The sequence below is a fragment of the Herbaspirillum sp. genome, from assembly GCF_017744395.1.
In the GTDB taxonomy this organism is placed as follows: domain Bacteria; phylum Pseudomonadota; class Gammaproteobacteria; order Burkholderiales; family Burkholderiaceae_D; genus Herbaspirillum.
The window spans coordinates 287,788-345,154 of the sequence record NZ_JAGIBI010000006.1 but is presented as its reverse complement, the minus strand read 5'-3'; the positions used below and the strand labels follow the sequence as shown (position 1 = coordinate 345,154).

The following is a 57,367-nucleotide window of genomic DNA, read 5'->3' as shown; positions in this document are numbered from 1 at the left end:
ACGTCCTCGCGCACCAGCACAATCTTCCCCTCCTCATCCAGCCAGGCGGCGGCATGGGTGGCGCCGGTGAGCTGCTGCAGGCGCTGGCCGCCCTGCATCTGTTCCAGCGCGGCATGGATCTGCGCGATCGTGAAGCGCGCCCCGTCATGCGCCACCGCCTTGGGATGGCGCACCGCCTGCTCCAGCGTCTCGGCCCCGCACAGGCCGCAGCCGGTGCGGCCGGTCAGGTTGCGGCGCTTTTCCTTCAATGCCACGAAGCGTTCGGTGGCGATGCGCATCTGCACCTGCACGCCTTCGCAGCCCGGCACGATCTCGCACTCGTACAGTTCGCCGGGAGCGGCCAGGATGCCTTCGGTCAGCGAAAAGCCGAGCGCGAAATCTTCCAGGTCGGCCGGCGTGGCCATCATCACGGCGTGCGAGATGCCGTTGTATTCCAGCGCAATCGGCACTTCCTCTGCCACCACGTCGTCCACGGCCTCGCGCTTGCCGTCGCGCCAACGCTCGACCGTCACGCGGGCGGAAGTCGCGTATTCGCCGGTGGCTTCATCGACGTTGGGGGATGGAGGGATGCGTATGTTCATGCTTTCCTGCGATTCTGTTCAGTAGCCCGTCATCCCGGCGAAGGCCGGGATCCAGTGGCGTTCGTTATGCATCGGCCACCGTTGAACGACACTGGATCCTGACTTTCGTCAGGACGACGGGGTTGGTTCATTTGGTCACCAATGGTTCTGCGCCGGCAGCCTCTCCCTTCAGCAACCCAAGCTGCTCGCGGTGGAAGCGCCGGTAATGCTGCTGCCACTCCGACGGCTGCGCCACCGGCTGCACCTGCACCGCCGTCACCTTGTATTCGGGGCAGTTGGTGGCCCAGTCCGAATTGTCGGTGGTGATCACGTTGGCGCCCGACTCCGGGAAGTGGAACGTGGTGTAGACCACGCCCGGCTGCACCTTCTCGGTCACCGTCGCGCGCAGCACGGTCTGGCCGGCGCGCGATTCGATGCCGACCCAGTCGCCCTCGCGGATGCCGCGATCCTCGGCATCGTGCGGATGGATTTCCAGCACGTCTTCGCTGTGCCACCGCGAGTTCTCGGTGCGGCGCGTCTGGGCGCCGACGTTGTACTGCGACAGGATGCGGCCGGTGGTCAGGATCAGCGGATAGCGCTGCGTCACCTTCTCGTCGGTGGCGAAGTATTGCGTGTTGAGGAACTTGCCCTTGCCGCGCACGAAGCTGCCGATGTGCATGATGGGCGTGCCTTCCGGCGCGGCATCATTGCACGGCCACTGGATGCTGCCCAGCTGGTCCAGCTTGGCGTAGCTGACGCCATGGAACGTCGGCGTCAGCGCGGCGATTTCATCCATGATTTCCGAAGGATGATTGTAGGGCATCGGATAGCCGAGCGCTTCGGCCAGCGCCACCGTCACCTCCCAGTCGGACTTGCCGGCCTTGGGCGGCATCACCTTGCGCACGCGCGAGATGCGGCGCTCGGCGTTGGTGAAGGTGCCGTCCTTTTCCAGGAAGGAGGAACCGGGCAGGAACACGTGCGCGTACTTGGCGGTTTCGTTCAGGAACAGGTCCTGCACCACGATGCATTCCATCGATTCCAGCGCGGCGATCACGTGCTGGGTGTTCGGGTCGGACTGCACGATATCCTCTCCTTCGCAGTACAGGCCCTTGAAGCTGCCGTCCAGCGCGGCCTCGAACATGTTGGGAATGCGCAGGCCCGGTTCCGGGTTCAGCGCCACGCCCCAGGCCTGCTCGAACTGGCCGCGCACGGTGGAATCCGAAATATGGCGGTAGCCCGGCAGCTCGTGCGGGAAGGAACCCATGTCGCACGAACCCTGCACGTTGTTCTGGCCGCGCAGCGGGTTCACGCCCACGCCTTCGCGGCCGACGTTGCCGGTGCACATGGCCAGGTTGGCGATGCCGATCACGGTGGTCGAACCCTGCGCATGCTCGGTCACGCCCAGGCCGTAGTAGATCGCCGCGTTGCCGCCGGTGGCGAACAGGCGCGCGGCGCCGCGGATGGTCTCGGCCGGCACGCCGGTGACCTCGGCCATGGCTTCGGGCGAATTGTCCGGGCGCAGCACGAAGGCCTTCCAGTCCTCATAGGACTTCACATCGCAGCGTTCCTGGATGTAGTCCTCCCGCTGCAGCCCTTCGGACAGGATGACGTGCGCCAGCGCGGTGATGATGGCGACGTTGGTGCCGGGGCGCAGCTTGAGGTGGTAGTCGGCCTGCACGTGCGGCGACTTCACCATCTCGGTGGTGCGCGGGTCGATCACGATCAGCTTGGCGCCCTGGCGCAGGCGGCGCTTGATCTGCGAGGCGAATACCGGGTGGGCGGAGGCCGGATTGGCGCCCATGATCAGGATCACATCCGACTTCATCACCGAGTCGAAGGTCTGGGTGCCGGCCGACTCGCCCAGCGTCTGCTTCAGGCCGTAGCCGGTCGGCGAGTGGCATACGCGCGCGCAGGTGTCGACGTTGTTGTTGCCGAAGGCGGCGCGCACCAGTTTCTGCACCAGGTAGGTTTCCTCGTTGGTACAGCGCGAGGAAGTGATGCCGCCGATGGAATCCTTGCCGTGCTTGGCCTGGATGCGGCGGAATTCGCTGGCGGCATAAGCTAGCGCCTCTTCCCACGACACTTCGCGCCACGGGTCGTGGATGCTCTTGCGGATCATCGGATGGAGGATGCGGTCCTTGTGCGTCGCATAACCCCAGGCGAAGCGCCCTTTCACGCAGGAGTGGCCATGGTTGGCCTGGCCGTCCTTGTACGGCACCATGCGTACCACTTCATTGCCCTTCATCTCGGCCTTGAACGAGCAACCCACGCCGCAATAGGCGCAGGTGGTGACCGTGCTGTGTTCGGCCTGGCCCAGCATGATCACGCTCTTCTCGGTCAGCGTCGCGGTCGGGCAGGCTTCCACGCAGGCGCCGCAGGAGACGCATTCGGACTCCATGAAGCTGTCCATCTGCCCGGCCGACACGCGCGAGGCGAAGCCGCGGCCGTCGATGGTCAACGCGAAGGTACCTTGCGTCTCTTCGCAGGCGCGTACGCAACGGTTGCAGACAATGCACTTGGACGGATCGTAGGTGAAGTAGGGATTGGACTCGTCCTTCTTCATCTGCAGGTGGTTCTCGCCCTCGTAGCCGTAGCGCACTTCGCGCAGGCCGACCGCGCCGGCCATGTCCTGCAGTTCGCAATTGCCATTGGTGGGGCAGGTCAGGCAGTCCAGCGGGTGGTCGGAGATGTAGAGCTCCATCACGCCGCGCCGGATCTCGGCCAGCTTGGGCGTCTGTGTCTGCACCTTCATCCCGCTTTCGCAGGGCGTGGTGCAGGAAGCCGGATAGCCCTTCATCTTGCGGCCGTCCTTTTCGATCTCCACCAGGCACAGGCGGCAGGAGCCGAACGGCTCCAGGCTGTCGGTGGCGCACAGCTTGGGCACGTTGACGCCCGCTTCGACCGCCGCGCGCATGACCGAGGTGCCGGCCGGCACGGTGATGGCGACGCCATCGATCTCCAGCGTGACTGCCTGTTCCGAGGCACGCGCCGGCGTGCCGTAATCCGTTTCATTGAGCTGGTTCATGGTGCAACTCCTTACGTATTCTTACGTATTCGATACAGAGGTCAGGCCGCCTTCTCGCTGGGCGTGCCGAAGTCTTCCGGGAAATGGTTCAGCGCCGACAGCACCGGGAACGGCGTCATGCCGCCCATGGCGCACAGCGAGCCGTTGACCATGGTGTCGCACAGGCTGCGCAGCAGATGCACCTGCTGCGGGCGATCCTGGTTGGCGACGATCTTGTCGATCACTTCCACGCCGCGGGTGGAACCGATGCGGCACGGCGTGCACTTGCCGCAGGATTCGATCGCGCAGAACTCCATCGCGTAGCGCGCCTGTTGCGCCATATCCACCGTATCGTCGAACGCCACCAGTCCGCCGTGGCCGATCATGGCGCCGATGGCGGCGAAGGCTTCGTAGTCCAGCGGGGTGTCGAACTGGCTGGGCGGCATGTAGGCTCCCAGCGGGCCGCCCATCTGCACCGCGCGGATCGGCCGGCCGCTTTCGCTGCCGCCGCCAAAGTCTTCCAGCAACTGGCGCAGGGTCAGGCCGAAGGCTTTCTCCACCAGTCCGCCGCGCTTGATGTTGCCGGCCAGTTGGAACGGCAGCGTGCCCGTCGAACGGCCGACGCCGTAGTTCTTGTAGAAGTCGGCGCCACGCGCCAGGATGACGGGCACCGAGGCCAGCGAGATCAGGTTGTTGATTACCGTCGGCTTGCCGAACAAACCCTCCAGCGCTGGCAGCGGCGGCTTGGCGCGCACCACGCCGCGCTTGCCTTCGATGCTCTCCAGCATGGCGGTTTCCTCTCCGCAGATGTAGGCGCCGGCGCCCTTGCGCACTTGCAGCCGGAAGGCATGGCCGGAGCCGAGGATGTCGTCGCCCAGATAACCGTTCTCCGTGGCGATGGCAATGGCTTCGTTCAACGCGGAGATGGCGTGCGGATACTCCGAACGCACATAGATATAGCCCTCGGTGGCGCCGACGGCGACGGCGGCGATCGTCATGCCTTCGATCAGCATGAAGGGGTCGTCTTCCATCACCATGCGGTCGGAGAAGGTGCCGGAGTCGCCTTCATCGGCATTGCACACCACATACTTCTGCGATGCCTTGACGCCCGCCACGGTCTGCCATTTGATGCCGGTCGGGAACGCCGCACCGCCGCGCCCGCGCAGGCCGGAATCGAGCACCTGCCGCACCACGGCTTCAGGCGTCATCGCCAGCGCCTTCTTCAGGCCGGCATAGCCTTCATGGGCGAGATAGTCGTCCAGCGACAGCGGATCGGTCACGCCCACGCGGGCAAAGGTCAGGCGCTCCTGGTTCTTCAGGTAGGGGATTTCCTCGGTCAGTCCCTGCTTCAGGGGATGTTCGCCGCCGCCCAGGAAGCCGGCATCAAACAAACCCGGCACATCGCCCGTGTCGACCGGGCCGTAAGCCACGCGGCCCGCTCCGGTCGACACTTCCACCAGCGGCTCCAACCAGAACATGCCGCGCGAACCGTTGCGCACGATCTTCACGTTGGCGCCGCGCTTGGCGGCCTCAGTAGCGATGGCGGCGGCTACGTCGTCGGCCCCCAGCGCCAGCGCGGTGGAATCGCGCGGGACGTAGACGGTCACAATATCGGTCGTCGTCATCATGCACCTCGCTTAGCCTGTACCAGGCGCTGGAATTTGTCGGCGCCCACGCGCGCGTACAGCTCGTCGTCGATCATGACGTTAGGGCCGCAGGCGCACTGGCCCAGGCAGTAGACGGGTTCGAGCGTGAACTGGCCGTCAGCGCTGGTTTCGTGGAAGCCGCAGCCCAGCAGATTCTGGGCATGCTCGGCCAGCGCCTGTGCGCCGCGCGCCTGGCAGGCTTCAGCGCGGCATACCTGCACCACGTGCTTGCCCGGCGGCTGCTGGCGGAAGAAGTGATAGAAGGAAATCACGCCATGCACCTCGGCGCGCGAAACGTTGAGCTCGCCGGCGATCATCGGCACCGCATCCGCCGGGATGTAGCCGATTTTCTCCTGGATGCCGTGCAGGATGGGCAGCATGGCGCCGGCCATCCCCTTGCGTTCATCGATGATGCCGCGCACCGCGGCCGTATCGAAGTCTTGTTGCCTGTTCATTGAAGTCTCCTGCCTCGCTGTGAAACGCCGCTGTTCATTGCGAATCTTGTTGCCGGCGTTTAGGGTCACGCTGAATAAGTCTCCGCGATGTGCCGTCCCTGGTTTGGGATGGGATGCAAGGCGCAAACCACAGCCGGGCTGGTAGCCCGGCGAGGATTTGCAACGCGGCAGACCGCCCAAACCGGGGGCGACACGCGCGGAGACTTATTCAGCGTGACCCTAGTATCAAATGAAACTGGGTATGGCATGCATACAGAACGGCTGCGCCGTTGTTGCCCGCTCTTGTTATTGATAGTCGCTGACACAACCCCCCTGCGGATCGCTTCCCCTTGCGGGTTGTGTCAGCGGCTTTCGCCGCTGGCCGGCGCCCTTGCGGGCGCCGGCGATATTGCCTTGCTTGCTTCGCCGATCAGCGAATCAACGGAACAGCACCGCCGATTTCTGCAGCACCAGGGTGATGCCCCAGATCAGCGGAATGCCCACTGCAGCCCACGCCAGGCCGATCACCAGCGGGTTGCCGCCGGAACCGATCTTGGACATGTCCGCCGAAGAGGCGGTGGCAGCCGCTTCGGCAGCCGACTTCTCGTGCGCCAGCTTCTTTTCATGCGCCAGTTCTTCCGGCGTCATGAAGTGCTTGGCGGCGACCGGACGGATCAGCAGGTTGCAGATCAGGCCCAGCACCAGCATGCCGGCCAGGATGTACATCGTGGTGTTGTAGACCTGGTCCTTCGGCATGCCCAGCGACAACTGGTATTCGCGCATGTAGTTCACCACCACCGGGCCCAGGATGCCGGCGGTCGCCCACGCGGTCAGCAGGCGGCCGTGGATGGCGCCCACCATCTGGGTGCCGAACAAGTCGGCCAGGTAAGCGGGAACGGTGGCGAAACCGCCGCCATACATCGACAGGATGACGCAGACCGCGCCGACGAACAGGGCGATGCTATGGCCCTTGGCCGACCACGGCAGGCTGACATACAGCACGAAGCCCAGCACGAAGAAGATCGCGTAGGTCATCTTGCGGCCGAAGAAGTCGGAACACGATGCCCAGGCGAAACGGCCGCCGATGTTGAACAAGCTGATCAGGCCGGTGAAGCCGGCCGCCAGCGCGGCGATCGCGGTCTTCTGTTCAGCCGACAGGTCGTTGAAGCCGATGTCCAGGCCCAGCAGGTGGCCGCCGAACACTTCCTGCAGCATCGGCGAAGCGATGCCGATCACGCCGATGCCGGCCGACACGTTCAGGCACAGCACCAGCCACACCAGCCAGAACTGGGGAATGCCCCAGACCTTGGAGACGTGCACGTGGTTCTGGGTGACCATGGCGCTGCTGGTGTTGGCTGCGGGCGGCGTCCAGCCGGCCGGCTTCCAGCCCGAAGGCGGCACGCGGTAGCCGAAGGCGCCGGCCATCATGAACACGAAGTAGATCGCGGCCATGGCGACGAAGGTTTCCCACACGCCGACCGAGGTCGGGGTGGCGAACTTCTTCATCAGCGCGTCGGCCAGCGGCGTGCCGACCAGCGCGCCGCCGCCGAAGCCCATGATGGCCATGCCGGTCGCCATGCCGCGGCGGTCCGGGAACCACTTGATCAGGGTCGACACCGGCGAGATGTAGCCCAGGCCCAGGCCGACGCCGCCGATGACGCCGGAACCGACCCACATCAGCCACAGCTGGTGGGTCTTGACGCCAACCGCCGAGATCAGCAGGCCGCCGCACCAGCACAAGGCTGCCACGACGCCGGCCTTGCGCGGGCCGGCGTGTTCCAGCCAGCCGCCCCAGATCGCGGCGGAAATGCCGAGCAGGACGAAGAACATGGTGTACATCCAGCCCAGCATGGAGATTTTCCAGTCACAGGCGGATGAGAAGATTTGCGCGAAGAAGCCGACATCAGCGCCGCAGGCGATCGGCGCGGTAACGCCCAACGCCTTCGACAGCGGCAACCAGAACACGGAAAAGCCGTAGGCCATGCCGATACAAAGGTGGATTGCAAGTGCAGCCGGCGGCACCAACCAACGGTTGAAGCCCGGCTTGGCGACCGTATGTTCCTTGTTCAGGAAATCGAAAGCCATTATTCCTCCGAATAATTATATTGTTGTGGATCGAGAGGGAAATCGTTGCAAAGCCGGTAGGATCGGCGCGCCAATCCATCTTTGCAATGACGTTCCCTGTTTATTTATATATGTACAACACTACATATATTTTTTATCATTTATGTAGGCTGCCCGGAAATTATCCCTTAAAAACAAGCGGGTCAATATGCTATATTTTTCATAAATGTATAAAGTCCGGATCAAGCCGCACTGGGAGATCGCCTACGACAACGAGGCGCCGCTCGACACGGCCAACCTGTTGACCCTGCTGGCCGCAATCCAGCAGAGCGGCTCGATCGCGCAGGCGGCCCAGCAGATCCGCTATTCGTACCGGCATGCCTGGGGCTTGCTGCGCGACGCCGAACGCATCTTCGGCAACCACCTGATCGACAGCGGCCGCGGACGCGGCACCACCCTCACCCCGTTCGCCGACAAACTACTGTGGGCCGACCGCATGGTGACGGCGCGCCTGTCGCCCACGCTCGACAGCCTGGCGTCGGAACTGGAAGTGGAACTAGGCAAGACGGTGGAAGGCAAATCGGAGACGGTGCGCCTGAACGCCAGCCACGGTTTCGCGGTGGCCGCCTTGCTGGGCAAGTTCAATGAAGCGCGCCTGCCGGTGGAAGTGCGCTACCGCCACAGCACCGATGCCGTGGCCGCGCTGTCGCGCCAGGAATGCGACCTGGCCGGCTTCCATGTGCCGCTGGGCGAATTCGAACGCCCGGCCATCGCCACCTATGCCAAATGGCTCAACAAGCGCAGCGACTGCCTGATCCACCTGGCGGTGCGCAACCAGGGCTTGTTCGTGGAACAGGGCAATCCCAAGAATGTGAAATCGCTGGCCGACCTCACCCGCGGCGACCTGCGCTTCGTCAACCGCGAGGCGGGTTCAGGCACACGCATGCTGCTGGAGCTGATGCTCTCGGGCAGCGGCATCAACCATAAAAATATCAACGGTTTCGAGAACACCGAATTCACGCATTCGGCGGTGGCGGCCTTCATCGCCAGCGGCATGGCCGACGTCGGTTTCGGCGTGCAGACCGCGTCCCAGCGTTTCGGGCTGGAATTCATCCCGCTGGTGCGCGAGCGCTATTTCTTCGCGCTGCCGGCGGCATCGCTGCACGACCCGCTGATCCGCGCCGTGATCGACATCCTGCAATCGGAATCCTTCCGCGCCGCGGTCAACAACCTGGCCGGCTACGACGCCACCGACACCGGCAAGATCCAGACCTTGAAGGAAGCCTTCGGCTGAACGCCCGGCAGTCCGTCAGAGCGTGAGCGCCGGCGCATTCACATCCAGGTTCTTCTGCAGGAAACGCACGCACTCGCGCACCTTGGCCGAATTCTTCAACTGCAACGGATACACCGCGCACAGGTCGGCCTCCTGGTAGTACTGCGGCAAGACGCGCACCAGCCGGCCGCGTTTCAGGCTCCCGGCCACGTCCCAGATCGAGCGCAGGATGATGCCGTGGCCGTCCACCGCCCACTGGTGGATGATCTCGCCATGGTTGGAAGCCAGCCCGCCCGACACCTTGACCGTTTCCGCCCCCTTGGGACCTGTCATGCGCCAGATGCCGAACGCCTGGTTGCGCTCGCGGATCACCAGGCACCGGTGCTGGCGCAACGCGGCCAGGTCGGCCGGCATGCCATGGCGCTTGAGGTAGTCGGGGCTGGCGCACAGCACGCGCTGGCTGGGCATGAGGCGCTTGGAAAACAGGTGCGGCTCATGCCCCGGTCCGACGCGGATGTCGAGATCGAAACCTTCGTTGACCAGGTCGATCTGGCGGTCCACCAGCTCCAGCTGGATCTTCAGCTCCGGATGCAGCGCCGCGAATTGCGACAGCACGGGCGAGACATACTTGCGGCCCAGGCCGAAGCTGGTGCTGATCTTCAGCAGCCCGCGCGGCACCTGCTTGGCGCTGCTCACCGTCTCCATCATCTGCTCGACGTCGTCGAGTATCCTGCGCGCCCAGTCGTGGACGTTGCCGCCCTCCTCCGTCATCACCACGCTACGCGTGGTGCGGTGGAACAGGCGCACGCCCAATGCCTGCTCCAGCAAGGCGATGCGCTTGCTGATGTAGGCCGGCGACGCACCGACTTCCTTGGCCGATTCGGCAAAGCTGCTGCGGCGCGCCACCACGCAAAACAGGCGCAGGTCTTCCAACAGAGGGGAATTGTTCACTGTTCGTAGCGGATTGGTTCAACGATGTGTGGATTATAGCCAGCTATCCGCTTGCCACCTGTTTGTCATTCCCCGCCTTGCAGGCGGCGCCGTATCACGTCGAACTCCGGCGTGGCCCTGCGCACGACCGGATCGGGCAAGCCCTTTTCCATCGCATCCCAATAAGTCCACGGCACCTTGCCCTTGCCCAGCTCGTAGTCCATCGCATCCCAGTTGTCTTCGCGGAACGCGTAGAAAGCCCAGTGCACGCCGGCCCGCTGCAGCACCGCCAGGACATCGTCGAGATACCGCTCGCAGCTGTCGAGCGTGCGGATGCAACCGAACTCGCCGGCCACCATGCGCGACATCGGAATGCCGTGGGCGCGCGCCCAGGCCAGCGGCTGGTCGAGGTAGGCGGCGACGCGCTGCCCGTCCCAGTATTGCGCCGCGCCGCCGAAACGGCTGTCGCCGGGATAGCGCAGCGGCGGCTTGCGGCGCAAGTTCGGCCCGCTGGTGGTCGCATAGGGCTCATACATATGGAAGCTGTACAGCGTGCGCGTATCGGCCAGCGGCCCCGGCCAATAGGCGAAGGCATCCGCCGCCGCATACCATCCCGCGTCGACCATGATGGGCGTGTCCGGGTCGACTTCGCGGATGGCGCGGATGAGTTCGGCATAAAACGCCGGCAAGTCGCGGCTGCCGCCCTTCTTGTCCGCATACCATTGCAACATGCGCCCGGGCGCCGCATGCTCCGGCAAGCCGCCCATCTTTTCGGGCGCCGGTTCGTTGATCAGGTTGTAGGCGGCGATGCCCGGCTGCCCGCGCAGCGCCCGCGCCAGGTCGCGCCAGAAACGCGCGGCCTCGCGCCAGTGCCGGCGATCCTGCCAAAGGCAGTCGTCGAACTTGCCGCCATTGTTCTGCGACCAGCGCGCATACGGCAGCGACAGCGGCGCGATCACCGCTTTCAGGCCCGCCTTGTCTATGCGGCCCAGCACTTCCTTGAGCGTGGCCAGGTCGCGTTCGGCCACGCCCTGGTAGCGGTCGGCATCGCCCATCAGGAAATCCCGCTCCTGTGCCTTCCATTTATCGTAGGAAAGCCGCACCCAATCGGCGCCATGCGCACGCAGGGCATCGAAGTAGGCCTGGTCCGGCGGCAATCGGTTGAAGCTGTTGGCCCCGTGCCGGGGGCGCTCCCAAAATTGCATCGGATCGGCGACGATAGTCGCGGTAGCCGTGCTCGACAGAATTAGAAGAAAAAGGAAGAAACTCAGTTTTCGAATCGAATGGTGCAGTGTCATCATAGTCGGCGCGCCAGGTCGGGAAAACGCCATTGGACAGTACGGGAACAACATCCGTGCTTTACAGGGCAACGTATTTATTCGAGAAATCGATCTTTCTGAGCATGCCCGGATGGCATGAAACCATATAAAAATGACAAGCCCCGCGGCGAGGAGAAATCGCCCGGCCATTCCTCAGCGGGGCGAAATGTGGCAGGCTTGCACTATCGCAATTTTTTCGGAGTTTCCAGCATGACCACGACAGATGACGGGACTGTTCCGCAGGAAGTCCCGCATATCCAGCGCATCGAAGTCAACCAGCTCCAATGCCTGCGCATCCAGACCGCCAGGGCCGAGCTGCTGGTGGCCGAGCAAGGCGCGCAAGTACTGCGCTACCAGGTGCATGGCCAGGAGCCGGTAGTCTGGATGAGCGAAGAAGCCGCCTTCGAAGCCGGCAATTCGGTGCGCGGCGGCATCCCCGTCTGCTGGCCGTGGTTCGGCGACCTGATGCGCAACCCGCCGCAGGTGCAGGCGCTGCATGCCGGCGGCCGCTTGCCGGCGCACGGTCTGGTGCGCGGCATCGAGTGGTCGCTGAAGGAAAGCGCCATCGAGGGCGACAGCGTGCGCCTGGTGCTGGCGATCCCGCCCGTCCAGGATTCGCCCGGCCTGCGCCACCTGCCCGCCGGGCTGGAGCTGCGCCTGGAAATCCTGCTGGACGACCGTCTTCACCTGAACCTGACCACCCGCAACGGCAGCGAGCAGCACATCGCCCTGACCCAGGCGCTGCACACCTACTTCGCCGTAAGCAGCATCCATGAGGTGGCGGTGGAAGGTCTGGAAGGACGGCGCTACATCGAAACGCTGGAAGGCTGGGCTGAACGCGAACAGAAGCGCGAACTGGTGGTCAGCGGCGAAACCGACCGCATCTACCTCGACCTGCCGCCCCAGCTGGCGATCCGCGACGACGGCTGGAAGCGCCGCATCCGCATCGAAGCCAGCGGCTCGACCTCGGCCGTAGTGTGGAACCCGTGGGCGAGCAAGGCGCGCCGCCTCTCCCAATTCGCCGACGACGCCTGGCAGCGCATGCTGTGCATCGAAACCGCCAACGTGATGGAAGACCTGGTCGAACTGGCGCCCGGAGAAGAACACACGATGGGCGTCGCCATGTGGGCTGAGTAAGCCGCAGCCGCTCCCGAGCGCATGCATCCCCTGCAAGCCCGGCCCTGCGCCGGGCTTTTTCTTGCCCGCATTGGATGCGCCAATTATTTACATATCGTGTTTTATGGAATAACCGATCCGTGCATGATCGCCGCGCGAATACGTTTATGATTTCCGGTCAGACGGCTTGCCCCATGGGCGCCGCATCATCCAGGAGAACAGCATGGCAAGAAAACATAAAGTCGCGGTCATCGCCGGCGACGGCATCGGACAGGAAGTCATCCCGGAAGGCTTGCGCGCGGTCGAGGCCGCCAGCAAGAAGTTCGGCATCGAGATCGAATTCACTCACTTCGACTGGGCCCACTGCGGCTACTACGAAAAGCACGGCAAGATGATGCCGGACGACTGGTTCGACCAGTTGAAGGGCTTCGAAGCGATCTTCTTCGGCGCGGTCGGCTGGCCGGCCACGGTGCCCGACCACGTTTCGCTGTGGGGTTCGCTGCTGAAGTTCCGCCGCGAGTTCGACCTGTACGTCAACCTGCGCCCGGTGCGCCTGATGCCCGGCGTGCCCTGCCCGCTGGCCAACCGCAAGCCCGGCGACATCGATTTCTACGTGGTGCGCGAAAACACCGAAGGCGAGTACTCTTCCATCGGCGGCCGCATGTATGAGGGCACTGAGCGCGAGACCGTGATCCAGGAATCGGTCTTCACCCGCAAGGGCACCGACCGCATCCTCAAGTTCGCCTTCGACCTGGCGCAAAGCCGCCCGAAAAAGCACCTGACCTCGGCCACCAAGTCCAACGGCATCGCCATCACCATGCCCTACTGGGACGAGCGCGTGGAAGCCATGGGCCAGCAGTACCCCGACATCAGGCGCGACAAGTACCACATCGACATCCTGACCGCCCACTTCGTACTGAACCCGGACCGCTTCGACGTGGTGGTGGCCTCGAACCTGTTCGGCGACATCCTCTCCGACCTCGGTCCCGCCTGTGCCGGCACCATCGGCATCGCGCCCTCGGCCAACATCAACCCGTCGCGCGAACTGCCGTCGCTGTTCGAACCGGTGCACGGCTCGGCACCGGACATCTTCGGCAAGAACATCGCCAACCCGATCGCCACCATCTGGTCGGGCGCGATGATGCTGGACTTCCTCGGCAATGGCGACGCCAAGTACCGGCAGGCGCACGACGCCATCCTGGCCGCCGTCGAGCACGTGCTCCAGGAAGGCCCCAAGACCCCGGACCTCGGCGGCAAAGGCGACACCACCTCGGTCGGCAAAGCCATCGCGGCAGCGATCTGATCCTGGCCAGGCAGGCTCCCGGCGGCTTCGCGGCCGCCGGCCCTGGCGCCACCGGCCGCCACCACCGTTTTCACACCCCTCCGTGCCACGGAGCAGCAGCACGCAGTCCCCGCGGCGGCGCCATGCCGCCCTTCACTATTAAAAATGACGAGGAGACACAATGAAAACCTGGAAGACCCTGGGCCTGCTTGCCCTGTTCGCACAACTGGCGGCCGGCGCGCCGGCGCATGCCCAGCAGCCGCCGATCGTCATCAAGTTCAGCCACGTGGTCGCGGCCAATACCTCCAAGGGCAAGGCCGCCGAATACTTCAAGAAGATCGTCGAGGAACGCACCCAGGGCCGGGTCAAGGTGGAGGTCTACCCGAACAGCCAGTTGTACAAGGACAAGGAAGAGCTGGAGGCGCTGCAAATGGGGTCGGTGCAGATGCTGGCGCCGACCTTCGGCAAGTTCGGCCCGATCGGCGTGCGCGAATTCGAGGTGTTCGACCTGCCCTACCTGTTCGACAACATGGAGCAGGCGCAAAAAATCACGCAAGGGCCGATCGGCCAGCAACTGCTCAAGAAACTCGACGCCAAGGGCATCGTCGGTTTAACCATGCTCGACAGCGGTTTCCTCGACTGGACTTCCAACAAGCCCATCGTCAAGCCCAATGACATCAAGGGCATGAAGATCCGCATCCAGTCTTCCAAGGTGATCGACGCCCGCACCCGCGCGGTCGGCGCACTGCCGCAGGTGATGGCGTTCTCCGAGCTTTACCAGGGCTTGCAGACCGGCGTGGTGGACGGCCAGGAAAACCCGCCTTCGATCGTCAGCACCTCCAAGCTGTTCGAGGTGCAGAAATACCTGACCCTGTCCGAACACGGCTACCACGGCTACGTGCTGGTGGCCAACAAGCGCTTCTGGGACGGACTGCCGGCCGAGATCAAGCCGCTCATGAACCAGGCCGTCAAGGATACGGCCAACTACTTCAACAGCAATTCGAAAAAGGAAAACGACGACGCCCTGGAAGACATCCGCAAGACCGGCAAGACGCAGATCCTGACCATGACCGCGCAGGACAAGGACGAATGGCGCAAAGCGCAGGCCCCGGTCTACCACGACATGGAAAAGCGCGTGGGCAAGCCGCTGATGGAAGACATCATCAAGACCATCGGCCGCGATCCCGCCGTGCTGAAGTAAGGGTATCGTCCCGAGCGCCGCCGGGTTTTGTCCAGGCCCCGGCGGCGTTTGCCGCATGACCGCCTGCGCGCGCCATGTTAGGATGGACGCCATTCGAATTCTCCCGATCACCGGACTGGACATGTCACTCAGGCTGCAGCGCAATTGGAACCGGCTCCTGGCGGAAACGCTTTTCTGGAGCGTCACGCTGGCGCTGCTGCTGGAAGACGACGTGGCCATGCTGGCTGTCATGCTCAGTTGATCGCCGCGCCTCCTCGCCCTATGGACGTACCGTTTTTCCCCTCATCCATCCTGCATACATCGGCCAGCCTGGCCATCGCAGCGGCCCTGGCCTGCGCGGCGCTGCCGGCCCATGCCGAATGGTCCCCGCTGGGCGACAACAACATCGGCAGCTTCTTCGTCGACAAGAGCAGCATCGTCGTCACCCGCGGCATCCGCCAGGCGCAGATCCTGCTGAACTGGAGCCGTCCCCAACTGCTGATGGGACAGGGCAGCAAGACCTACTACGCGTCGGAAATCTCGACCGCCTACTTCGACTGCGGCAACTACCAGCTGGGCTTCGGCAGCCGCAAAATGTATGCGCAACCGGACGGCAAGGGAGCCTTGCTGCTGGCCCCGCAACTGGCCTATGCCGACGTCAAGCTGCAAGACCCGATCCCCGGCTCCACCGGCGAACGCGCCATCGAGGCCGTCTGCGGCAAATAAGGGCCGGGCATGGGGCTTGCCCATGAATCCAAAATCCGTCATAATCCCGTGCTTGCGTTGCCGGGATGGCGGAATAGGTAGACGCACGGGACTCAAAATCCCGCGCCGCAAGGCGTGCCGGTTCGATTCCGGCTCCCGGCACCAAGGATTCAAGCGCGATGGGCGCAAACGTCTCGCGCCGACAACAAAAATCAGGTAGGTACGATTAATCTCGTTCCTACCTTTTTTTTGGCCCGGATTTCCGCGTAAATTCGTGTCTATTCAGGTGTTTTGTCGTACCATTCCCGCTTATAAAATTTAACTTTTCGCCACCGGATTCGGCCTGCAACATTAACAAAAAAGCAGGCTGGGGGTTCTTGCCACAAGCGGCCTCTCACCCACGAGAGGAGCCTGAGGACGAGGAAGAATCCGGTCAAATAAATTACAGCTAAGACAAGAGCTTCACGGCTTTTCGAAATTATGCTTTTTGGGGATGTCAGTTTTTCTGTCGCATCGCATGCAGCGTGGATTCCAGGAGTCGACTCCGCAGAAGCCTGGCAGCAATGGATCGGTGGCGATCTGCCGGCTGCCGGTTCTTCAGAACCGACAGTCAAGGCGATGCCGCCCATGCTGCGCCGACGTGCCAGCGTGGCCGGGAAAATCGCCCTTGAAGCCGCCTACGCCGCATTGCCGGCGGACTGCGCAACCGACGATATCCCTATAGTGTTTGCATCGCGCCACGGCGAATGCGCGCGCTCGGCCGAACTCTTGCAGGAACTGGCCACCGGCGCCCCACTGTCGCCCGCCTCGTTCAGCCTGTCGGTCCACAACGCCAATGCCGGCCTGTTTTCCATTGCCCGCCGCTCGCGCGGCAACAGCATTGCCGTGGCCGCCGGCCACAGCACGGTAGAGCATGCCGCGATAGAGGCTTGTGGCCTGCTGGCCGATGGCGCCCCGCATGTACTGCTGGTGGCGGCCGACGGTCCCCTGCCCGATGTTTTCGCGCCATACGCCGACTGCCGCGAACAAGCCTTCGGCTGGGCCTGGCTGATGCAAGCCGCCGACGAAAACGCTCCGCTGCCTGCCATATCGCTGCAATGGAGCGCCGCCAATGCCGATGTTGCCGATACCGCCACGCCGGGTGGAACCGATGTGCTGCGCTTCTTCCTCAATACCGCTGCCGCCGACCTGGTACGTCAGGCCGATGGCCGCCGCTGGCACTGGATGCGCCATGCGTGAACATCTCGCCAAACGCGTCAACCGCTACTGGCGAGTGGCGGCCACCGGCCTCTCCTTTGCGGTCTTCGGTCTGGGCGGACTTGCGCTGCGCCTGGTAGTGTTTCCACTACTGGATCTTGCTGTGCGCGACCGCCAGCGCCGCGTACTGCTGGCGCGCAGTGTGATCCGCCTGGCCTTCCGCGGCTTCGTCGAGATGATGCGCCTGCTGGGCGTGATCCGCTACCAGATCACCGGCCTCGAACGCCTGCAGCGAAAAGGCCTGCTGATCCTGGCCAACCACCCTACCCTGATCGACACTGTGCTGTTGATGGCCTTTGTCCGGCACGCCGACTGCATCGTCAAGAATGCACTGTGGCGCAACCCGTTTACACGCGGACCAATCCGTGCGGCCGGCTATATCAGCAACGAACAAGGCCCGGACCTGATTGACGACTGCATCAGCTCGATCCGCGATGGCGGCAACCTGATCATTTTCCCGGAAGGCACGCGCACCCCGCTGGACGGCAACATGACCTTCAAACGCGGCGCGGCCAATGTCGCCGTGCGCGGCGATTGCCCAATCACCCCGGTGCACATCCGCTGCACGCCGGGCACCCTCGGCAAAGGCGGCAAATGGTGGGACGTTCCGGAAACCATTGCGCATTTCCGGATTCACATCGGACAGGATATCCACATCGGCCACGCCATCGGCGCCGACGCGCCGGCATGCGCCGACAATCCCACGCTGGCTGCACGCCAGCTCACCACCTACCTGCAACAGCACTTCATGAAAGAAAGCTAGGCGATGCAAACGCTGGAAGAAGACATCAAAAAACTGATCATCGAGGTTCTGGAACTGGAAGACATGGGGCCGGACGACATCGACAACGCCGCGCCGCTTTTCGGCGACGGTTTGGGATTGGACTCGATCGACGCGCTGGAACTGGGCGTTGCCCTGCAAAAACGCTACGGCATCACGCTGGCGGCGAATTCGGAAGAAACCCGCAAGCATTTCGCTTCGGTACAGGCGCTGGCGGCACTGGTCGCCAGCCATAAGCAATAAAGAAGAGAAACACACAAGAGGCTCATGATGACCACTTTGGCCCCCACCATGAACAAGGACGAGATCTACTCCTGGATCGTCGATATGCTGCATGAGATGTTCGAGATCGACAAGGCTGCGATCACCCCGCAATCCAATCTCTATACCGACCTCGATATCGACAGCATTGATGCGGTCGATATCGTGGTCAAGCTCAACCAGATGACCGGCAAGCGTATCCAGCCGGATGTTTTCCGCACCGTGCGCACGGTGCAGGACGTGGTCGACGTGCTGGCCGCGTTGATGGGCGCCGATGAAAAGGCCTGAACTGCCGAATCTGCTCGGCACGCTGCTTATCCTGCTTTATCCGTTGTTGATCTGGAGCGCGCACGGCAGGATCGAGCCCCGCATGCTGGCGCTGCTGCTGCTGGCCATCGCCAGCGTACGGCTGCTGACCTCGCGCTTGTCTCGCAACTACCGCTGGACCGGACTGGCCGCGCTGGCGTTGGCTGCGCCTGCCCTCTATTGGAATGCGCTGCTGCCGCTGAAGCTTTATCCGGTCGCCATCAGCGCCGGCATGCTGGCACTGTTCGGCTACAGCCTTATCAAACCGCCTTCGATGATAGAGCGGCTGGCGCGCCTGCACGATCCTGACCTGCAGCCCTTCGCCGTCGCCTATACCCGGCGCGTTACTCAGGTATGGTGCGTTTTCTTCGCGGTCAACGGCAGCATCGCCCTCGCCACCGCCATTTGGGCCTCGCCTGCGGCGTGGTCGATGTATACCGGTGTGATCGCCTATGCCGCCATGGGCGTGCTATTCGCCGGCGAATACCTGGTGCGCCTCTACGTACGGCGCCAGCATCATGCGTGAACCGGGCGGCGCGGCACCGCTCGACCTGCTGCAGCTTCCTTTCCAACATTTTCCACCCGACCACGTGGTCGGGTGGCGTGATGGCACGGCCGTTTCCAATCGGACCTTGCGCCGCGATATCCTCGGCTGGAAACGCATGCTGGAACAAAACAACGGACAGCGTTTCGCACTGTTCCATGCCGACTCGCTACACTTCGCCGCCACGCTGTTCGGCGCCTGGCTTGCCGGCAAGACGGTCTACCTCCCCAGCGATGCCCTTCCCGAAACCTGCCGCGCGCTGCAATCAGAAGTCGACGGCTTCCTCGGCGACTTCGAGGCTGCATGGCAGCCGCTGCATCCGGGCGAAGACATTTCCGCGCATGACGACGGCTCCGCATGGCCGGCGCTGGCGGCCGACTTCCCGGCACTGGTGGTCTACACCTCCGGCAGCACCGGACTGGCGCAAGCCATCCCCAAGAAACTGATCCAAATGGCCAGCGAAGTGGCAACGCTGGAAACGCAGTTCGGCGGCAACTTGGGGGATGCCGAAATCGTCGCTACCGTCTCGCACCAGCATATCTATGGACTGCTGTTCAAGGTACTGTGGCCGATACCGGCCGGGCGCGCCGTGCATGCGCAAAGTGCCTTCTTCCCGGAAGACCTGAAACGCATCGTGCCTTCGCGCCCCTGGGCCTTGCTCTCCAGCCCGGCCCACCTGAAGCGCCTCCCCGATCAGCCGACACTGCCAGACACTACTCGGATGCGCGCGATCTTTTCCTCAGGCGGACCATTGTCGGCCGAGGCGGCACGTCAGACTTGGCAACTGTTCGGCCACAGCCCGCTGGAAATCTACGGCAGTTCGGAAACCGGCGGCATCGCCTGGCGGCAGCCGCATCACGATCCGGCATTACGCGACGAGCGCTGGCAAGCCATGCCCGGCGTGACGTTGCGCATTAATACCGATGCCGCACTGGAAGTACGCTCGCCCCATTTGCCCGACGATGCATGGTTCGCCATGGCTGACCGAGCCGAGATGGCTCCCGGAGGTTTTTACCTGCGCGGACGCGCCGACCGCATCGTCAAGCTGGAAGAAAAACGCATCTCGCTGGATCAAATCGAACGCCTGCTGATGGACAGTCCACTGGTGGCCGAAGCACGTGTGCTGGTTCATGAAGGCACGCGGGGACGCCAGTTCATCGCAGCCTTCGCGGTGTTGACAGCAGACGGCCGGCAATTGCTGGAACGACGAAGCAAGATTGCCCTGAATGCCGCCCTGCGCGCAACGCTCTCCGGCGCCATAGAAAGCATCGCATTGCCGCGCCTATGGCGCTACCTTGACGCCATGCCGGTGAATCAGCAGGGAAAAATCACTGTGGCGGCACTGGCCGCGCTGCTGCAACCAGCCGCCCCGGCAGCAACGCAACGTCCTACCATGCCCGACATCACGGAGCTTCAGCGTTCCGAAAATACCGTGCAACTGTCGCTGTGCATTCCGGATGACCTGTTGTACTTCGAAGGCCACTTCCCCGGCGCGCCCATCTTGCCAGGCGTCGTCCAGACCGACTGGGCGCTGGCGCTGGGGCGGCGCTGTTTCGATCTGCCGCCGCGCTTTCTCGGCATGGCCGCGCTCAAATTCCAGCGCGTGATCTCGCCCGGCGCGACGGTGACACTGGATCTGCAATACGATGCCGCCAAGGGCGCACTATCCTTCCGCCTGCACTCCGAAGCAGGGCAGCACGCCAGCGGACGCTTCATGCTGGGGCCGAAATGAACCTCGCCGCCTACAAAGCCGCCGCCGTCATCCCGGTCTACAACCATGAACATGCCATCGCCGCAGTAGTGCAAGCGGTGCTGGGCCACAAGCTGCACTGTGTGCTGGTCGACGATGGCTGCAGCGCCGCCTGCGCCAAGGTGCTGCGTGACATCGCCCAAGCGCATCCGGAACGGATAACGCTGCTGGTGCATGCGCACAACCAGGGCAAGGGTGGCGCCGTCATGACCGGCTTGCGCCATGTCGCCCAGGCCGGCTATACCCATGCGCTGCAGATCGATGCCGACGGCCAGCACGAGGCTGCCGATATCCCGCGCTTCATCTCGGCATCGCAAGCCGCGCCGCTGGCTGTGATAAATGGCAAGCCAATCTACGACCAAAGCGTTCCCAAGGGCCGCCTCTACGCCCGCTATCTCACCCACGTCTGGGTCTGGATCAATACGCTGTCGCTGGAGATCAGCGACTCCATGTGCGGTTTCCGCCTGTATCCGCTGGCGCCCACGATCAATCTGATGAACAGCGCCCATATCGGCCGCCGCATGGACTTCGATACCGAAATCCTGGTGCGCCTGTACTGGCGCGGCCTGCGGGTGCGCAATCTGCCTACGCGGGTGCGCTACCCGGCCGATGGCGTCTCGCATTTCAAAGTCTGGCTGGACAACGCGTTGATCTCGCGCATGCATGCGCGGCTGTTCTTCGGCATGCTGCTGCGCTCGCCGCTGCTGCTGTCACGCCGGCTGTGCCGGACCTTGGCAGGGAATACCTGATGGCGGCGCCAGGGCAATCGCGCCACTGGGCGCAGATCAATGAAGTCAGCTTCGTGGCCGGCATGCGCTTGCTGTTCGCGGTCTACCGCCTGTTCGGACGGCTGCCGTTCCGCCTCATGCTGTACCCGGTTCTGTGCTGGTACATTGCCGCCAACGGCCGCGCACGCCGCGCCTCGCACGCCTATCTGGCACAAGTGGAGGCATATCGCCCGGCGCTGGGCGTACATGCCGACATTCGCGGCGTGTTCCGCCATTTCGCCGCCTTCGGCGAAAGCTTGCTGGACAAGATGCTGCTGTGGGGCGGACTGTTTCGCACCGACCGTGTCGAACTGACGGGCCAGGAACACATTGCCGCCGCCATCGCGCAAGGCCGCGGCGGGCTGATCGTCTGCACGCATTTGGGCAACCTGGAACTGTGCCGCGTGATGGGGCGCGAACACCCGGCAATGAAACTGACCGTGCTGGTTCATACCAGGCATGCCCAGGCTTTCAATCGCATGCTGGCCCAGCTCGATGCACGCAGCCAGCTTAACCTGATGCAGGTCACCGACATGTCGCCGGCCACCGCCATGGTGCTGGCCGATAAAGTCGCGCAAGGCGAATTCGTGGTGATCGCCGGCGATCGCGTGCCGGTCTCTCCCAATCCGCGCGTGGCACGTGCGTCCTTCATGGGCCGCGTCGCACCTTTCCCTGTGGGCCCCTACGTACTGGCCTCGCTGTTGCGCTGCCCGGTCTACCTGATGTTTTCCCGGCGCACCGCCAGCGGCGCGCAGGTGAGTTTCGAATTTTTCCGCGACCTGATTGAGCTACCGCGCAACCAGCGTGCGCAACGCCTGGACGAACTGGCGGCCGGCTATGCCGCCCGGCTCGAATTCCATTGCCTGCAAGCGCCTTTCCAGTGGTTCAACTTCTACGATTTCTGGGCCGATTCCGCCATGGATGAACGACATGCCACACATTGATTCCACCACCTCTGCCACTCATCGCGACTTCGTCACTTTCGGCTCCCGCCCTCTGACCATCGAAGACGTGGTCGCGCTGGCGCAACGCAAGGCCGGCGCCGCACTATCCGATGACGCCCCTTTCCTCGACCGCATCCGCCGCGGCGCCGACTTCCTCGACCGCCTGCTGCGCGAAGACGGCACCGTCTACGGCGTCACCACCGGCTACGGCGACTCTTGCACGGTCACCGTGCCGCCCGAACTGGTGGCCGAACTGCCGCATCACCTCTATACCTACCACGGTTGCGGCCTGGGCGCCCTGTTCTCGCCAGAACAAACGCGCGCCATCCTGGCTGCGCGCCTGAACTCGCTGACCCAGGGGTTTTCGGGCGTCAGCGTGGCGCTGCTCAAGCAGATCGAAGCACTGCTGCAGCACGACCTGCTGCCGCTGATCCCCAGCGAGGGTTCGGTCGGCGCCAGCGGTGACCTGACCCCGCTTTCCTACCTGGCAGCAGTGCTGTGCGGCGAGCGAGAAGTATGGCGCGACGGCCAGCAGATTCCCGCCGCCCAGGCGCTGGCCGAGGCCGGCATGACGCCGCTGCGCCTGCGCCCAAAGGAAGGCCTGGCCATCATGAACGGCACCGCCGTCATGACCGCGCTGGCCTGCCTGGCCTACGACCGCGCCCAGTACCTGTGCCGCCTGGCCACGCGCATCACCGCCATGGCCAGCTTCACGCTGGACGGCAATGCCCACCATTTCGACGCCACCCTGTTCTCGGCCAAGCCGCACCCGGGCCAGCAACAGGTGGCCGCCTGGCTTCAATCCGACCTGCCCTGCGGCCAGCCGCACCGCAACGAGAAGCGCCTGCAAGACCGCTATTCGGTACGCTGCGCGCCGCACGTGATCGGCGTGCTCAACGACGCCCTGCCCTGGCTGCGCAGCTATATCGAGAACGAACTCAACAGCGCCAACGACAATCCGCTGATCGATCCCGATGGCGAACGCGTGCTGCATGGCGGCCACTTCTACGGCGGCCACATCGCCTTTGCGATGGACAGCATGAAGACCGCCGTTGCCAATATCGCCGACTTGCTCGATCGCCAGATGGCGCTGATGGTGGACAACCGCTACAACAACGGTCTGCCGTCCAACCTGTCAGGCGCGACCGGCCCACGCGCGGCCATCAACCACGGCCTCAAGGCGCTGCAGATCAGCGCCTCGGCCTGGACCGCCGAAGCGCTCAAGCTGACCATGCCGGCCTCGGTCTTCTCGCGCTCGACCGAATGCCATAACCAGGACAAGGTCAGCATGGGTACCATCGCCGCGCGCGACTGCCTGCGCGTGCTGGAATTGACCGAGCAGGTGGCGGCCGCGCTCCTGATCACGGTGCGCCAGGGCGTGTGGCTGCGCAGCCAGCGCCAGCAAGCCGGCGACACGCCGCTGAACGACCTGCCGGGCGGCCATCTGGCCGCGATGCAGGAAGCGCTGGCGCGCGACATCGCCGTGGTCGACGAAGATCGCATGCTGGAACCCGACCTGCGCCTGCTGCTCCAGCGGCTGCGCAACCAGTCCTGGACACTGTATGAATGATGCGCACATTTCCCAGACGCCGCTGCCGGCCGGCAAGCTGACGCTGGCCAATTCGCCATGGTCCGCCGAAACTGAACTGCAAGTCCAGTTCTACGACCTCGACCCGATGGAGATCGTCTGGCACGGCCGCTACGTCGAGTACATGGAAGCGGCGCGCTGCGTCCTGCTCGACAAGCTCGGCTACAACTATCCGGCAATGAAGGATTCCGGCTATGCCTGGCCGGTAATCGACCTGCACCTGCGCTACGCGGCGCCGGCCACCTTCGGCCAGCGCATCAAGGTCGCAGCCGCCATCGTCGAATGGGAAAACCGCCTGAAGATCGATTACCAGGTGAGCGATGCCGCCAGCGGCGCCCGGCTCACGCGCGCCTCCACCGTGCAGGTGGCGGTGCAGATTTCCAACCGCGAAATGTGTTTTGTGTCGCCGCCGGTGCTGTGGCACAAACTCGGATTGACTCCTTCCGCTCCATGATTTCCTTCAAAACCATCGCCTCGGCCTTGCTGCTGGCCTCCGCCCTGGCCGCACTTCCCGCACAGGCCGCCGCTCCGGTACAACAGATCCAGGCCGCGCTGGCCAAGCCGGCCGTGATGTGCGGCCGCTTCGACCAGACCAAGCAACTGGCCGGCATCAAGAAGCCGCTGCAATCCAACGGCCGCTTCTGCGTCATCAAGGGAAAAGGTATCCTGTGGCAGACGCTGCAACCCTTCCCCAGCACCTTGCGCATCACGCGCGACGCCATTGTGCAGATGCAAAACGGTCGCGTCGCGATGAAGCTGGATGCGCAGCAGGAACCGGTGGTAAAGATGATCAACAGCGTGCTGTTCTCGCTGCTGGCCGGTGACCTGAGCCAGCTCGATTCGCTGTTCGAACTGGATGGCGGGATCCAAAACGGCGCCTGGCGCGTCGCCCTCAAGGCGCGCCAGCCGGCGCTGGCCAAGGCCATCGGCGATATCGCGCTGGACGGCGGCGCCTACGTCGACAAGGTCACGATGAAAGAAGCCGGCGGTGACCATACCGACATCCGCTTCTCCGCCATCAAGACCGGCGAGTCGGCACTGATGGCCGAAGAAGGAGCGATGTTTGACTAAGCTGTCCGGCTCCCTGCAGCGCCGGCTGGCGGCCGCCTGGCTACTGGCCGTACTGCTGCTGGCTGCGCACAATGCCTGGCTGTGGCTGGGCCAGCGCGCCAGCCCCGACACCGACATCCTGGCTCTGCTGCCGGCATCGCGCAACGACGCTGTGCTGCAGCAGGCCTTCGCGCACATGGTCGATTCGGCCCAGCAAAAGGTGGTGGTGCTGGTCGGCGACCGCGACTGGGAACGCGCGACGCAAGCGGCCGACGCCTACCTGGCGGCGCTGCAACCGCAAGCCGCGCTGATCGCGCCGATGGCGGGCAATGCCGCGCAACTGCAAGAACAATGGCTGGCAGTCTTCGGCAACAGCCGCTCGCTATTGCTGTCCGGAGCGCAACGCGCGCAACTCTTATCCTCTGCCCCCGAATATTGGAGCCAACAATCCTTGGCGGGCATGTACGGCGCCTTCGGCGGCCCCAAGCTGGGCGCCTGGCAGGACGACCCGTTCGGCCTGTTCGCCGGCTGGGTGCAGGAACGCGCCCGCGAAACCCCGGTGCGTCCACGCGACGGCCGCCTGTTCGTGGAGCGCGACGGCACATCCTACGTACTGCTGTTGCTGGAACTCAAAGCGCCGGCCTTTTCCATGCAAGTGCAGCGCCAGGTGGTGCCGTTGCTGGCGCAGGCCAGACAGGCCGCGCTGGCGCAAGCCAAGGAAGTCATCACCGGCGGCGTAGTGCTGCATGCGGCGGCTGCCGGCGAGCAAGCCAGTAGCGAAATGGCCACCATCGGCGCCGGTTCGCTGGCCGGCATCCTGCTGCTGATGTGGCTCACCTTCCGTTCCCTCAAGCCCATCCTCTACATCGGCGCTTCGATCGCGGTCGGCTGCCTCGGAGCGCTGTCGGCCTGCATGCTGCTGTTCGGCCATGTGCATTTGCTGACCCTGGTGTTCGGCGCCAGCCTGATCGGCATCGCGCAGGACTACGGCATCTATTTCCTGTGCGCGCGCCTGGGCACGGCAGACACAGTCTCTTCGCCGCAATTGTTCAGGCAACTGCTGCCCGGACTGGGGCTGATGCTGTTGGCTGCCGCAATCGGCTACCTGGGCATGGCTGCCACGCCCTTCCCCGGCTTGCGCCAAATGGCCGTGTTCTCGGCATTGGGCCTGGTATTCGCCTGGATAACCGTGGCCTGCTGGTTCCCGCAACTGGTCGGACCGCACAGCTTGCGCGCGACGCCGGCTGCGCAGGCCTTCGGCCGCAGCATCGATGCCTGGCCCGACTTTCTTGGCAAACAGGCTTGGCACCTGATCCTGCCGGCCGTAGTGGCGATAGCCGGCCTGTGCATCGCTGGCATCGTCCACCTGCAAGTCAGCGACGACATCCGTGCGCTGCAAAAGACATCGCAAGTACTGCTGGACGACCAGATCAAGATCGGCAAGCTGCTCGACATGGCGGCACCGGTGCAGTTCTACCTGGTGCGCGGCGGCTCCGCCGAGGAGGTGCTGCAAAAGGAAGAACAACTGGCCCAGCGCCTGCAACCGCTGGTTGATGCCGGCGTGATCAGCGGCATCCAGGCTGTCTCCAACTGGGTGCCATCGCAGGCCGCGCAGCGCGGCAACCTGGCCTTGGTGCAACAAGCCTTGCTGGAAGCGCGCAACGGCCAACCCGCCGCACTCGCACAAGTAGCGTCGGCCATCGATGAAACGCCGCAGTGGGTGCAAGGCATGCGCGACAGAATCCTGGACAAGGGGCGCACGCTGGCACCTGAAGCCTTCCTCGCCTCACCGGCCGGAGAAGCCACGCGCCACCTGTGGCTGGGCAAGGTCGATGACAGCGGCAGCGCCAGCATCGTCGCCCTCCGCGGCCTGGCCGATTACCGCCAACTGGATAAGCTGGCAGCCGTCGCCGCCAACGTACCCGGTGTGCAATGGGTGGACAAGGTGGCCGACATTTCTTCCGTCCTGAAGTACTACCGCCAATACATGGGCTGGGCCTTGCTGGCCGCCTATGCGGCCATCTTCGCCTTGCTGTCGCTGCGATATCGACGCCATGCCTGGCGGGCACTGGCGCCGCCGCTGGTCGCCAGTTTCATCACGCTGGGATTGTTCGGCTGGCTGGGCCAGCCGCTGCAACTGTTCCATGTATTGGCCGGACTGCTGGTGCTGGGACTGGGGGTGGACTATGGCATCTTCCTGCTGGAACCCTCGCGGCATGCGCGCCGCTATGCCTGGCTGACCGTCGGCCTGTCAGCCGTCAGCGCCCTGCTCTCGTTCGGCCTCTTGGCCTTGAGCGCAAGCCCGCCGCTGCATGCATTCGGCCTGACCATGCTGTGCGGCATGCTGCTGGTATGGCTGCTGGCGCCTTGCTTCACCCACCCGGGCATCGCCAGCACCAACCCCGACGCCAAGGATTGCGCATGAGACTCCCCCGCCCTCTGGCCACGCTGGCTATCGCCCTGATGCTGGCTGCCTGCGCCACTGCCACACCACCCGACACACGAACGCCGGCACGCCTGCAACTGCGCTTGGCGCCCGCCGCGCTGGGTCAGAGCATCAGCCTGCAGCAGCACCTGACGGTGGAGCGCGAAGGCCGCACCGACACTCTCGACACCGCGCTGGAAATCGATGCCGACCACCTCGACCTGGTCGGCCTGGCCTTTGGCCAGCGCGTGATGACATTGCACTACGACGGCCGCGAACTGCAGGTCTGGCGCCATGTCATGCTGCCCAAGCAGGTCCAGGGCGACGATGTATTGCAAGACGTGCAACTGACGCTATGGCCGGCCAAAGCCATCAAAGATGCGCTTCCCGCCGGATGGGAGTTGCGCGAAAACGAAGGCCAACGTACCCTGCTGCTCGACGGCGAAACGATCGCGGTGATCGACTACCCGGACCGCAAGGCATGGGGCGGCAAGGTGATCCTGACCAATCTGCGCTATCAATACAAACTGACCATACAGTCGGTCGTCACCACTGAATAACACCGCATGACCATCTATCTGAACGCATTGGGAATCATCTGCTCGCTTGGCAGTACGCACGACACCATTCGTGCGCGCCTGTTCGCCGGCGACAGCGGCGTTCATCCAGATCCGTGCCGCACCAATGCGGATGGCCAGGCCTTGTCGCTGGGCGCGGTGGCGCCTGCGACGCTGCCTGACGATGACCACCTGCCGCTGCGCGAGCGCAGCCGCAACAACCGCCTGGCACTGGCGGCGCTGGCGCAGATCCGTAGCCAGGTCGATGCAGCCATCACCCGCTTCGGCGCGCATCGGGTCGGCATCGTTCTGGGCACCAGCACCTCTGGTATCGCCGAAAGCGAACAAGCCTTCCGCCAACTGGCATCCGGCGGCGCCCTCCCAGATGCTTTTCACTACGGGCAGCAAGAGCTCGGCTCACCGGCCACGGCGTTGGCAGTCACGCTGGGAACGACCGGCCCGGCCTACGTGCATTCCAGCGCTTGCTCCTCCAGCGGCAAGGCCATGGCCAGCGCCGCCCGGCTGATCAATATGGGCTTGTGCGACGCGGTAATCTGCGGCGGCGCCGACAGCCTGTGCGACTTCACCGTGGCCGGCTTTTCCGCGCTGGAGTCTGTCAGTGCCGAACGCTGCAATCCGCTCTCGGCCAACCGTCGCGGCATCAATATCGGCGAAGGCGCGGCCTTGTTCCTGATGAGCCGGGAACCTGCGCGCGTCGCGCTGCACGGCTGGGGTGAATCGTCCGACGCACACCACATCTCCGCCCCCGACCCGGAAGGCAGGGGCGCCACGCTGGCAATCGGCCAGGCCTTGCGACGCGCAGGCCTGGCACCATCGCAGATCGACTACATCAACCTGCACGGGACCGCCACACCGCAGAACGATGCGATGGAAGCCAAGGCAATCCATGCATTGTTCGGCGCCGGAGTGCCGGTCAGCTCGACCAAGCCATTCACCGGCCATACCCTGGGAGCGGCCAGCGCCATCGAAGCCGGCCTTTGCTGGTTGGCCATGCAGGACAACAACGCCACCGGCCTGCTGCCGCCGCACCTGTGGGACGGCACCGCCGATCCGGCGCTGCCGGCGCTGGACACGGTCGCCGTCGGCCGCGCGTTGGGACATGCGCCACGCCATGTGCTTTCCAATTCCTTCGCCTTCGGCGGCAGCAACGTTGCGCTGGTGTTCTCGCGCATGGAAGGTTGAGATGACGACACAAGCCACATCCGTTCCACCGATTGAACAATTGCTGCCGCATACGGCGCCGATGATCCTGCTCGACCGGGTCGCCTCGGTATCGGCCGAGAACCTGGAAGCGGAAGTCGTGATCCGTCCCGGCATCCCCTTCAACAACGGCGCTGGCGTAGGCGCCTGGGTCGGAGTCGAGTACATGGCGCAGGCAATCGCCGCCTGGGCCGGCTATCACGCGCGGCTGCGCGGCGAAAGCGTGAAAATAGGTTTCCTGCTGGGTTCGCGCCGCTATGAATGCGCCACACCTGAATTCGCCAACGGCATGCGCCTGAAGGTGGCGGTGAAACTGCTGCTGCAGGCGGAAAACGGTCTGGGCTCCTTCGAATGCGCGATCAGCGACACATCAACGCAACAAGAACTGGCGCGAGCCACCGTGTCGGTGTTCCAACCGCACGACGCAACACAATATCTTCAAGAAGGCATGGCATGACAATATCGGGGGATAAAACCATCTTCGTCACCGGCTCGAGCCGGGGCATAGGCCGCGCGATCGCACTGCGACTGGCGCGCGACGGCTATGACATAGCGCTGCACTGCCACCAGCGGCGCGAGGCGGCCGACGAAGTCGCACGCGAGATAGCGGCACTGGGGCGCGGCACACGCATATTGCAGTTCGACATCGCCCAGCGCGAGCAGGCATCGCAAATACTGCTGCAAGACGTCGAGAAACACGGCTGCTACTACGGCGTGGTCTGCAACGCTGGCATTACCCGCGACAACGCCTTCCCCGCCATGCCGGGAGAAGACTGGGACAGCGTGCTGCGCACCAATCTCGACGGCTTCTACAACGTGCTCAATCCGCTGGTAATGCCGATGGTGCGCCGACGCGCGCCGGGCCGCATCGTTACGCTGGCTTCGGTCTCCGGTCTGATCGGCAACCGCGGCCAGGTCAACTACAGCGCCGCCAAGGCCGGCGTCATCGGCGCCACCAAGGCGCTGGCGCTGGAATTGGCCAAGCGCGACATCACCGTCAACTGCGTGGCGCCGGGCCTGATAGATACCGATATGGCCCAGGATGCGCCACTGGAGGAAATCATGAAGCTGATCCCCGCGCGCCGCGCCGGCAAACCGGAGGAAGTGGCGGCGGCGGTAGCCTTCCTGATGTCTCCCGATGCCGCCTACATTACACGCCAGGTGATCTCAGTCAACGGAGGACTGGCATGAGCAATAATTTCCCTGCTCGCCGCGTGGTGGTCACCGGCATGGCCGGCATCAGCCCGATCGGAAACGACTGGAACAGCGCACTGGGGCACCTGAAGACCTTGCGCAACGCCGTGCAGCGCATGCCCGGCTGGGATGAATACATCGGCCTGCATACGCGCCTGGGCGCCCCGGCGGCGGAGTTTCCGCTATCCGACAAATACAATCGCAAGACCACGCGCAGCATGGGACGCGTGGCGCTGATGGCGACCCGCGCCAGCGAATGGGCGCTGGACGACGCCGGCCTGCTGGACGATCCACTGCTTTCCAGCGGCCGCCTGGGCATCGCCTACGGCTCTTCGGCCGGCACGCCCAATGCGATCGCAGACTTCGCCATGATGTTCGCGGAAAAGAACACGCGCGACATCAACGCCAACACCTACCTGAAGATGATGGCGCACACTGCGCCGGTAAACATGGGCGTGTTCTTCGGCATCACCGGACGCATCATCACCACCTCCAGCGCCTGCACCTCAGGCAGCCAGGGCATAGGCTATGCCTTTGAAGCGATTCGTAGCGGCCGCCAGACCGCGATGGTCGCGGGCGGTTCCGAAGAACTGTGCGCTACCGAAGCGGCGGTGTTCGACACGCTATACGCCACCAGTGTGCGCAACGACACGCCACAGATCACTCCCAGCCCGTTTGACAAGGACCGCGACGGCCTGGTGCTGGGCGAAGGCGCCGGCACGCTGATCCTGGAAGACCTGGAGCACGCACAAGCGCGCGGAGCCCAAATCTATGCCGAGATCGTCGGTTTCGGCACCAACAGCGACGGTTCGCATGTCACCAATCCCAATGCCGCCACCATGCAGGTCGCTATCGAGATGGCGCTGGCAGATGCCGGCCTGCCAGCAGACGCCATCGGCTACATCAACGCCCACGGCACCGGCACCCGCCAGGGAGATGTGGCAGAGACCACCGCCACGGCACGTGTGTTCGGCACGCGTGCGCCGATCAGCTCCCTCAAGAGCTATATGGGTCACACGCTGGGCGCCTGCGGTGCGCTGGAAGCCTGGCTGACTATCGAAATGATGCGCCACGGCTGGTTTTCCCCCACGATCAACCTGAGCCAGCCAGATCCCGACTGCGGCGAACTCGACTACATCACCGGCGCGGGGCGCGAGATGGATTGCGAATACGTGATGTCCAATAACTTCGCTTTCGGCGGAATCAATACATCACTGATCTTCAAGCGCTGGAATTGAGGCGCAGCCAAACCTATCCCCTGCGACATTTCCATATCACCAACCACAAGGAGTCGAACAATGAAGAATATCTCCCTCATCCTGGCCGCGGCCTTACTCGCGGCATCCTCGCTGTCCGCGCAAGCGCGCGACACCAAGCACCTGTTGTCTGTGGAAGAAGCCAAGACGCAAAAGGACAAGGAGGGGGTATTGGACGGTTCGGTCAAGTTCTACTTCGCCGGCCAGCAACATCCTGCCATCATCACCAAACTCTCCAGCGACGTCACCAACCAGAAGACCAATGCCGTGGGCAAGTCCGATGAAGAGGCTTGCAAGTGGGTGTTCCTGTCGGCGCTGGTGCAATTGCATAAGAAAGCCAAGGAGCTGGGCGGCAACGCGGTAGTCAACATCGTGAGCTATTACAAGAAGAACGAGATGGCCAGCGCCACTCAATATGAATGCCACGCCGGCGCCACCTTGGCCGGCGTCGCCCTCAAAGGCGACATCGTCAAAATCGCGGACAAGTAAGCACGCCGGCATGCCGTCCGCCCGCGTCTGGATCGTGGATGGCCGCGACTCTTTCGCCTGCACGCCTGCTCCGGCCATTCCATCCGCGCTTGCTGCGCTGCTTTCAGGCAGCGAACGCACGCGGCTGAAAGGCTTCCTCAGGTCTCGGCGCACAGGCGAATTTCTGCTCGGCCGACTGTTGCTGCGCCATGCGCTGGCTCAAACGCTGGGCTGCCCGCCGGCCGGCATTTCGGTCGAGGAACATCCCGGCGCCTCCCCTCGGGTAACGATTGCAGGATGCCCTGCGGATGGTGTGGCGTTGCCAGGCTTCAGCCTGTCGCACAGCCGGGGCTGGCTGGCCTGCGCCATCGGTGAAGTTTTTCCTGTGGGCGTGGATATCGAGGCGCCGGCACCGCAGCGCGACCTGCCAGCCCTGGCGCAGCAAGCCTTCTCCGAATGGGAAACGGCATGGCTGGCAACACAGGAACACTACAGCGATGCCTTCTACCGGCTCTGGTGCGCGAAGGAAGCACTCTATAAATTCCGCCACAATGCCGGTCTGATCGATACTCAAGATCTGACGGAATTGGACTGCGGCCCCGACGCATCAGGCACTGCCGATGCCTTCCTGCACCACGAAACCGGCAGCGGCTATCATCTCTGCCTCTGCAGCGGCGTACGGCCGCAAACCTGCGTCATCGAACGGATCGAATACTCGCTGCTGTTGAATTTGTCCGGAGGCTGAGCCAAAATCCATCTGCCCCGCGAGGGCTACAAAACCAAACCAATGGGGGAATCCATGACAAGAACACGCACCTGGCTGCTTGCAGCCTCCACCATCATTCTCACGACCGCCTGCGCTACCCCGGAAGAGCGCATGGCCAAGCTGCAAATCAAGCAGCAGCGCCTGGAATTGAAGACCCAGCAACTGGCCCAGCGCAATGAAACGCGCGGAAAAACGCAAACCAGCGCGGTCTTGGACCAGCGCGCGCCGCTGGAAAATGTGGTGAAGGCGCTGGCCGCCTGCGACGCCACCCTGGGCGCCACAATCAAGCAGTTCGCCCCCGACCTTACCCCCATCTTCCCGGTAACGGTGAAGGGTGAAGTCGCCGCCATCGATGTGCCTGACCGCAAGACGCCGGGACGCAACACCGTGCAGCCCACCGCTGCAGCCAAGGTGTACGGCCTGACGCTGTCGGGGTACTACGAGGAAAGCACCGAGATCAACGGCACCCTGCAAAAAATGGCATGGGGCTTCGTCACTCCGGCCAGCCCCGCCCAGGCAGCCGCCGTGCTGGGTACAGTCATCCCCAACTTCAAGCGAGTGAGCAAGGAAATCAACGGCAACTACGTGCGCATGGAGATTTTCGATCGCGACGGCTGGCATCGCACTTCGCGTTTCGACTACTATCGTGCGCAGCCCAACCTCCAGGGCGAGCGCACGCTGGTGATTGAAGCCTCGCGCGACCCGGCCCTCCCGGGAAGCCGTATCGGCTGCGCAGTACGTGGCTTCCAGACCGAACAGTTCCAGGGAACGTTGCGCCCGGAACTGGGATGATCTCCTCATCGGGCCCGCGCCACAGCGGGTCCGTATCCCTCTGCCATTACTCGCCCAGCGTGGAGGCGATCCTCTCCCCACCTCGAAATTCTCGATTTCGCTGAAAGAACAACCTCAGCGGAGCGTTCGCCCAATTTCCCCGGCGGCGCGCGACCGCCATCTCCAGCCGAACAGCATGCCCGCCGCCGCCAACAGGATTGCGGCGGCGCCGATGAATTGGACCAGGTGCAGCCGGTGCCCGAATGCCAATGCATCCACCAGGAATGCAACCACCGGATAGATGAACGACAATGCGCCGGTCAGGTGCGTAGGCAAGCGCTGGATGGCGCCATACAGCAGGATGTACATCACTCCCGTATGAACCACGCCCAACGTCGCCAGATAGCCCCAAGCCGCCGGGCTGACGGCGTCTGCCGCCCCATGCAGGGCGAACGGCGCCAGCATGACAACTCCCACCAGCACCTGAACCAAGGCGATCAGATGCGGTGGAACGCTCTTTAATGCCTTTGTGATGAGCGCTGCCATGGCGTAGAAGAATGCGGCGCCCAACGCCAGCAACACTCCCGCCAGATAGTGGTCGCCCTCGCTGCCCATATCGGGCCGTCCTTGGACAATGAGCAGCACGCCGGCGAACGACAGCAACAGCCAGCCCAGCTTCGCCCAGGTCAAGCGTTCACGCAGGAACAGCGCGCCCAGTCCCACCAGCATGAATGGTTGCGTGTTGTACACCGCTGTCGCAATGGAGATCGAAGCGCGCGGATATGCGGCGAACAGCAGCAACCAGTTGGCGACGATGGCAATACCGCCCAGTATCGCCAGAAACAACTGCCGCAGGGTAATTTGTCCAGGCTTGAAATGCCCCATCGCCGCGCAGACGGGCAGCAGCGTGGCTGCCCCGAACAGGCAACGCCAGAACACGACTTCCGAAGCCGGCCGGCCCGACAGCACCACCAGCCAACCAATGGTTCCGGAAATCACCATTGCCGCAGTCATTTCCAGCACACCGCGCAAATTGTCTTTCATCGCCCCATTCCCGTAGTTAAGCAAGGCTATACTTTAATCCGCCGTATGCATTACCCACATACGAAAAACCAAGCAGAGTTCCGGGAATTCCTTCTTTCATTAAGGAAAAAAGGAGAAATACTTTATGACGATGGATGATATCGATCGCAAGATCATCAATTTGCTGCAAGCCGATGCGCGGATGTCCACCAAAGCCCTGGCGGAGCATATCGGCCTTTCCGCGCCCGGCGCCGCCGAACGGCTGCGGCGGCTGGAAGAACGGGGCGTGATCCGCGCATTTACTATCGATGTCGATCCGCGCGCCCTGGGCTACTCCTTGCAAGCGATCGTCCGCATCAAACCCTTGCCGGGAAAGCTGCATGCCGTTCAGAAGTTGCTCGAAGCGATTCCCGAGATATCGGAGTGCGACAAGGTGACAGGGGATGACTGCTTCATCGCCCGCCTGCACCTGCGTTCGATCGAGCACCTGGATTTCATCCTGGAGCGCATCGTGGACAAGGCCGAAACCAGCACGGCTATCATCAAATCGCAACCCGTCAGACGACGACTGCCGGGGTGATGAGGTCGGCTCACCCTTCCGCCAAGTTGTATTTCTTGATCTTGTCGTAAAGCGTCTTCTTGGGGATGCCCAGGTGCTGCGCCGCCAGCGCCACGCTGCCGCCAGTCTCCCTGAGCGCGAAGGCGATCATCCCCGCCTCGAAATTCTCGACCTGCTGCGGCAGCGAAATGCCTTCCGATGCCACTTCCCGCACCGGCCCCGCCTCACTCACGCCCAGCACCCAGCGGTCGGCGAAATTGCGCAGTTCGCGCACATTGCCCGGCCACTCGCGCTGCTGCCATTGCTGCATCTGGGCCGCGCTCCAGGGCGGCACGTCGCGCCGGTAGCGCACCGCCGCGGCCTGGCAGAAATGCGCCAGCAGCAACGGGATATCGCTGCTGCGCTGGTTCAGCGTCGGCAAGTCGATCGCCACCACGCCGATGCGGTAGTACAGATCCTCGCGGAATTCGCCGCGCCCGCTCATCTGCAGCAGGTCGGCCTTGCTGGCCGCCACCACGCGGCAGTCGATGGCGATCGATTCGTTGCCGCCCAGCCGTTCCAGCCGGCGCTCCTGCAGCACGCGCAGCAGCTTGACCTGCATGGCCAGCGGCATGCTTTCGATCTCGTCCAGGAACAGGGTGCCGCCGTCGGCGTATTCCAGCTTGCCGATGCGGCGTTTCTGCGCGCCGGTAAAGGCGCCGGCCTCATGCCCGAAGATTTCGCTCTCGAAGACCGTTTCCGGCAAAGCGCCGCAATTGAGCGCGACGAAGGCGCCCTTGCGGCCGCTGGCGGCATGCAGCTGGCGCGCCACCACCTCTTTGCCGGTGCCGGTCTGGCCGTTGATCAGCACGTCGACATCGGCCGGCCCCAGGCTGCGGATCAGCGTGCGCACGCGCTCGATGGCCGGCGACTGCCCCACCAGCGGCGGCAGTTCCGGGTGGCTAGCCCAGGCGTCGCGCAGCTTGCGGTTTTCCAGCACCAGGCGGCGCTTCTCCTGCGCGCGCGCCGCCACTTCCAGCAGGCGGTCGGAGGCGAAGGGCTTTTCGATGAAGTCGTAGGCGCCGGCGCGCATCGCCTCGACCGCCATGCCGACATCGCCATGGCCGGTGACCACGATCACCGGGATGTCGGCGTCGACCGCCACCGCATGCTCCAGCAGCTCCAGCCCGGACATGCCCGGCAGGCGCACGTCGGTCACCAGGATGCCGGCAAAGTCGCGCGTGAGCAGCGGCAAGGCATCCTCCGCGCTGGCGCAGGCGCTCACGGCAAAGCTGCCCAGCTCCAGCGTCTGCGCGGTGGCTCGGCGCACCGCCTGTTCGTCCTCGACCAGGATGGCGGCGGCGCTGTTGCTGTCTTCGGTAGTTGCGTTCATGGTGTCAGCCGTTCTGTTGCAGCGGCAGGCGCACGATGAATTCGGCGCCCCCCTGCGCATGGTTATGCGCGGTGAGCTGGCCGTTCATCGCCTGCACGATGGAAGAGGAGATCGCCAGCCCCAGGCCCAGCCCCTTGCTGGACGACTTGGTGGTGAAGAAAGGTTCGAACAGGTGCGGCGCCACTTCATCGGGAATGCCGGCGCCCGAGTCGCGGATACGCACCACGGCCTGCCCGCCTTCGGTTTCCAGGCTCACACAGACCTGCTTGCTGGGCGCGTCCTCAACCGCATCCAGCGCATTGCGCAACAAGTTGACCAGCACCTGCTCGGTGCGCACCGCGTCGCCGGTGATGCTGGCCGGGTGGCGGATATCGATGGCGATGCCCACGCCGTGGTTCTGGAATTCGCTGCCCAGGAGCAGCACCGCCGCCTCGATCGCCTGGCGCAAATCGACCGTCGCCACCAGCTCGCCGCTCTTGCGGGCGAAGCCTTTCAACTGGGCGATGATCTTGCCCATGTTGGCGCTGGCGCTGCTGATGTGCTCCAGGTTCTCCGTCGCCTGCGCGGTCTGGCCGCGCGCCAGGAACTTCACCGAGTTGTCGGCGAAGGCGCGGATGGCCGCCAGCGGCTGGTTCAGCTCGTGCGTCACGCCGGCCGCCATCTGCCCCAGCATGGCCAGCTTACCAGCCTGCACCAGCTCATTCTGGGTGGTGCGCAACAGCGTTTCGGTCTGCTGCAGCTTCTCGTACTTGGCTTCGATGGCCTGGTTGGCCGCGGTCAGCTCTCGGGTGCGCTGGGCGATGCGCGCATCCAGCTCCTCGGCCGCGCGGCGCAGGGCGTCGCGCGACTCCAGTCGCTCCTGCACGCGGCGCCGGTGCTGGTACCAGGCCAACAGCGAGATCGCCAGCGCCACCATGAACAAGGCGGCGGCCAATGTCGACAGCGTGGCCGAACGCACCATGCGCGCCCGCGACGGGTACAGCATCAGCTCCCAGCCCAGCTTGGAGACGGGCCGCGACACATGCTCGCCGAAACCGCGCTGCAAGGCCTTGGGCAAGGCGGTCACCGGCGCGATGGGCAGGTCGGCGTACTGGTGCGTGCCTTCCAGTTCGCGCTGCATCGGCGCGCTCAGCGGTTTCAGGCTGTGGTACTTCCATTCCGGTCGGTTGCTGAGGAACACCACGCCGCTGGCGTCGGTCAGGGCGATCGGGTCGTCGCTGCTGCTCCAGGTATGTTCGAATTCGGCCAGGTCGACCTTGACCACCATCACGCCGATGGGCTGCTCGCCGGCGGCCGGCTCCTGGCTGCGGTAGATCGGCTGGGCGATGAAATAGCCCGGTTCGCTGGAGATGTTGCCGATGCCGTAGAAGCGCCCCGCCCGGCCCTGCACCGCCTCGCGGAAATACGGGCGGAAGCCGAAGTCGCGACCGACGAAGCTGAATTCCTCGTCCCAGTTGCTGGAAGCCAGCGTCATGCCTGCCGCATTGAGCATGAAGATATGCACGGCGCGCGACTGGCGCTGGATGATCTTGAAGGCGCGGTTGAGCCGGTCGACCGCGGCGGCATCCCCGGGATGCTGCAACACCTGGCGCACATCGGCCTGGAAGCCGAGCGCGAACGGCAATGCCTCGAACTTCTGCAGGATGGACTCCAGGTCCATCGCCACGATCTGCAGTTGCGCCGAGCCCAGGCTTTTCTGGTCGGCGCCGGCCTTGCGCAGGCTGAGCTGGTAGGTGGCGCCGCACACCGCCATCGTCGCCGCCATGAAGGCCAGGAACAGCAGCAGGTTTCTTCTGGCTCTCATGTGCGCAGGCCGATAGTGAAAGGGATGGATAAATTAAATGCCCGCGCTGCGCGGGCGCCAGATGCGACACGGCGCCCTTGCAGGCGCCGTGTCCGGCCATGACCAGCCGTAATGATAACGCGGATGAAGCCGGCCCGATCCGCCGGCGCATCGGGTCAGGCCGGCTTGCGTCCCCCGCCAGCGTCCGCTTCGGCACCCGCTTCGCCGCCTACCAGGACGTCGTCATGCAGGTGGCCGTCGCGCTGCGGGTCGGGCATGCGCAGCGTCACGATCAGCGCCACCAGGCACAGCGCGCTCACATACCAGTAGAAGGCCGATTCCATGCCGGCCGACTTCAGCGACAGCGCGACGAATTCAGCCGAACCGCCGAAGATGGCGTTGCCCACCGCGTACGACAGGCCCACGCCCAGCGCGCGCACTTCGGCCGGGAACATCTCGGCCTTGATCAGGCCGCTGATGGAGGTGTAGAAGCTGACGATGGTCAGCGCCAGGATGGCCAGGACGAAAGCGACATAGGGGCTGCTGACATCCTTGAGCAGGTGCAGGATGGGGAAGGTGCACAGCATGCCGAGGATGGAGAAGCACAGCATCGAATTGCGGCGGCCGATCTTGTCGGAGATGGCGCCGAAGAGCGGCTGCAGGATCATGTAGACGAACAACGCGCCGGTCATCACGCCGTTGGCCAGCTTGGGATCCATGCCGGCCGTGTTGACCAGGTACTTCTGCATGTAGGTGGTGAAGGTATAGAACATCAGCGAGCCGCCGGCAGTGAAGCCGACCACGTTGAGGAAGGCGCGCTTGTGCTGCAGCAGGCCCTTGAGGGTGCCGGCATCCTTCTTCTTGCGCACGTCCGAGGAAGCGGTCTCGGCCAGCGAACTGCGCAGGTACATCGCCACCAGCGCACCCAGGGCGCCCAGCACGAACGGCACGCGCCAGCCCCAGTCCATCAGTTCCTGCTTGGTCAGCCACAATTGCATGCCGAACAGCACTAGCACCGCCAGCAACTGGCCGCCGATCAGCGTCACATACTGGAAGGACGCCAGGAAGCCGCGGCGGCCGTTGGGCGCCACTTCGCTCATGTAGGTAGCCGAGGTGCCATACTCGCCGCCCACCGACAGGCCCTGGAACAGGCGCGCCACCAGCAGCAGCGCCGGCGCCCAGGCGCCGATGGCGGCATAGGTCGGCATCAGCGCCACGGCCAGCGAGCCGCCGCACATCATCAGCACGGAAATCAGCATCGAGGTCTTGCGGCCGTGCTTGTCGGCGATGCGGCCGAACAGCCAGCCGCCGATCGGGCGCATCAGGAAGCCGGCGGCGAATACGCCGGCGGTGTTCAGGAGCTGGGTGGTCGGGTCGCCCTTGGGGAAGAAGGCCGGCGCGAAATAGATCGCACAGAAGGAATAGACGTAGAAGTCGAACCACTCGACCAGATTGCCGGACGAAGCGCCGAGGATGGCGAAGATGCGCTTGCGGTATTCCGCCGGGCTCAATTGATGGTTGCCGCTCATGGAGATCTCCTGTTGTCGCCGCCCCGTTCCTGTCCGGTCCGGCGGCTTGTGTTTTGCCCACGTGCATGCCGGGGGCGGTGAAATAGGAGAAGACGCGACGCCGGTGCATGTAGCCGCATCCAGCCTGTCTCCGCCTGCTTTGTCGATGCGGCAATCATTGCAGGCTTCGTGCCAGATGGAGTGGCGATTTGAATAAATTTCTAAGCCACTGTTTTTAAATGTTTTTTCTCAACCGGGTTTCTTGTGCAGCACAGCAATCATGCGGATGTCCGGAAAGCCGCAATGCGGCTTTTGCGGGATTCCATCCAGACATATTGTGAAGACACCGGTGGAAGAGAACCAGGGAAAATCAGGAAAAAAAGAAAAGCGGCGCATATCTTCCGATATGCGCCGCTTTCCGATACTGCTGCGTCTGCCTTTACGGCAGCCCGATCAACGCTCCGACAACGCGTCCATCACGCACAGCGCCGTCATGTTGATGATGCGGCGCACCGTCGCCGACGGCGTCAGGATATGGACCGGCTTGGCGCAACCCAGCAGGATTGGGCCGATCGCCACGCCGTTGCCCGATGCGGTTTTGAGCAGGTTGTAGGCGATGTTGGCCGCGTCGATGTTGGGCATGACCAGCAGGTTGGCGTCGCCCTTGAGCGGCGAGTCCGGGATCACGGCGTTCAACAGCTTGCTGTCGAGCGCGGTGTCGCCGTGCATTTCGCCGTCCACTTCCAGGTCCGGCGCCACTTCGCGGATGATGGCCAGCGCTTCGCGCATCTTGCGGGCCGATTCGCTGTTGCTGGAACCGAAGTTCGAATGCGACAGCAACGCGGCGCGCGGATGCAGGCCGAAACGGCGCATTTCCTCGGCGGCCAGGATGGTGATCTCGGCCAGTTCCTGCGCATTCGGGTTCTCGTTGACGTGCGTGTCGACCAGCACCAGCTGGCGGTTCGGCAGGATCACCGCGTTCATGGCCGCATAGACGTTCACGCCCGGGCGCTTGCCCAGCACCTGGTCGACATAGTGCAGGTGCAGCTGGGTGGTGCCGTAGGTGCCACAGATCATGCCGTCGGCGTCGCCCTTGTGGATCGCCATGGAGCCGATCAGGGTGTGGCGGCGGCGCATTTCCAGCTTGGCGTACTGCTCGGTGACGCCCTTGCGGCGCGACATCTCCAGGAAGGTCTGCCAGTAGTCGCGGTAGCGGTTGTCGAAGTTCGGATTGATGACTTCGAAGTCGACGCCCGGACGCAGGCGCAGCCCGAATTTCTGGATGCGCTGTTCCAGCACTTCCGGACGGCCCACCAGGATCGGCTTGGCCAGGTTTTCATCGACCACCACCTGCACCGCGCGCAGCACGCGCTCTTCTTCGCCCTCGGCGTAGACGATGCGCTTCTTGGCTTCGGCGGCCTTCTTGGCGACCTGGAAGATCGGGCGCATGAAGGTGCCGCTGTGGTAGACGAACTGCTCCAGCTTCTCGGCGTAGGCGGCCATGTCCTTGATCGGACGGGCGGCCACGCCGGAGGTTTCGGCGGCGCGCGCGACGGCCGGCGCGATCTTGATCATCAGGCGCGGGTCGAACGGCTTGGGAATGATGTATTCCGGGCCGAACGACAGGTTGGCCACGCCGTAGGTGGCGGCCACGATGTCGGACTGCTCGGCCTGCGCCAGTTCGGCGATGGCGTGCACGGTGGCGATTTCCATCTCGCGGGTAATGGTGGTCGCGCCCGAATCCAGCGCGCCGCGGAAGATGTACGGGAAGCACAGCACGTTGTTGACCTGGTTCGGATAGTCCGAACGGCCGGTGGCGATGATGGCATCGTCGCGCACGGCCTTGACGTCTTCCGGCAGGATTTCCGGGGTCGGGTTGGCCAGCGCCAGCACCAGCGGGCGCGGCGCCATCTGCTTGACCATCTCCTGCTTGAGCACGCCGGCGGCGGACAGGCCCAGGAAAATGTCGGCATTGGGGATCACTTCGGCCAGGGTACGGGCATCGGTTTCGCGGGCGAAACGCTCCTTGTCCGGATCCATTAGTTCGGTGCGGCCCTTGTAGACCACGCCGGCCAGGTCGGTGACGTAGATGTTTTCGATCGGGAAGCCGAGGTCGACGATCAGGTCCAGGCAGGCCAGCGCGGCCGCGCCGGCGCCGGAGACCACCAGCTTGACTTCCTTGATGTCCTTGCCGACCACCTTCAGGCCGTTCAGGATCGCCGCGCCGACGATGATGGCGGTGCCGTGCTGGTCATCGTGGAAGACCGGGATCTTCATCTTCTCGCGCAGCTTGCGCTCGATGTAGAAGCACTCGGGCGCCTTGATGTCTTCCAGGTTGATGCCGCCGAAGGTCGGCTCCAGCGCCGCGATGACGTCGATCAGCTTGTCCGGGTCGGTTTCGTTGATTTCGATGTCGAACACGTCGATGCCGGCGAACTTCTTGAACAGCACGCCCTTGCCTTCCATCACGGGCTTGGAAGCCAGCGCGCCGATATTGCCCAGGCCCAGCACGGCGGTGCCGTTGGTGATCACGGCCACCAGGTTGCCGCGGGCGGTGTACTTGAATGCGTTGAGCGGATCGGAAACGATTTCTTCGCAAGCCGCGGCCACGCCGGGAGAATACGCCAGGGAGAGATCACGCTGGTTGGTCAGCAGCTTGGTGGGAGTGACGCTGATCTTGCCCGGGGTGGGAAACTCGTGGTAATCCAGCGCTGCCTGACGAAGTTGCTGACGCACTTCTTCTTTCTTACTGATCATCGAATCCATAACTCTGTATTCTCTATGTTGACTTGCGAAGACCGTCGATTCTAGCAGAGGTCGGCCCCTAATCATAGGCCGCCGATTTTATGCTGCCCCGCGCAAAGCCAGTCCGGAACAGGCTTTGCGGCGTTTCGCCAATGGCGCTTGATGTCCGCGAACATCCCCTTTCACGGTGCAATTGACGACTGTTAGCGGTGTGATCGGCACATGTTGCGCACAGCATCCAATGGCGAATCCTTGCTCGCCAGCACGGGCCGGAAACGGCGCCGGCGCACGCCTCCGGGCAAGCCGGCGGCATCGGCGGCCAGGCCCTTGCGCCCGCTGCAGGCTGCATGCGGGTGCGCTTGCCGCCTTACTCGTTGTGCCGCCGTTTGCCATCGTTTGTCGCCGCTGCGGCGAAACTTCCCCGAAAACGGACAACCTGCGCTTTCCGCGCATTCGCTGCAATGCAGCATCCCGCCCTTGCATTTATTGCACGTAACGGCGCGGCAACAGTAACCGCGGATATTGTCCTCCAGAAGCGATGACAGATTAGTTACAATCGCTCCATGCTCTCCGAATTCGAACTGATCGCGCGCTACTTCAGCCGCCCGCTTGCCCCCGACAGCCGCACGGCGCTCGGTGTCGGCGACGATTGCGCGCTGATGATGCCGGCCCCGGGCATGCAACTGGCCATCTCCAGCGACATGCTGGTGTCCGGCCGTCACTTCTTTCCCGATGCCGATCCGCTGGCGCTGGGCCATAAGTGCCTGGCGGTCAACCTGTCCGACCTGGCGGCGATGGGCGCCAAGCCGATCGCCTTCACCCTGGCGCTGGCCCTGCCCGCGACCGATCCCGAATGGCTGGCGCCGTTCGCCGACGGCATGCTGGCGCTGGCCGACCTGCACGGCTGCGAACTGATCGGCGGCGACACCACCAAGGGGCCGCTGACCGTCAGCATCACCGTGTTCGGCGAAGTGCCGGCGCAGCAGGCACTGCGGCGCGATGCGGCGCGCGCCGGCGACGACATCTGGGTATCCGGCTCGCTGGGCGATGCGCGCCTGGCGCTGGCCGGCTACCGCAACGAGATTGCGCTGTCCGGACAGGAGCTGCTGCTGGCGGCGCCGCGCATGCACGAACCCACCCCGCGCGTGGAACTGGGCATCGCGCTGCGCGGCATCGCCCACGCCGCCATCGACATTTCCGACGGCCTGGCCGGCGATCTCGGCCACATCCTGCAACGCTCCAGGCTCGGCGCCACGCTCGACGCCGACGCCCTGCCGCCGGGCAACGCGCTGCAACACCGAGACCTCGAATTACGACGCCGCTTCACGCTGTGCGGCGGCGACGACTACGAGCTCTGCTTCACCGCGCCGGTGCGCCTGCGCGATGCCGTGCTGAAGGCGGCGCATGCGGCCGGCGTCGAAGTCGCCCGCATCGGCACGATGGAGCATGCCCCCGGCCTGCGCATCGTCGATGCCGGCGGCGAACCGCTGCAGTTGGCGCTGGACTCCTTCGACCATTTCCGTTCATGAACCAAGACCTTCCCTCCTCATCCGCAGCCGCTCCCGCGGCGACGCCTGTACCGAAGAAGCCCCGCGCCAACGCCCAGTTCATGCTGGCCCATCCGGCGCACTGGATCGCGCAGGGTTTCGGCAGCGGCCTCTCGCCCATCATGCCGGGCACCGCCGGCACGCTGTTCGCCTGGCTCTCCTATGCCGTGCTGAGCGCGCGCTGGCCGCATGTGTTTACCGCCCCCAACTGGCTGGCCATCATCGTGGCCGGTTTCGTCATCGGCATCTGGGCCTGCCACCGTACCGGGCGTGCGCTCAATTCGCCCGACGACGGCAGCATGGTGTGGGACGAGATCATCGCCTTCTGGCTGGTGCTGGTGCTGGTCACGCCGGCCAGCTTCAAGGTCCAGCTGGCCGCGTTCGTCGTGTTCCGCTTCTTCGACATGGTCAAGCCGCCGCCGATCGCCTGGTTCGACCGCCGCTTCAAGGGTGGCTTCGGCGTGATGTGGGACGACATCGTGGCGGCCTTCTATACGCTGCTGGCGTTCGCGCTCTGGCGCACTTACGCTTGACTGTTCAAGACTCCCGAAGACGGAGTATGCTGTCCCTGCACGCACACGATCAACCGGCCGCAGCCCGAGCCGCTTTCACTGAGCAGCTTCCAGGATGCTGCGGCATTGCCGAGGATGACACTCATGGACACCACGATTGACTTAGCCGCACGCGTAGGCCAGGCCCTGAAGGCCAAGGGCCTGCTGTTAGCCACTGCCGAATCGTGTACGGGAGGCGGCGTCGCGCACGCCATCACGGAAATCGCCGGCTCTTCCGAATGGTTCGACTGCGGTTTCGTGACCTATTCCAACGCTTCCAAGAATGAGCTGCTGGACATTCCCGAAGCCATGATCGCGCTGCACGGCGCGGTCAGCGAAGAGATCGCCGGCGCCATGGCCGAAAGCGCGGTCGCCAACAGCAGCTCCGACGTGGCCGTCTCCACCACCGGCATCGCCGGCCCCGGCGGCGCGGTGCCCGGCAAGCCGGTCGGCACCGTCTGCTTCGGCTGGCGCGTGGGCGACAAGACCTATACCGAACGACTGGTGTTCCAGGGCGACCGCCAGGCGGTGCGCGAACAGACCGTCATCCATTCGCTCAAGGGCTTGCTCAAGCTGCTGGCCGACTGAACCGCTTCTTCCAAAACAAACAGGCCGCGCTTGCATTCGCAGCGCGGCCTGTTTGTTTGCGACTCGCTTGTCGCTTCCCGTTGTTACCGGTACTTGTTGATCGCGTCGCGCGTCTCCAGCGCCACGCGGCGCGCCGCCGCGGTGAAGTCCTCTCCGGCTTCCTGCTTGGCGTACAGGATGGCGCGCGAGGAATTGATCATCATGCCGGTGCCGGCCTCCGTCCTGCCGGCCTTGACTGTGGCTTCGACGTCTCCGCCCTGGGCGCCCACGCCCGGCACCAGCAGCGGCATGTCGCCGATGATGGCGCGCACCTGCGCCAGTTCCTGCGGGAAGGTCGCGCCCACCACCAGGCCGCACTGGCCGTTGGTATTCCACTTCTCGGCCACCAGGCGGGCCACGTGCTGGTACAGCGGCTTGCCGTCGATTTCCAGGAACTGCAGGTCGGAACCGCCCGCATTGGACGTGCGGCACAGCACGATCACGCCGCGGTCCTTCCACTCCAGGTAAGGCGCCACCGAATCCCAGCCCATGTAGGGGCTGACGGTGACCACGTCGGCGTTGTAGCGCTCGAAGGCTTCGCGCGCGTATTGCTCGGCGGTGGCGCCGATGTCGCCGCGCTTGGCGTCCAGCACCAGCGGGATGTCGGGATAATGGCGGCGGATGTAGGAACAGATTCGTTCCAGCTGGTCTTCCGCGCCCAGCGCCGCGAAATAGGCGATCTGCGGCTTGAAGGCGCAGGCGGCGTCGGCGGTGGCGTCGACAATGGCGCGGCAGAATTCGTAGATGGCGTCGGACTTGCCGCGCAGCGCTTCGGGGAGCTTCTTGACGTCGGGGTCCAGGCCCACGCACAGCAGGGAATTACGCGATTTCCACGCGCCGTTTAACTTGTCGATGAATGTCACGGTAGTGCCTTATAGTGCTTTAAGATGCAAAGATGCGCTATTGTACCGCTGGCGCCGCCCCGCCCCCGTTTTTACCCGTCTTTTGCGGGCTTTTCGGGCGCGAAGAAGGGAATTCCAAGCCGGCGGCACCGGTCTCACACGGTTTATTTTTCTTACGAGGAACACAACATGAAAAAATGCTTCGCATGGCTGGCCGCCGCCTTCCTGGCCCTTTCCCTGTCGGGTTGCGGCTATAACGACTTCCAGGCCAAGGACGAAGCCACCAAGGCCGCCTGGGGCGAAGTGGTCAACCAGTACCAGCGCCGCGCCGACCTGATCCCCAACCTGGTCAACACCGTCAAGGGCTATGCCGCGCACGAGAAAGACACGCTGGAAGCCGTGACCAAGGCGCGCGCCGCCGCCACCAGCTTCCAGATCACGCCGGAGGTGCTGAACAATCCGGAAGCCTTCGCCAAGTTCCAGCAGGTGCAGGGCCAGTTGTCGTCGGCGCTGTCGCGCCTGATGGCGGTATCGGAGAACTATCCGCAACTGAAGGCCGACACCAGCTTCCGCGACCTGCAGTCGCAACTGGAAGGCACCGAGAACCGTATCACCGTGGCGCGCCAGCGCTACATCGCCGCGGTCCAGGAATACAACATCCTGGCGCGCAGCTTCCCCAGCAACATTACCGCCAAGGTGTTCGGCTACCAGGTCAAGCCGTCCTTCACCGTGGAAAACGAAAAGGCGATCTCGACCGCGCCCACCGTCGATTTCGGCAAGTAAGCGCGGCTGCGACTATCGGCGATGCGTAACCTCTTCCTGAAACTCTGGCTGCTGGCCCTGCTGTGCGGGCCGGCCGGCATGGCGGCGGCCGAGGACTTCGTCCCGGTGCCACCGCTGTCGGGCCATGTAGTCGACCAGATCCGCATGCTCGATGCGCAGCAGCGCTCCGCGCTCGACAGCGTGCTGGCCGACTATGAAACCCGCACTGGCAGCCAGGTCGCGGTGCTGCTGATGTCGTCCACCGCGCCGGAAGCCATCGAGCAATTCGGCATCCGCGCCGCCGAAGCCTGGAAACTGGGCCGCAAGGGCGTGGACGACGGCGTGATCCTGATCGTCGCCAAGGACAATCCCAAGGCGCTGCGCCGCCTGCGCATCGAAGCCGGGCGCGGCGTGCAAGGCAGCCTGACCGATGCGCAGTCCAAGCGCATCCTGGAAGACGTGATCGCCCCGCACTTCCGCCAGAACGATTTCTACGGCGGGCTGGCGGCGGGCGTATCGGCCATCACCAGCCTGCTCGACCAGGAACAGCTGCCGGCCGCGCAGCGCCATGCCCCAGCGGCGCAAACCGATGACGGCGGCGGCTGGGTGACGCTGGTGGCGGTGCTGTTTTTCCTGTTCGTTTTCTTCACCATGCTGCTCAGGTCGCGCCGCAATGCGCGCAACAACCTCAATAGCAACGACTGGGGCCACGGCAGCGGCACCAGCACCGGCGTGATCATCGGCAGCATCCTGGACCAGGTTGCGCGCAGCGCAGCCTCCGGCCGTTCCGGCGGTTTTTCGGGAGGCTCCTCGGGCGGATTCTCTTCCGGCGGTGGTTCGTTCTCGGGCGGCGGCGGCACATTCGACGGCGGCGGCGCCTCGGGGGACTGGTGAGATGAGCAAAGAGAAAAAAACGGCTTCCATGGCCGGCCGCATGCTGCGCCACCTGGCCGGCACCCACGCGGCGGCGCGCCGCGCTTTCCCATCCGCCACGCTCAAGGCCATCCAGGCCAGCATCGGCGAAGGCGAGCAGCGGCATCGCGCCCAGATACGCGTCATCATCGAAGCGTCGCTGTCGCTGGGCGCGGTATGGCGGCGCGAAAGTTCGCGCCAGCGGGCGCATGAACTGTTCGCGCGCTACCGCATCTGGGATACCGAGGAAAACTGCGGCGTGCTGGTCTACGTCAACCTGGCCGACCACAAGGTGGAAATCGTCGCCGACCGCGGTGCCGGCCGCGTGGTGACGCGCCAGCAATGGCAGGAAGTATGCCGCGTCATGACCGCCGGCTACGCGCGCGGCTCCTACCACGACAGCACCCTGCAGGCGCTGGCCATGCTGCATGACTTGCTGGCCGCCGCCATGCCGCGCCAGGGGGACGATGCCCGGGGCGGCAACGAATTGTCCGACAAGCCGCTGGTGCTCTGATCCCCTCTTCCGAATGAAAAAACGCCGCTGCGATTCGGCCGCAGCGGCGTTTTTTCATCGTGGCCCAAGCTCGCTCAAGCGACCTCAGCCATTCTCATACACCCACTGCAACAGCGCATCCTGCGCCTTCTGCCCGGACGGCGCGTTCGGGTGGTTGATCAGGAACACCACCACATAGTATTTGCCCGAAGCGGCCTGCACGTAGCCGGCGATGGAGCGCACGTCATTGAGCGTACCGGTCTTGATGTGCGCCTGCCCGGCCACGCTTTGCGTCTTCAGGCGGCGGCGCATGGTGCCGTCGTAGCCGACCAGCGGCAGCGAGGACACGAATTCCGGCATCAGCGGCGAACGGTAGGCCTGGGCCAGCATGCCGCCCAGCAAGGCCGGCGTGACCCGTTCCACGCGCGACAGCCCGGCGCCGTTCTCGATGGCCAGGCCGCTGGTATCGAGCCCCTTGTCGTTGAGCCAGGAACGCACCGCGCGCGCGCCGTTGACCATATCGCCCGGCTGGCCGCTCGTCTCGGCGGCCAGCGTCAGCAGCACCTGGCGCGCCATCACGTTGTTGCTGTACTTGTTGATGTCGCGGATCACCTCCGGCAGCGCGGGAGATTGCGCCTCGGCCAGCAGCCGCGCCGAAGGCGTCACCGCGCCGCTGACGACGCGCCCGGAAAAGCCGCCGCCGAGGTCTGCCCACATCTGCGCGAACATGGCGCCCGCATATTGCACGCTGCCCATGCGGTACGGATGCACATACCAGACCCTGGAGCCGCAATCGGCAGGATACGTGCCGGAGAAAGTCGCCGATGCCGCGTCATTGGCCAGCATCAGCTTGCCCTGCCAGTCGCCGCAAGGTTCCTGCGACAGGCGCGGCGGCGTGATGGCATAGCCGGCCAGGGGCGGCTCCATCGTCACCGCCACCGTGCCGGCGGCATTGGGCTCGAAGCGGAAGGCCAGCGTCTTGTAGTTCAGCAGCAGCGCGTCCGGACCGACGTTATAGGGCTTCTGCGGATCGCCGTCGAACTGCGCCGGGTCATAGGGCGCACCGGCGAAGAAACTCCGGTCGATCACCAGGTTGCCGCGGATATCCTTGACGCCGCGCGCGCGCAACTGGCGCAGGAACAGCCAGAAGTTCTCCATCACCATCTTGGGATCGCCACCACCCTTGATGATCAGGTCGCCGTCCAGCACGCCCTGGTCGAGCGCACCGTCGACATAGGCCTGGGTCTTCCAGGAATAGGTAGGTCCCAGCAATTCCAGCGCGGCGTCTGTGGTCACCAGTTTCATCACCGAGGCCGGATTGAAAGGCTGCGCAAGGTTGTTGGCTACCAGCACCCGCTTGCCGCTGTCGGCATCCAGCACCAGCACGCCGGTGTTCTGTTGCGGGATCTGCGCCACGCGCAGCGCCCCGACCACAGCTGGCGGCAGATTCTGGGCCGGTGCGGCCGCGGCGGCGGCCAGCAGGGAAACCGCGAGGACCAACGACCGTAATGATGGCCGGCGGGAGCAATACAAGGAAAAACCCGATAGGAAACGCTGCATGATTCAGGCAAAAATAAAGATCACGCATTATAGGGGCAAGCCATGCCGCTGCCGTTTTGCCTCCAGGAAAAACGGCTTTGCGATGGCATAGCAATGGTCAAACACTCGCCGGTTGCGCTGAATCAAGCAAAGAGATCTACTTTCCGGTACGCTGTGGCGTCGCCGGAGTCCATATGGAACGGTCGGCAACCATACGGGACAGGACGAAAGAAAAATACCGATATGTCATCCAGCACCACCAGTCGGGGCGCCGGGAGCGGCAGCAAACGGCGATTGGCCGCGCTGCTGGCTTTGCTCAATCCGGTCGCGCTCTACCGCAAGCGCCCGGAACGCCTGGACGATCCGCCGCCGGAAGCCCTGATCGGCAAGGGGGTGCGCTTCGTCAACCGCATCTACATCCTGCGCATGATCGGCCTGGGCGTGGGCTTTTTCTGCGTCGCGGCCGGCTTCGTGCAGCATCCTGTGGACTGGCCGCTGTGGGCGCTGCTGGTGTTCCACGGTTTCATCTGGCCGCACGCGGCGCGCCACTGGGCGCTGCGCAGCAAGATCCCCTACCGGGCCGAACGCCGCAACCTGGTGCTGGATGCCGGCTTCGGCGGCCTGTGGATCGCCGCCATGAACGGCAACCTGGTGCCCAGCGCGGTCATCCTCTCGATGCTGTCGATGGACAACATCGCCGCCGGCGGCGTGCGCCTGTTCATGCGCGGCGCCTACGCCAGCGCGGCCGGATTCCTGCTGGGCTGGCTGCTGCTCGACTACCGCTTCATGCCGCAGTCCGACATCGCCACCATCGTGGCCTGCCTGCCGATGCTGGCCCTCTATCCGCTGGTGCTGGGCAAATCGACCTACGACATGTCCAAGAAACTGGCCGAACGCTCCCGCGAATTCGAGATCGTCAGCCAGACGGACGGCCTGACCCGCCTGTTCAACCGCCGCTACTGGGAAACCCTGCTCATCGAGGAATTCGAGCGCTGCCGCCGCGACGCCGGCGGCAGCGGCCACGATCACGGCACCTGCCTGCTGCTGCTCGACCTCGACCATTTCAAGAACATCAACGATACCCACGGCCACCTGGTCGGCGACGAAGTCCTGCGCAATTTCTCGCAACTGCTGCGCGCCAACCTGCGCGAGGACGATTTGATCGGCCGCTATGGAGGTGAGGAATTCGTGGCTATCCTGCGCAATATTTCAGCCGCCGACGCCCTGCTGCTGTCGCAGCGCCTGATCGAGGCGGCCCGCGACAAGCACGTCGGCGGCAGCCCCCTGCGCGGCTGCACGGTCAGCGCCGGCCTGGTGCCCTTCACGTCCGACATGGAGGCGCATTACGTCTGGCTGCAGCGCGCCGACCATGCCATGTATTGCGCCAAGGAAAAGGGGCGGGATTGCCTGGTGGTCTGGGATGCCGGGCTGCACCGCACGCACGGCAAGATCCAGGCCGCTACGCAGGCCGCCTGAAAAACGCCGTAAGGGATTTACGCGCCACGCCATGCGCAATACATGAAACGCACGGACGCAAAAAAGGCCGATGTCTTCGGGGCCGCCACGAGACCACTGTGAAAACATCGACCTAGGGAAATCAAGGGAGGAGCAATCGGCGTACAGTGAAAGACCTGAACTCTCCAAAAAAAGTGGTCTCCGCCGATGCCCCTGCCACTGCCGCTACGAGCGGCAAAGCGGGCTCAATGCCCACTAAATTAGCACTGGCAGAGCCTCCAGCACTAAAAGCGCAAGCAACGCGCCAAACACCGCGCCGATTGCACGGCAACCGGTCCGGACCGCCTTGGAGGCGACCGGCACCTCGCCGCATAACAACAGCCCGGCCAACGTCATCGGGATGAAAAACACCAAGTTGTCCATGATGATGTTCGGCATGATGCGTCTCCTCATTCAGCCTTCACATGCAAATCCGCTTTCGGATTGTTCTTGCCTGGCTGCGAGCCTTGCCAGGCGCGGCTTTGTGATTTGAGTATAGGCCGCGCGCCATATAAAACAAGCGGTGCCGCCGAGAATTCGTTGCTGCACAGCAGCGACAGCCGGCCCCGATGGCATTGTTGCGAACGCACAAATTTTCAGCAGGCGGCCGGATTTGCCTTGACCCTCGTTTAAGCGCGAGCGTAGAATTCGCCCGTTCTTATTTTTTGGAGTCCCTCTCATGGGCACTTGTTCGGGTGACAGTTGTTGCCGGTTAATCACCGGATAAGCCTAGGCAAGGATTTCAGCAGGACGCTCTCCTGCCGTCATCTTGCACCAGGCAGATGACGGCATCTCAATGCCTTGCGGCGCAGCAGCGCGCCGCCTCCCCAGGCATCGATATTCCCTCACAACGACAGATCGACGATCGACCGCCGCAGACACCATCGTCCCGGCGCACGGCTCAGTTCTTCGCTTGCTCTCTCGCGCCCGGCGCCTGAGAGCGATGCATCTTGCGCCGTCGCAAGCTGACGATTTGCTGACAAGCATGGCCGCGCGCCATGCCGGCCAGCCTGCGCGCCGCCAGGTGCCGATGACAGGGGTTCCGCCAACCAAGCGGAGGCTGCCATGCGCCAGAAAACAACATGAAGACCCGATGTTTGTCATCGATCCGTCAAACAAGCCCGTTAGAGTCCTGACTCGCACTGCCTTGCACCATTTTGACGCCACCCGAATGCGCATGCTGTCCGGCCTGCCCGCCAGCCCCGCATACCGGATCGCAAGCCCCTTCGCCCCATCCCTCCCGGCGGCGAAAACAATATGAAAAGAAGTACACCCATGAACCTGAACCTGCTGAAAGAAACCTTCGCCAGCTTCATCCGCGCCCGCGGAATGGACCGCCACTTCCGCCGCCTCGGCATGGACATGTTCCGCAGCGCGCCGGTCACCAAGGAAGTCTCGCAATCGCTGGCCCAGCAACTCACCGAAGCCTCGCGCAGCGACACCGCCGAACTGCTGCAGCGCCTGAAGTCGCGCATGGACGGCCTGACCGAAGCCGAGTCCGACGCCATCCGCGCCGAAGTCGGCCCCAACGAGGTCGAGCATGAAAAGCCGCTGACCTGGCCGGTGCACCTGTGGCACTGCTACAAGAACCCGTTCAACCTGCTGCTCACACTGCTGGCCGCCGTGTCGTTCTACACCGAAGACATGAAGGCCGCCATCGTGATCGGCACCATGGTGGTGGTATCGACGCTGCTGCGCTTCGTGCAGGAAGCGCGCTCCAACACCGCCGCCGACAAGTTGAAGGCCATGGTCAGCAACACCGCCACTGTGATGCGCCACGACATGGTCGAGGAAATCGCCGCCGAGGCGCAGCGCTACTTCGACATCACCCTGCACCCCAAGGGCGCCAAGCGCGTCGAGGTGCCGATCAAGAACCTGGTGCCGGGCGACATCGTCATGCTCTCGGCCGGCGACATGATCCCGGCCGACCTGCGCCTGCTGTCGGCCAAGGACCTGTTCGTCAGCCAGGCCGCGATGACCGGCGAATCGCTGCCGGTGGAAAAGTTCGTCACGCCGACCCAGACCGATGCCAGCAGCCCGCTGGAACTGGACAACCTGTGCTTCATGGGCACCAACGTGGTCAGCGGCTCGGCCACCGCGGTCGTGCTGACCACCGGCAAGCGCACCTATTTCGGCGCCTTGGCCGAACGCGTGACCGCCACCGACCGTTCGCCCACCGCCTTCCAGGCCGGCGTCAACAAGGTGAGCTGGCTCCTGATCCGCTTCATGCTGGTGATGACGCCGGTGGTGTTCTTCCTCAACGGCTTCACCAAGGGCGACTGGGTCGAGGCCTTCCTGTTCGGCCTGTCGGTGGCGGTCGGCCTGACGCCTGAAATGCTGCCGATGATCGTCACCTCGACGCTGGCCAAGGGCGCCGTCGCCCTGTCGCGCAAGAAGGTGATCGTCAAGCGGCTGGACGCGATCCAGAACTTCGGCGCGATGGACGTGCTGTGCACCGACAAGACCGGCACCCTGACCCAGGACAAGATCTTCCTGGAACGCCACACCGACATCCGCGGCGAGCTCGACGATGAAGTGCTGCAGTACGCCTACCTGAACAGCTACTACCAGACCGGCCTGAAGAACCTGCTCGACGTGGCCGTGCTGGAGCACGCCGAACTGCAACGCGAAATGTCGATCGCCTCGGCCTACCGCAAGGTCGACGAGATCCCGTTCGACTTCCAGCGCCGCCGCATGTCGGTGGTGGTGTCCGAGCGCGAAGACCACCACGAGCTGATCTGCAAGGGCGCGGTGGAAGAGATCGTCTCTGTCTGTACCCATGCGCGCCTGGATGGCAAGGTCGTGCCGCTCACGCCCGAACTGCTGGCGGAAATCCGCGAAACCACCGGCAGCCTCAACGCCGAAGGCCTGCGCGTGGTGGGCGTGGCCGCCAAGGACCTGCCTCCGACCAAGGAAACCTACAGCCTGGCCGACGAATCGGACCTGGTGCTGATCGGCTACATCGCCTTCCTCGACCCGCCGAAGGAGTCGACCGAACCGGCCCTGGCCGCGCTGCGCGAGCATGGCGTCGCGGTCAAGATCCTGACCGGCGACAACGAGCTGGTGACCGCCAAGATCTGCCGTGAAGTCGGCCTGGAAGTGGACGGCATGCTGCTCGGTTCGGCGGTGGAAAAGATGAGCGACGAGCAACTCGCCGTCGCCGCCGAGAAAGTGACCGTGTTCGCCAAGCTCTCCCCGGCGCACAAGGAGCGCATCGTGCGCGTGCTGCACGACAAGGGCCACGTGGTCGGCTTCATGGGCGACGGCATCAACGACGCCCCGGCCCTGCGCGCGGCCGACATCGGCATCTCGGTCGATACCGCGGTGGACATCGCCAAGGAAGCGGCCGACCTGATCCTGCTGGAAAAGAGCCTGATGGTGCTGGAAGAAGGCGTGCTGGAAGGCCGCAAGACCTTCGCCAACATGCTCAAGTACATCAAGATGACGGCCAGCTCCAACTTCGGCAACGTGTTCTCGGTGCTGATCGCCAGCGCCTTCCTGCCCTTCCTGCCGATGCTGCCGCTGCACCTGCTGGTGCAGAACCTGCTGTACGACGTGTCGCAGATTTCCATCCCGTTCGACAACGTCGACCGCGAATTCCAGGAAAAGCCGCAGCGCTGGAACCCGGCCGACATCGGCCGCTTCATGGTGTTCTTCGGCCCGATCAGCTCGATCTTCGACGTCACCACCTTCGCGCTGATGTGGTACGTCTTCGGCGCCAACTCGCCGGAACACCAGACGCTGTTCCAGTCCGGCTGGTTCATCGAAGGCCTGCTGTCGCAAACGCTGATCGTGCACATGATCCGCACCAAGCGCATCCCGTTCTTCCAGAGCCGCGCATCGTGGCCGCTGCTGGGCATGACGCTGATCATCATGGCCATCGGCATCTTCATCCCGATGTCGCCGCTGGCGCATTACTTCAAGCTGGAAGCGCTGCCGCTGTCCTACTTCCCGTGGCTGCTGGCGATCCTGCTGGCCTATGCGGCGCTGATCCAGTTGATGAAGAACTGGTATGCCAAGCGCTACGGCTGGCAGTAAGCCGATCCGTCCGGTTCGCTGACATGAAAAAGGGTTGCCTGAGAAGGCAACCCTTTTTTCTTTGGCCGGCGGATCGATGCGTTTCAGTTGCCGGCCAGTCCTGCGGCGATATTGATGCACAAGCCGATGATGGCGGCGTTGAAGACGAAGCAGATCAGCGAATGCGCCAGCACCGACTGCCGCATGGAACGCGTGGCCACGCCGACATCCGAGGTCTGGACCGCCACGTTGATGGTGAAGGAAAAATACAGGAAGTCCCAGTAATCGGGCGTGGTCTTGCCCTCGACGAAACGCAGCGGCAAGGCCTGCGGATCGTCATCCCCGGCGTAGAACAGGCGCGCGTAATGCAGCGTAAAGATGGTGCCGATCAGGAACCAGGAGCCGAACACGGTGGATCCGGTGAATGCATAGCGCAGCATGCGCCCTTCCTGGCCGTGGTTGCCGCCGGCCAGTTCCAGCAGGATCGCCGCCAGGCTGGCGATGGCGGCGATGCTGACCATGCACAGCACCAGTTGCGCGCTTTCGTCTTCGGTTTCGGCCAGGCGTTTGGCAGCCTGGGCATCGGCACGGTACATCATCAGCCAGATCATCAGGAGATAAGCCCAGACGCCGGCGTTCCAGCCGATCAGGCAATGCGTGACCGGAGAACCGGCGGGAATGAGCAAACCGCACACCACGCCGATCAGGACGGCGATCAGCAAACGTGGATGAAGCTGGACGATATAGCGGGCAATGGACATGGGATCGACGGGCCGGAGCCTGCGCGTGCGCAGGTTCCGGCCATGGAAAAAAGAATGGCTGAACCATAGCATGCTTCAACCATTCTCTTCCACGCCCAAGCGCAGGCGCGGCCTTGCGCCTGGCGCGCCTCATTATCTTGGCTGTTTTCTCAGAACTCCCCCTCGATCAATGCCCGCCTGGCGCGTTCGCGGGCGCCGGCCAGGGCCTCCTGTTCGGTGGGATAGATGCCGGCCGGTATATAGGTTTCGGCGATCTCGGGCTCGCGCGTGAGCCGCACGAAGACTTGCGCCTCATAAGCGTGATCGGGCATTTCAACCGCATCGTAGCGCGCGATGCGGGCGCCGTTGCGTAACACCTTGTCCGTCATGCCGCCTCCAGTCTCGGTCTGATTGGAGGCCGTTAGACCCTGAGCACTTGCACGAGGTTCTGGAATTACCTCCCGGCAATCTTGCCGCCGGGCTCATCCATTGCAAGGAGGGAAAGACTATGCCGCCAGCGGGAAGCGCACAGTAAATACCGTGCCCGGCCTTGCGCCACCGCAATTGAGCGTGATCACGGCGCCGTGGTCGCGGGCGATCTCGCGCACAATCGCCAGGCCCAGGCCGCTGCCGGCCACCTTGTCGTTGGCGCGGTAAAAGCGGTCGAAGATCAGCTCCCGGTGTTCGGGGGCGATGCCGGGGCCGGAGTCCTCCACCGTCAGCAGGGTCGCCCCGTCCTGCTCATGGCAGCGCACGGTGACGCTGCTGTGCGGCGGCGAATAGCGCACCGCGTTGTCGATCAGGTTGTCGATCAGGTCCGACAGCAGGAAGCGGTCGCCGCGCATGCGGCCGGGCTGCAGGTCGAAACCGAGGTCGATCTGTTTCTTGTCGGCCTCTTCGATGAAATGCTGGATGGACTCTTCCACCAGCTTGTCCAGCGACAGGCTCTCCAGATTGCGCTGTTCGAACTGGCCATGCTCGGAGCGGGCCAGCGCCAGCAACTGGCGGCTTTGGCGGATCATGCGCTCGACCGAGGAATTCATCATCGCCAGCGAGCGCGCGGTATCGGGCTCCCCGCTATGCTTGGCATGCAGCAGTTCCAGCTGCAGCTTGAGGCCGGTCAACGGCGTGCGCAACTGGTGGGCGACGTCGGCCAGGAAATTCTGCTGCGCCTGCTCGCCCTTGCTGATGCGTTCCATCAACTGGTTCATGGCGCCGATCAGCGGCAGCAGCTCTACCGGAGCGCCGGCGCCGTCGATCGCATCCAGCTTGCCGTGGCCGCGCTGCTCCAGGTTGCCCTCCAACGCCTGCAACGGCTCGAGCCCGCGCCGCACCGCCACCAGCACGGTGGCCAGCGAGATGAAGGTGAGTACCCCATCCAGCACCAGGAAAGACAGCAAGATAGTGTAGTGGGCGCGGTTGCGCTTGCGCACC

52 protein-coding genes and 1 tRNA gene (2 of these 53 running past the window's edge) are annotated in these 57,367 nt (G+C 64.1%); 35 read left to right on the top strand and 18 right to left on the bottom strand.

Annotated features, from left to right (window positions below; translation table 11 throughout):
- The 5 genes from fdhD to J7548_RS16385 form a co-directional block, all read right to left on the bottom strand.
- Positions 1-581 carry the 5' portion of a formate dehydrogenase accessory sulfurtransferase FdhD gene (fdhD, locus tag J7548_RS16405; RefSeq protein ID WP_290976388.1) on the bottom strand. Its footprint begins 265 nt before the window's first position, so the window shows 581 of its 846 coding nt (coding positions 1-581); its start codon is at positions 579-581; its stop codon lies beyond the left edge, outside the window.
- A gap of 127 nt (positions 582-708) precedes the next feature.
- Positions 709-3,585 (bottom strand): formate dehydrogenase subunit alpha, encoded by a 2,877-nt coding sequence (fdhF, locus tag J7548_RS16400; RefSeq protein WP_290976385.1) that lies wholly within the window; start codon positions 3,583-3,585, stop codon positions 709-711.
- A 41-nt stretch (positions 3,586-3,626) separates the two neighbouring features.
- On the bottom strand, positions 3,627-5,189 hold the full coding sequence (locus J7548_RS16395; protein ID WP_290976679.1) for an NADH-quinone oxidoreductase subunit NuoF: 1,563 nt from the start codon (positions 5,187-5,189) through the stop codon (positions 3,627-3,629).
- The gene (locus tag J7548_RS16390; protein WP_290976382.1) at positions 5,189-5,665 is read right to left on the bottom strand and encodes a formate dehydrogenase subunit gamma; all 477 of its coding nucleotides are present in this window, start codon (positions 5,663-5,665) and stop codon (positions 5,189-5,191) included. The genes J7548_RS16395 and J7548_RS16390 overlap by 1 nt, the downstream gene beginning before the upstream one ends.
- Positions 5,666-6,082: 417 nt before the next feature.
- On the bottom strand, positions 6,083-7,729 hold the full coding sequence (locus J7548_RS16385) for an OFA family MFS transporter (protein WP_290976379.1): 1,647 nt from the start codon (positions 7,727-7,729) through the stop codon (positions 6,083-6,085).
- A 205-nt stretch (positions 7,730-7,934) separates the two neighbouring features.
- Between J7548_RS16385 and J7548_RS16380 the strand changes: the two genes are divergently transcribed.
- Positions 7,935-9,002 carry a substrate-binding domain-containing protein gene (locus J7548_RS16380; RefSeq protein ID WP_290976376.1) on the top strand — a complete coding sequence of 356 codons (1,068 nt, stop codon included), beginning with the start codon at positions 7,935-7,937 and terminating at the stop codon, positions 9,000-9,002.
- Positions 9,003-9,017: 15 nt separating this feature from the next.
- Here J7548_RS16380 and J7548_RS16375 read toward each other — a convergent pair whose 3' ends face one another.
- Complete coding sequence (locus J7548_RS16375; RefSeq protein ID WP_290976373.1) at positions 9,018-9,932, bottom strand: LysR family transcriptional regulator; 915 nt, start codon at positions 9,930-9,932, stop codon at positions 9,018-9,020.
- 65 nt (positions 9,933-9,997) lie between these two features.
- Complete coding sequence (locus J7548_RS16370) at positions 9,998-11,116, bottom strand: cellulase family glycosylhydrolase (protein WP_290976369.1); 1,119 nt, start codon at positions 11,114-11,116, stop codon at positions 9,998-10,000.
- A 324-nt stretch (positions 11,117-11,440) separates the two neighbouring features.
- On the opposite strand from J7548_RS16370, the gene J7548_RS16365 reads away from it, so the two are divergent.
- The 25 genes from J7548_RS16365 (at position 11,441) to J7548_RS16245 (ending at position 33,440) form a co-directional block, all read left to right on the top strand.
- A complete protein-coding gene (locus tag J7548_RS16365; RefSeq protein ID WP_290976365.1) occupies positions 11,441-12,367 on the top strand; it encodes a D-hexose-6-phosphate mutarotase in 927 nt (308 codons plus the stop codon).
- Positions 12,368-12,569: 202 nt separating this feature from the next.
- Entirely contained in the window at positions 12,570-13,649 is a 1,080-nt protein-coding gene (locus J7548_RS16360) for a tartrate dehydrogenase (protein ID WP_290976362.1), read from the top strand.
- Between the two features lie 160 nt (positions 13,650-13,809).
- Positions 13,810-14,829: a DctP family TRAP transporter solute-binding subunit gene (locus J7548_RS16355; RefSeq protein ID WP_290976359.1), complete on the top strand. Its 1,020-nt coding sequence runs from the start codon at positions 13,810-13,812 to the stop codon at positions 14,827-14,829.
- 261 nt (positions 14,830-15,090) lie between these two features.
- The gene (locus J7548_RS16350; RefSeq protein ID WP_290976356.1) at positions 15,091-15,534 is read left to right on the top strand and encodes a surface-adhesin E family protein; all 444 of its coding nucleotides are present in this window, start codon (positions 15,091-15,093) and stop codon (positions 15,532-15,534) included.
- A gap of 59 nt (positions 15,535-15,593) precedes the next feature.
- Positions 15,594-15,678 (top strand) — tRNA-Leu (locus J7548_RS16345).
- A 315-nt stretch (positions 15,679-15,993) separates the two neighbouring features.
- The gene (locus J7548_RS16340; protein WP_290976353.1) at positions 15,994-16,752 is read left to right on the top strand and encodes a beta-ketoacyl synthase chain length factor; all 759 of its coding nucleotides are present in this window, start codon (positions 15,994-15,996) and stop codon (positions 16,750-16,752) included.
- A complete protein-coding gene (locus J7548_RS16335; RefSeq protein ID WP_290976350.1) occupies positions 16,745-17,533 on the top strand; it encodes a lysophospholipid acyltransferase family protein in 789 nt (262 codons plus the stop codon). The genes J7548_RS16340 and J7548_RS16335 overlap by 8 nt, the downstream gene beginning before the upstream one ends.
- A 3-nt stretch (positions 17,534-17,536) precedes the next feature.
- Positions 17,537-17,794 (top strand): phosphopantetheine-binding protein, encoded by a 258-nt coding sequence (locus tag J7548_RS16330; protein WP_290976347.1) that lies wholly within the window; start codon positions 17,537-17,539, stop codon positions 17,792-17,794.
- A 27-nt stretch (positions 17,795-17,821) separates the two neighbouring features.
- On the top strand, positions 17,822-18,100 hold the full coding sequence (locus J7548_RS16325; RefSeq protein WP_290976676.1) for an acyl carrier protein: 279 nt from the start codon (positions 17,822-17,824) through the stop codon (positions 18,098-18,100).
- Positions 18,087-18,644, top strand: a complete 558-nt coding sequence (locus J7548_RS16320; protein WP_290976344.1) for a hypothetical protein — start codon at positions 18,087-18,089, stop codon at positions 18,642-18,644. Before J7548_RS16325 ends, J7548_RS16320 begins: the two co-directional genes overlap by 14 nt.
- Positions 18,637-20,394, top strand: a complete 1,758-nt coding sequence (locus J7548_RS16315) for an AMP-binding protein (protein WP_290976341.1) — start codon at positions 18,637-18,639, stop codon at positions 20,392-20,394. The genes J7548_RS16320 and J7548_RS16315 overlap by 8 nt, the downstream gene beginning before the upstream one ends.
- Positions 20,391-21,161, top strand: a complete 771-nt coding sequence (locus J7548_RS16310) for a glycosyltransferase family 2 protein (protein ID WP_290976338.1) — start codon at positions 20,391-20,393, stop codon at positions 21,159-21,161. Before J7548_RS16315 ends, J7548_RS16310 begins: the two co-directional genes overlap by 4 nt.
- A complete protein-coding gene (locus J7548_RS16305) occupies positions 21,161-22,123 on the top strand; it encodes an acyltransferase (RefSeq protein WP_290976335.1) in 963 nt (320 codons plus the stop codon). Before J7548_RS16310 ends, J7548_RS16305 begins: the two co-directional genes overlap by 1 nt.
- Positions 22,110-23,693 carry an aromatic amino acid ammonia-lyase gene (locus J7548_RS16300; protein ID WP_290976332.1) on the top strand — a complete coding sequence of 528 codons (1,584 nt, stop codon included), beginning with the start codon at positions 22,110-22,112 and terminating at the stop codon, positions 23,691-23,693. The genes J7548_RS16305 and J7548_RS16300 overlap by 14 nt, the downstream gene beginning before the upstream one ends.
- A gap of 7 nt (positions 23,694-23,700) precedes the next feature.
- Entirely contained in the window at positions 23,701-24,165 is a 465-nt protein-coding gene (locus tag J7548_RS16295) for an acyl-CoA thioesterase (protein WP_290976673.1), read from the top strand.
- Positions 24,162-24,782, top strand: coding sequence for an outer membrane lipoprotein carrier protein LolA (locus J7548_RS16290; protein ID WP_290976329.1), 621 nt, complete (start codon positions 24,162-24,164; stop codon positions 24,780-24,782). Before J7548_RS16295 ends, J7548_RS16290 begins: the two co-directional genes overlap by 4 nt.
- A complete protein-coding gene (locus tag J7548_RS16285) occupies positions 24,775-27,186 on the top strand; it encodes an MMPL family transporter (protein WP_290976326.1) in 2,412 nt (803 codons plus the stop codon). The genes J7548_RS16290 and J7548_RS16285 overlap by 8 nt, the downstream gene beginning before the upstream one ends.
- Positions 27,183-27,746 (top strand): DUF3261 domain-containing protein, encoded by a 564-nt coding sequence (locus J7548_RS16280; protein ID WP_290976324.1) that lies wholly within the window; start codon positions 27,183-27,185, stop codon positions 27,744-27,746. The genes J7548_RS16285 and J7548_RS16280 overlap by 4 nt, the downstream gene beginning before the upstream one ends.
- 6 nt (positions 27,747-27,752) lie before the next feature.
- A complete protein-coding gene (locus J7548_RS16275; protein WP_290976321.1) occupies positions 27,753-28,946 on the top strand; it encodes a beta-ketoacyl-[acyl-carrier-protein] synthase family protein in 1,194 nt (397 codons plus the stop codon).
- 1 nt (position 28,947) lies between these two features.
- The gene (locus J7548_RS16270) at positions 28,948-29,421 is read left to right on the top strand and encodes a hotdog family protein (protein WP_290976318.1); all 474 of its coding nucleotides are present in this window, start codon (positions 28,948-28,950) and stop codon (positions 29,419-29,421) included.
- Positions 29,418-30,155 (top strand): 3-oxoacyl-ACP reductase FabG, encoded by a 738-nt coding sequence (gene fabG, locus J7548_RS16265; RefSeq protein ID WP_290976315.1) that lies wholly within the window; start codon positions 29,418-29,420, stop codon positions 30,153-30,155. Before J7548_RS16270 ends, fabG begins: the two co-directional genes overlap by 4 nt.
- A complete protein-coding gene (locus tag J7548_RS16260; RefSeq protein ID WP_290976312.1) occupies positions 30,152-31,396 on the top strand; it encodes a beta-ketoacyl-ACP synthase in 1,245 nt (414 codons plus the stop codon). The genes fabG and J7548_RS16260 overlap by 4 nt, the downstream gene beginning before the upstream one ends.
- Positions 31,397-31,456: 60 nt before the next feature.
- Positions 31,457-31,903 carry an excinuclease ATPase subunit gene (locus J7548_RS16255; RefSeq protein WP_290976309.1) on the top strand — a complete coding sequence of 149 codons (447 nt, stop codon included), beginning with the start codon at positions 31,457-31,459 and terminating at the stop codon, positions 31,901-31,903.
- Positions 31,904-31,913: 10 nt separating this feature from the next.
- The gene (locus J7548_RS16250; RefSeq protein WP_290976307.1) at positions 31,914-32,627 is read left to right on the top strand and encodes a 4'-phosphopantetheinyl transferase superfamily protein; all 714 of its coding nucleotides are present in this window, start codon (positions 31,914-31,916) and stop codon (positions 32,625-32,627) included.
- Positions 32,628-32,681: 54 nt separating this feature from the next.
- A complete protein-coding gene (locus tag J7548_RS16245; protein WP_290976305.1) occupies positions 32,682-33,440 on the top strand; it encodes a hypothetical protein in 759 nt (252 codons plus the stop codon).
- Between the two features lie 114 nt (positions 33,441-33,554).
- Here the strand turns inward: J7548_RS16245 and J7548_RS16240 are convergent, their stop codons facing one another.
- A complete protein-coding gene (locus J7548_RS16240; protein WP_290976302.1) occupies positions 33,555-34,463 on the bottom strand; it encodes a DMT family transporter in 909 nt (302 codons plus the stop codon).
- A gap of 124 nt (positions 34,464-34,587) precedes the next feature.
- Here J7548_RS16240 and J7548_RS16235 point away from each other — a divergent pair, with 124 nt between their 5' ends.
- A complete protein-coding gene (locus J7548_RS16235; protein WP_290976299.1) occupies positions 34,588-35,022 on the top strand; it encodes an Lrp/AsnC family transcriptional regulator in 435 nt (144 codons plus the stop codon).
- Between the two features lie 10 nt (positions 35,023-35,032).
- Here the strand turns inward: J7548_RS16235 and J7548_RS16230 are convergent, their stop codons facing one another.
- From J7548_RS16230 to J7548_RS16215, 4 genes are all read right to left on the bottom strand, one after another.
- Positions 35,033-36,373 (bottom strand): sigma-54 dependent transcriptional regulator, encoded by a 1,341-nt coding sequence (locus J7548_RS16230; RefSeq protein WP_290976296.1) that lies wholly within the window; start codon positions 36,371-36,373, stop codon positions 35,033-35,035.
- Positions 36,374-36,377: 4 nt separating this feature from the next.
- Positions 36,378-38,177, bottom strand: a complete 1,800-nt coding sequence (locus tag J7548_RS16225) for an ATP-binding protein (protein ID WP_290976294.1) — start codon at positions 38,175-38,177, stop codon at positions 36,378-36,380.
- 155 nt (positions 38,178-38,332) lie between these two features.
- Positions 38,333-39,685, bottom strand: a complete 1,353-nt coding sequence (locus J7548_RS16220; protein WP_290976291.1) for an MFS family transporter — start codon at positions 39,683-39,685, stop codon at positions 38,333-38,335.
- Between the two features lie 432 nt (positions 39,686-40,117).
- A complete protein-coding gene (locus J7548_RS16215; protein WP_290976288.1) occupies positions 40,118-42,430 on the bottom strand; it encodes an NADP-dependent malic enzyme in 2,313 nt (770 codons plus the stop codon).
- Positions 42,431-42,972: 542 nt separating this feature from the next.
- Here J7548_RS16215 and thiL point away from each other — a divergent pair.
- The 3 genes from thiL (at position 42,973) to J7548_RS16200 (ending at position 45,095) form a co-directional block, all read left to right on the top strand.
- On the top strand, positions 42,973-43,938 hold the full coding sequence (thiL, locus tag J7548_RS16210) for a thiamine-phosphate kinase (RefSeq protein WP_290976284.1): 966 nt from the start codon (positions 42,973-42,975) through the stop codon (positions 43,936-43,938).
- Between the two features lie 80 nt (positions 43,939-44,018).
- Positions 44,019-44,489, top strand: coding sequence for a phosphatidylglycerophosphatase A (locus J7548_RS16205; RefSeq protein WP_366005671.1), 471 nt, complete (start codon positions 44,019-44,021; stop codon positions 44,487-44,489).
- A 123-nt stretch (positions 44,490-44,612) separates the two neighbouring features.
- Entirely contained in the window at positions 44,613-45,095 is a 483-nt protein-coding gene (locus tag J7548_RS16200; protein ID WP_290976279.1) for a CinA family protein, read from the top strand.
- A gap of 83 nt (positions 45,096-45,178) precedes the next feature.
- On the opposite strand, the gene pyrF is transcribed toward J7548_RS16200, so the two are convergent.
- Entirely contained in the window at positions 45,179-45,997 is an 819-nt protein-coding gene (gene pyrF / locus J7548_RS16195) for an orotidine-5'-phosphate decarboxylase (RefSeq protein ID WP_290976276.1), read from the bottom strand.
- 168 nt (positions 45,998-46,165) lie between these two features.
- On the opposite strand from pyrF, the gene J7548_RS16190 reads away from it, so the two are divergent.
- Genes J7548_RS16190 through J7548_RS16180 form a run of 3 tightly spaced genes read left to right on the top strand, consistent with a single transcriptional unit; the run spans position 46,166 to position 48,164 of the window.
- Positions 46,166-46,759 carry a LemA family protein gene (locus J7548_RS16190; protein ID WP_290976274.1) on the top strand — a complete coding sequence of 198 codons (594 nt, stop codon included), beginning with the start codon at positions 46,166-46,168 and terminating at the stop codon, positions 46,757-46,759.
- A 21-nt stretch (positions 46,760-46,780) separates the two neighbouring features.
- Positions 46,781-47,632, top strand: coding sequence for a TPM domain-containing protein (locus J7548_RS16185; protein ID WP_290976271.1), 852 nt, complete (start codon positions 46,781-46,783; stop codon positions 47,630-47,632).
- 1 nt (position 47,633) lies between these two features.
- Positions 47,634-48,164: a TPM domain-containing protein gene (locus J7548_RS16180; RefSeq protein WP_290976269.1), complete on the top strand. Its 531-nt coding sequence runs from the start codon at positions 47,634-47,636 to the stop codon at positions 48,162-48,164.
- A gap of 84 nt (positions 48,165-48,248) precedes the next feature.
- Here the strand turns inward: J7548_RS16180 and dacB are convergent, their stop codons facing one another.
- Positions 48,249-49,703 (bottom strand): D-alanyl-D-alanine carboxypeptidase/D-alanyl-D-alanine-endopeptidase, encoded by a 1,455-nt coding sequence (gene dacB / locus J7548_RS16175; RefSeq protein ID WP_290976266.1) that lies wholly within the window; start codon positions 49,701-49,703, stop codon positions 48,249-48,251.
- Between the two features lie 222 nt (positions 49,704-49,925).
- On the opposite strand from dacB, the gene J7548_RS16170 reads away from it, so the two are divergent.
- Positions 49,926-51,158 (top strand): diguanylate cyclase, encoded by a 1,233-nt coding sequence (locus tag J7548_RS16170; protein ID WP_290976264.1) that lies wholly within the window; start codon positions 49,926-49,928, stop codon positions 51,156-51,158.
- Positions 51,159-51,392: 234 nt separating this feature from the next.
- Here J7548_RS16170 and J7548_RS16165 read toward each other — a convergent pair whose 3' ends face one another.
- Positions 51,393-51,575, bottom strand: coding sequence for a hypothetical protein (locus tag J7548_RS16165; protein ID WP_290976261.1), 183 nt, complete (start codon positions 51,573-51,575; stop codon positions 51,393-51,395).
- A gap of 876 nt (positions 51,576-52,451) precedes the next feature.
- Between J7548_RS16165 and mgtA the strand changes: the two genes are divergently transcribed.
- The gene (mgtA, locus tag J7548_RS16160) at positions 52,452-55,214 is read left to right on the top strand and encodes a magnesium-translocating P-type ATPase (RefSeq protein WP_290976258.1); all 2,763 of its coding nucleotides are present in this window, start codon (positions 52,452-52,454) and stop codon (positions 55,212-55,214) included.
- Between the two features lie 83 nt (positions 55,215-55,297).
- Here mgtA and J7548_RS16155 read toward each other — a convergent pair whose 3' ends face one another.
- The 3 genes from J7548_RS16155 to J7548_RS16145 all read right to left on the bottom strand — a co-directional run.
- Positions 55,298-55,954 carry a DUF1345 domain-containing protein gene (locus J7548_RS16155; RefSeq protein WP_290976255.1) on the bottom strand — a complete coding sequence of 219 codons (657 nt, stop codon included), beginning with the start codon at positions 55,952-55,954 and terminating at the stop codon, positions 55,298-55,300.
- 149 nt (positions 55,955-56,103) lie between these two features.
- Positions 56,104-56,322: a hypothetical protein gene (locus J7548_RS16150; RefSeq protein WP_290976252.1), complete on the bottom strand. Its 219-nt coding sequence runs from the start codon at positions 56,320-56,322 to the stop codon at positions 56,104-56,106.
- Positions 56,323-56,439: 117 nt separating this feature from the next.
- On the bottom strand, positions 56,440-57,367 hold the 3' portion of the coding sequence (locus J7548_RS16145) for a sensor histidine kinase (protein WP_290976249.1). Its footprint extends 443 nt past the window's final position; only the last 928 of its 1,371 coding nucleotides appear in the window; its start codon lies off the right edge, out of view; its stop codon occupies positions 56,440-56,442.

Excerpts from the sequence above, each read along its gene's own strand:
- J7548_RS16270 (WP_290976318.1), top strand. The coding sequence starts at position 28,948 with ATGACGACACAAGCCACATCCGTTCCACCGATTGAACAATTGCTGCCG.
- J7548_RS16150 (WP_290976252.1), bottom strand. The coding sequence starts at position 56,322 with ATGACGGACAAGGTGTTACGCAACGGCGCCCGCATCGCGCGCTACGAT.
- J7548_RS16325 (WP_290976676.1), top strand. The coding sequence starts at position 17,822 with ATGACCACTTTGGCCCCCACCATGAACAAGGACGAGATCTACTCCTGG.
- J7548_RS16250 (WP_290976307.1), top strand. The coding sequence starts at position 31,914 with ATGCCGTCCGCCCGCGTCTGGATCGTGGATGGCCGCGACTCTTTCGCC.
- fdhF (WP_290976385.1), bottom strand. The coding sequence starts at position 3,585 with ATGAACCAGCTCAATGAAACGGATTACGGCACGCCGGCGCGTGCCTCG.
- J7548_RS16275 (WP_290976321.1), top strand. The coding sequence starts at position 27,753 with ATGACCATCTATCTGAACGCATTGGGAATCATCTGCTCGCTTGGCAGT.
- J7548_RS16330 (WP_290976347.1), top strand. The coding sequence starts at position 17,537 with ATGCAAACGCTGGAAGAAGACATCAAAAAACTGATCATCGAGGTTCTG.
- J7548_RS16390 (WP_290976382.1), bottom strand. The coding sequence starts at position 5,665 with ATGAACAGGCAACAAGACTTCGATACGGCCGCGGTGCGCGGCATCATC.
- J7548_RS16350 (WP_290976356.1), top strand. The coding sequence starts at position 15,091 with ATGGACGTACCGTTTTTCCCCTCATCCATCCTGCATACATCGGCCAGC.
- J7548_RS16220 (WP_290976291.1), bottom strand. The coding sequence starts at position 39,685 with ATGAGCGGCAACCATCAATTGAGCCCGGCGGAATACCGCAAGCGCATC.
- J7548_RS16190 (WP_290976274.1), top strand. The coding sequence starts at position 46,166 with ATGAAAAAATGCTTCGCATGGCTGGCCGCCGCCTTCCTGGCCCTTTCC.
- J7548_RS16315 (WP_290976341.1), top strand. The coding sequence starts at position 18,637 with ATGCGTGAACCGGGCGGCGCGGCACCGCTCGACCTGCTGCAGCTTCCT.
- thiL (WP_290976284.1), top strand. The coding sequence starts at position 42,973 with ATGCTCTCCGAATTCGAACTGATCGCGCGCTACTTCAGCCGCCCGCTT.
- dacB (WP_290976266.1), bottom strand. The coding sequence starts at position 49,703 with ATGCAGCGTTTCCTATCGGGTTTTTCCTTGTATTGCTCCCGCCGGCCA.
- mgtA (WP_290976258.1), top strand. The coding sequence starts at position 52,452 with ATGAACCTGAACCTGCTGAAAGAAACCTTCGCCAGCTTCATCCGCGCC.
- J7548_RS16280 (WP_290976324.1), top strand. The coding sequence starts at position 27,183 with ATGAGACTCCCCCGCCCTCTGGCCACGCTGGCTATCGCCCTGATGCTG.
- J7548_RS16365 (WP_290976365.1), top strand. The coding sequence starts at position 11,441 with ATGACCACGACAGATGACGGGACTGTTCCGCAGGAAGTCCCGCATATC.
- J7548_RS16335 (WP_290976350.1), top strand. The coding sequence starts at position 16,745 with ATGCGTGAACATCTCGCCAAACGCGTCAACCGCTACTGGCGAGTGGCG.
- J7548_RS16310 (WP_290976338.1), top strand. The coding sequence starts at position 20,391 with ATGAACCTCGCCGCCTACAAAGCCGCCGCCGTCATCCCGGTCTACAAC.
- J7548_RS16380 (WP_290976376.1), top strand. The coding sequence starts at position 7,935 with ATGTATAAAGTCCGGATCAAGCCGCACTGGGAGATCGCCTACGACAAC.
- fabG (WP_290976315.1), top strand. The coding sequence starts at position 29,418 with ATGACAATATCGGGGGATAAAACCATCTTCGTCACCGGCTCGAGCCGG.
- J7548_RS16185 (WP_290976271.1), top strand. The coding sequence starts at position 46,781 with ATGCGTAACCTCTTCCTGAAACTCTGGCTGCTGGCCCTGCTGTGCGGG.
- J7548_RS16355 (WP_290976359.1), top strand. The coding sequence starts at position 13,810 with ATGAAAACCTGGAAGACCCTGGGCCTGCTTGCCCTGTTCGCACAACTG.
- J7548_RS16320 (WP_290976344.1), top strand. The coding sequence starts at position 18,087 with ATGAAAAGGCCTGAACTGCCGAATCTGCTCGGCACGCTGCTTATCCTG.
- J7548_RS16305 (WP_290976335.1), top strand. The coding sequence starts at position 21,161 with ATGGCGGCGCCAGGGCAATCGCGCCACTGGGCGCAGATCAATGAAGTC.
- J7548_RS16155 (WP_290976255.1), bottom strand. The coding sequence starts at position 55,954 with ATGTCCATTGCCCGCTATATCGTCCAGCTTCATCCACGTTTGCTGATC.
- J7548_RS16165 (WP_290976261.1), bottom strand. The coding sequence starts at position 51,575 with ATGCCGAACATCATCATGGACAACTTGGTGTTTTTCATCCCGATGACG.
- J7548_RS16205 (WP_366005671.1), top strand. The coding sequence starts at position 44,019 with ATGCTGGCCCATCCGGCGCACTGGATCGCGCAGGGTTTCGGCAGCGGC.
- J7548_RS16180 (WP_290976269.1), top strand. The coding sequence starts at position 47,634 with ATGAGCAAAGAGAAAAAAACGGCTTCCATGGCCGGCCGCATGCTGCGC.
- J7548_RS16290 (WP_290976329.1), top strand. The coding sequence starts at position 24,162 with ATGATTTCCTTCAAAACCATCGCCTCGGCCTTGCTGCTGGCCTCCGCC.
- J7548_RS16385 (WP_290976379.1), bottom strand. The coding sequence starts at position 7,729 with ATGGCTTTCGATTTCCTGAACAAGGAACATACGGTCGCCAAGCCGGGC.
- J7548_RS16370 (WP_290976369.1), bottom strand. The coding sequence starts at position 11,116 with ATGCAATTTTGGGAGCGCCCCCGGCACGGGGCCAACAGCTTCAACCGA.
- J7548_RS16300 (WP_290976332.1), top strand. The coding sequence starts at position 22,110 with ATGCCACACATTGATTCCACCACCTCTGCCACTCATCGCGACTTCGTC.
- J7548_RS16255 (WP_290976309.1), top strand. The coding sequence starts at position 31,457 with ATGAAGAATATCTCCCTCATCCTGGCCGCGGCCTTACTCGCGGCATCC.
- J7548_RS16240 (WP_290976302.1), bottom strand. The coding sequence starts at position 34,463 with ATGAAAGACAATTTGCGCGGTGTGCTGGAAATGACTGCGGCAATGGTG.
- J7548_RS16235 (WP_290976299.1), top strand. The coding sequence starts at position 34,588 with ATGACGATGGATGATATCGATCGCAAGATCATCAATTTGCTGCAAGCC.
- J7548_RS16340 (WP_290976353.1), top strand. The coding sequence starts at position 15,994 with ATGCTTTTTGGGGATGTCAGTTTTTCTGTCGCATCGCATGCAGCGTGG.
- J7548_RS16200 (WP_290976279.1), top strand. The coding sequence starts at position 44,613 with ATGGACACCACGATTGACTTAGCCGCACGCGTAGGCCAGGCCCTGAAG.
- J7548_RS16395 (WP_290976679.1), bottom strand. The coding sequence starts at position 5,189 with ATGACGACGACCGATATTGTGACCGTCTACGTCCCGCGCGATTCCACC.
- J7548_RS16260 (WP_290976312.1), top strand. The coding sequence starts at position 30,152 with ATGAGCAATAATTTCCCTGCTCGCCGCGTGGTGGTCACCGGCATGGCC.
- J7548_RS16245 (WP_290976305.1), top strand. The coding sequence starts at position 32,682 with ATGACAAGAACACGCACCTGGCTGCTTGCAGCCTCCACCATCATTCTC.
- J7548_RS16170 (WP_290976264.1), top strand. The coding sequence starts at position 49,926 with ATGTCATCCAGCACCACCAGTCGGGGCGCCGGGAGCGGCAGCAAACGG.
- J7548_RS16230 (WP_290976296.1), bottom strand. The coding sequence starts at position 36,373 with ATGAACGCAACTACCGAAGACAGCAACAGCGCCGCCGCCATCCTGGTC.
- J7548_RS16215 (WP_290976288.1), bottom strand. The coding sequence starts at position 42,430 with ATGGATTCGATGATCAGTAAGAAAGAAGAAGTGCGTCAGCAACTTCGT.
- J7548_RS16225 (WP_290976294.1), bottom strand. The coding sequence starts at position 38,177 with ATGAGAGCCAGAAGAAACCTGCTGCTGTTCCTGGCCTTCATGGCGGCG.
- J7548_RS16360 (WP_290976362.1), top strand. The coding sequence starts at position 12,570 with ATGGCAAGAAAACATAAAGTCGCGGTCATCGCCGGCGACGGCATCGGA.